At 71.5% G+C, this 56462-nt stretch carries 54 protein-coding genes (1 of these 54 running past the window's edge); 17 read left to right on the forward strand and 37 right to left on the reverse strand.

All coding sequences use genetic code 11. The features are described 5' to 3' along the window. On the reverse strand, positions 1-296 hold a 296-nt coding region (locus IO29_RS18400; RefSeq protein WP_037840560.1), incomplete at its 3' end, for a DUF3618 domain-containing protein. A gap of 41 nt (positions 297-337) precedes the next feature. Beyond that, a complete protein-coding gene (locus IO29_RS18405) occupies positions 338-775 on the reverse strand; it encodes a phage holin family protein (RefSeq protein WP_234307563.1) in 438 nt (145 codons plus the stop codon). Positions 776-925: 150 nt separating this feature from the next. On the opposite strand from IO29_RS18405, the gene dapA reads away from it, so the two are divergent. Then, on the forward strand, positions 926-1831 hold the full coding sequence (gene dapA / locus IO29_RS18410) for a 4-hydroxy-tetrahydrodipicolinate synthase (RefSeq protein WP_030380587.1): 906 nt from the start codon (positions 926-928) through the stop codon (positions 1829-1831). A gap of 37 nt (positions 1832-1868) precedes the next feature. On the opposite strand, the gene dapD is transcribed toward dapA, so the two are convergent. From dapD to IO29_RS18460, 10 genes are all read right to left on the reverse strand, one after another. Beyond that, on the reverse strand, positions 1869-2858 hold the full coding sequence (gene dapD, locus IO29_RS18415) for a 2,3,4,5-tetrahydropyridine-2,6-dicarboxylate N-succinyltransferase (protein WP_030380588.1): 990 nt from the start codon (positions 2856-2858) through the stop codon (positions 1869-1871). Positions 2859-3028: 170 nt separating this feature from the next. Beyond that, entirely contained in the window at positions 3029-3349 is a 321-nt protein-coding gene (locus IO29_RS18420) for a DMT family transporter (RefSeq protein ID WP_030380589.1), read from the reverse strand. Positions 3350-3503: 154 nt separating this feature from the next. Beyond that, positions 3504-3836, reverse strand: a complete 333-nt coding sequence (locus tag IO29_RS18425; RefSeq protein WP_030380590.1) for a metal-sulfur cluster assembly factor — start codon at positions 3834-3836, stop codon at positions 3504-3506. Further along, complete coding sequence (gene sufU, locus IO29_RS18430; RefSeq protein ID WP_030380591.1) at positions 3833-4306, reverse strand: Fe-S cluster assembly sulfur transfer protein SufU; 474 nt, start codon at positions 4304-4306, stop codon at positions 3833-3835. Before sufU ends, IO29_RS18425 begins: the two co-directional genes overlap by 4 nt. Positions 4307-4317: 11 nt before the next feature. Then, complete coding sequence (locus IO29_RS18435; RefSeq protein ID WP_030380592.1) at positions 4318-5574, reverse strand: cysteine desulfurase; 1257 nt, start codon at positions 5572-5574, stop codon at positions 4318-4320. Next, on the reverse strand, positions 5571-6335 hold the full coding sequence (gene sufC / locus IO29_RS18440) for a Fe-S cluster assembly ATPase SufC (protein ID WP_030380593.1): 765 nt from the start codon (positions 6333-6335) through the stop codon (positions 5571-5573). Before sufC ends, IO29_RS18435 begins: the two co-directional genes overlap by 4 nt. Before the next feature lie 7 nt (positions 6336-6342). Further along, positions 6343-6660, reverse strand: a complete 318-nt coding sequence (locus IO29_RS18445) for a non-heme iron oxygenase ferredoxin subunit (RefSeq protein WP_030380594.1) — start codon at positions 6658-6660, stop codon at positions 6343-6345. Then, complete coding sequence (gene sufD, locus IO29_RS18450) at positions 6657-7838, reverse strand: Fe-S cluster assembly protein SufD (protein ID WP_030380595.1); 1182 nt, start codon at positions 7836-7838, stop codon at positions 6657-6659. Before sufD ends, IO29_RS18445 begins: the two co-directional genes overlap by 4 nt. An 89-nt stretch (positions 7839-7927) precedes the next feature. Then, positions 7928-9349, reverse strand: a complete 1422-nt coding sequence (gene sufB / locus IO29_RS18455; RefSeq protein ID WP_030380596.1) for a Fe-S cluster assembly protein SufB — start codon at positions 9347-9349, stop codon at positions 7928-7930. After that, entirely contained in the window at positions 9346-10068 is a 723-nt protein-coding gene (locus IO29_RS18460) for a helix-turn-helix transcriptional regulator (protein WP_030380597.1), read from the reverse strand. Before IO29_RS18460 ends, sufB begins: the two co-directional genes overlap by 4 nt. 353 nt (positions 10069-10421) lie before the next feature. Here IO29_RS18460 and IO29_RS18465 point away from each other — a divergent pair, with 353 nt between their 5' ends. Genes IO29_RS18465 through IO29_RS18475 form a run of 3 tightly spaced genes read left to right on the forward strand, consistent with a single transcriptional unit; the run spans position 10422 to position 13185 of the window. Continuing rightward, positions 10422-11345: an ABC transporter ATP-binding protein gene (locus IO29_RS18465; protein WP_030380598.1), complete on the forward strand. Its 924-nt coding sequence runs from the start codon at positions 10422-10424 to the stop codon at positions 11343-11345. Next, positions 11342-12121, forward strand: a complete 780-nt coding sequence (locus IO29_RS18470; protein WP_030380599.1) for an ABC transporter permease — start codon at positions 11342-11344, stop codon at positions 12119-12121. The genes IO29_RS18465 and IO29_RS18470 overlap by 4 nt, the downstream gene beginning before the upstream one ends. 59 nt (positions 12122-12180) lie before the next feature. Further along, the gene (locus tag IO29_RS18475; RefSeq protein WP_030380600.1) at positions 12181-13185 is read left to right on the forward strand and encodes a COX15/CtaA family protein; all 1005 of its coding nucleotides are present in this window, start codon (positions 12181-12183) and stop codon (positions 13183-13185) included. 148 nt (positions 13186-13333) lie between these two features. Here IO29_RS18475 and IO29_RS18480 read toward each other — a convergent pair whose 3' ends face one another. The 3 genes from IO29_RS18480 to IO29_RS18490 form a co-directional block, all read right to left on the reverse strand. After that, a complete protein-coding gene (locus tag IO29_RS18480; RefSeq protein WP_030380601.1) occupies positions 13334-14440 on the reverse strand; it encodes an amidohydrolase family protein in 1107 nt (368 codons plus the stop codon). A 103-nt stretch (positions 14441-14543) separates the two neighbouring features. Then, entirely contained in the window at positions 14544-14915 is a 372-nt protein-coding gene (locus tag IO29_RS18485) for a hypothetical protein (protein ID WP_030380602.1), read from the reverse strand. A 94-nt stretch (positions 14916-15009) separates the two neighbouring features. Then, the gene (locus IO29_RS18490) at positions 15010-16011 is read right to left on the reverse strand and encodes a heme o synthase (RefSeq protein ID WP_106969850.1); all 1002 of its coding nucleotides are present in this window, start codon (positions 16009-16011) and stop codon (positions 15010-15012) included. Between the two features lie 318 nt (positions 16012-16329). Here IO29_RS18490 and tkt point away from each other — a divergent pair, with 318 nt between their 5' ends. Genes tkt through pgl form a run of 5 tightly spaced genes read left to right on the forward strand, consistent with a single transcriptional unit; the run spans position 16330 to position 22929 of the window. Next, the gene (tkt, locus tag IO29_RS18495) at positions 16330-18417 is read left to right on the forward strand and encodes a transketolase (protein ID WP_030380604.1); all 2088 of its coding nucleotides are present in this window, start codon (positions 16330-16332) and stop codon (positions 18415-18417) included. Positions 18418-18451: 34 nt separating this feature from the next. Next, positions 18452-19570: a transaldolase gene (gene tal / locus IO29_RS18500; RefSeq protein WP_030380605.1), complete on the forward strand. Its 1119-nt coding sequence runs from the start codon at positions 18452-18454 to the stop codon at positions 19568-19570. A 4-nt stretch (positions 19571-19574) separates the two neighbouring features. Then, positions 19575-21104, forward strand: a complete 1530-nt coding sequence (gene zwf, locus IO29_RS18505) for a glucose-6-phosphate dehydrogenase (protein ID WP_030380606.1) — start codon at positions 19575-19577, stop codon at positions 21102-21104. Next, the gene (opcA, locus tag IO29_RS18510; protein WP_030380607.1) at positions 21101-22150 is read left to right on the forward strand and encodes a glucose-6-phosphate dehydrogenase assembly protein OpcA; all 1050 of its coding nucleotides are present in this window, start codon (positions 21101-21103) and stop codon (positions 22148-22150) included. Before zwf ends, opcA begins: the two co-directional genes overlap by 4 nt. Further along, entirely contained in the window at positions 22147-22929 is a 783-nt protein-coding gene (gene pgl, locus IO29_RS18515; protein WP_030380608.1) for a 6-phosphogluconolactonase, read from the forward strand. Before opcA ends, pgl begins: the two co-directional genes overlap by 4 nt. A 183-nt stretch (positions 22930-23112) precedes the next feature. Here the strand turns inward: pgl and pgi are convergent, their stop codons facing one another. The 10 genes from pgi to uvrC form a co-directional block, all read right to left on the reverse strand. Beyond that, entirely contained in the window at positions 23113-24765 is a 1653-nt protein-coding gene (gene pgi / locus IO29_RS18520; RefSeq protein WP_030380609.1) for a glucose-6-phosphate isomerase, read from the reverse strand. A gap of 174 nt (positions 24766-24939) precedes the next feature. Next, positions 24940-25275 carry an RNA polymerase-binding protein RbpA gene (locus IO29_RS18525; RefSeq protein ID WP_003957010.1) on the reverse strand — a complete coding sequence of 112 codons (336 nt, stop codon included), beginning with the start codon at positions 25273-25275 and terminating at the stop codon, positions 24940-24942. Positions 25276-25446: 171 nt separating this feature from the next. After that, positions 25447-25683 carry a preprotein translocase subunit SecG gene (gene secG, locus IO29_RS18530; RefSeq protein WP_030380610.1) on the reverse strand — a complete coding sequence of 79 codons (237 nt, stop codon included), beginning with the start codon at positions 25681-25683 and terminating at the stop codon, positions 25447-25449. 115 nt (positions 25684-25798) lie between these two features. Then, on the reverse strand, positions 25799-26575 hold the full coding sequence (gene tpiA, locus IO29_RS18535; RefSeq protein ID WP_030380611.1) for a triose-phosphate isomerase: 777 nt from the start codon (positions 26573-26575) through the stop codon (positions 25799-25801). 6 nt (positions 26576-26581) lie between these two features. Next, the gene (locus IO29_RS18540; RefSeq protein WP_030380612.1) at positions 26582-27793 is read right to left on the reverse strand and encodes a phosphoglycerate kinase; all 1212 of its coding nucleotides are present in this window, start codon (positions 27791-27793) and stop codon (positions 26582-26584) included. A gap of 147 nt (positions 27794-27940) precedes the next feature. Beyond that, complete coding sequence (gene gap / locus IO29_RS18545) at positions 27941-28948, reverse strand: type I glyceraldehyde-3-phosphate dehydrogenase (RefSeq protein ID WP_030380613.1); 1008 nt, start codon at positions 28946-28948, stop codon at positions 27941-27943. Between the two features lie 268 nt (positions 28949-29216). Next, positions 29217-30206 (reverse strand): DNA-binding protein WhiA, encoded by a 990-nt coding sequence (gene whiA, locus IO29_RS18550; protein ID WP_030380614.1) that lies wholly within the window; start codon positions 30204-30206, stop codon positions 29217-29219. Beyond that, positions 30197-31288 carry a gluconeogenesis factor YvcK family protein gene (locus IO29_RS18555; RefSeq protein ID WP_030380615.1) on the reverse strand — a complete coding sequence of 364 codons (1092 nt, stop codon included), beginning with the start codon at positions 31286-31288 and terminating at the stop codon, positions 30197-30199. Before IO29_RS18555 ends, whiA begins: the two co-directional genes overlap by 10 nt. Next, a complete protein-coding gene (rapZ, locus tag IO29_RS18560) occupies positions 31285-32433 on the reverse strand; it encodes an RNase adapter RapZ (protein ID WP_234307564.1) in 1149 nt (382 codons plus the stop codon). Before rapZ ends, IO29_RS18555 begins: the two co-directional genes overlap by 4 nt. After that, entirely contained in the window at positions 32430-34478 is a 2049-nt protein-coding gene (gene uvrC, locus IO29_RS18565) for an excinuclease ABC subunit UvrC (protein ID WP_030380617.1), read from the reverse strand. The genes rapZ and uvrC overlap by 4 nt, the downstream gene beginning before the upstream one ends. 253 nt (positions 34479-34731) lie before the next feature. Between uvrC and IO29_RS18570 the strand changes: the two genes are divergently transcribed. Then, positions 34732-35673 (forward strand): hypothetical protein, encoded by a 942-nt coding sequence (locus IO29_RS18570; protein WP_030380618.1) that lies wholly within the window; start codon positions 34732-34734, stop codon positions 35671-35673. A 15-nt stretch (positions 35674-35688) separates the two neighbouring features. On the opposite strand, the gene IO29_RS18575 is transcribed toward IO29_RS18570, so the two are convergent. Continuing rightward, entirely contained in the window at positions 35689-36129 is a 441-nt protein-coding gene (locus IO29_RS18575; protein WP_030380619.1) for a Rieske (2Fe-2S) protein, read from the reverse strand. 276 nt (positions 36130-36405) lie between these two features. Between IO29_RS18575 and IO29_RS18580 the strand changes: the two genes are divergently transcribed. Further along, the gene (locus IO29_RS18580) at positions 36406-37329 is read left to right on the forward strand and encodes a carbohydrate kinase family protein (RefSeq protein WP_030380620.1); all 924 of its coding nucleotides are present in this window, start codon (positions 36406-36408) and stop codon (positions 37327-37329) included. Positions 37330-37403: 74 nt separating this feature from the next. On the opposite strand, the gene uvrA is transcribed toward IO29_RS18580, so the two are convergent. Then, the gene (uvrA, locus tag IO29_RS18585; protein ID WP_033226022.1) at positions 37404-40340 is read right to left on the reverse strand and encodes an excinuclease ABC subunit UvrA; all 2937 of its coding nucleotides are present in this window, start codon (positions 40338-40340) and stop codon (positions 37404-37406) included. A gap of 222 nt (positions 40341-40562) precedes the next feature. Between uvrA and IO29_RS18590 the strand changes: the two genes are divergently transcribed. Beyond that, positions 40563-41249 (forward strand): maleylpyruvate isomerase family mycothiol-dependent enzyme, encoded by a 687-nt coding sequence (locus IO29_RS18590; RefSeq protein WP_030380622.1) that lies wholly within the window; start codon positions 40563-40565, stop codon positions 41247-41249. Positions 41250-41279: 30 nt separating this feature from the next. Further along, entirely contained in the window at positions 41280-41936 is a 657-nt protein-coding gene (locus IO29_RS18595; RefSeq protein ID WP_030380623.1) for an MBL fold metallo-hydrolase, read from the forward strand. A gap of 21 nt (positions 41937-41957) precedes the next feature. Here IO29_RS18595 and aroQ read toward each other — a convergent pair whose 3' ends face one another. The 7 genes from aroQ to IO29_RS18630 form a co-directional block, all read right to left on the reverse strand. Then, entirely contained in the window at positions 41958-42431 is a 474-nt protein-coding gene (aroQ, locus tag IO29_RS18600) for a type II 3-dehydroquinate dehydratase (RefSeq protein WP_030380624.1), read from the reverse strand. Positions 42432-42542: 111 nt separating this feature from the next. Next, the gene (locus IO29_RS18605; RefSeq protein WP_030380625.1) at positions 42543-43643 is read right to left on the reverse strand and encodes a calcium:cation antiporter; all 1101 of its coding nucleotides are present in this window, start codon (positions 43641-43643) and stop codon (positions 42543-42545) included. A 64-nt stretch (positions 43644-43707) separates the two neighbouring features. Next, positions 43708-44709, reverse strand: coding sequence for a TerC/Alx family metal homeostasis membrane protein (locus tag IO29_RS18610; RefSeq protein WP_030380626.1), 1002 nt, complete (start codon positions 44707-44709; stop codon positions 43708-43710). 313 nt (positions 44710-45022) lie between these two features. Then, positions 45023-46969, reverse strand: coding sequence for a TerD family protein (locus tag IO29_RS18615; RefSeq protein WP_030380627.1), 1947 nt, complete (start codon positions 46967-46969; stop codon positions 45023-45025). A gap of 53 nt (positions 46970-47022) precedes the next feature. Beyond that, positions 47023-47601, reverse strand: a complete 579-nt coding sequence (locus tag IO29_RS18620) for a TerD family protein (RefSeq protein WP_030380628.1) — start codon at positions 47599-47601, stop codon at positions 47023-47025. A 223-nt stretch (positions 47602-47824) separates the two neighbouring features. Further along, positions 47825-49969 (reverse strand): excinuclease ABC subunit UvrB, encoded by a 2145-nt coding sequence (gene uvrB, locus IO29_RS18625; protein ID WP_030380629.1) that lies wholly within the window; start codon positions 49967-49969, stop codon positions 47825-47827. 40 nt (positions 49970-50009) lie between these two features. Then, the gene (locus IO29_RS18630; protein WP_030380630.1) at positions 50010-50891 is read right to left on the reverse strand and encodes an MHYT domain-containing protein; all 882 of its coding nucleotides are present in this window, start codon (positions 50889-50891) and stop codon (positions 50010-50012) included. Between the two features lie 229 nt (positions 50892-51120). On the opposite strand from IO29_RS18630, the gene IO29_RS18635 reads away from it, so the two are divergent. The 4 genes from IO29_RS18635 to IO29_RS18650 all read left to right on the forward strand — a co-directional run bounded on the left by IO29_RS18635 (position 51121) and on the right by IO29_RS18650 (position 54540). Further along, a complete protein-coding gene (locus tag IO29_RS18635) occupies positions 51121-51993 on the forward strand; it encodes a glycerophosphodiester phosphodiesterase (RefSeq protein ID WP_030380631.1) in 873 nt (290 codons plus the stop codon). Between the two features lie 59 nt (positions 51994-52052). Then, a complete protein-coding gene (locus tag IO29_RS18640) occupies positions 52053-52616 on the forward strand; it encodes a methylated-DNA--[protein]-cysteine S-methyltransferase (protein ID WP_030380632.1) in 564 nt (187 codons plus the stop codon). A gap of 77 nt (positions 52617-52693) precedes the next feature. After that, positions 52694-53599, forward strand: coding sequence for a pseudouridine-5'-phosphate glycosidase (locus IO29_RS18645; RefSeq protein WP_030380633.1), 906 nt, complete (start codon positions 52694-52696; stop codon positions 53597-53599). Next, entirely contained in the window at positions 53596-54540 is a 945-nt protein-coding gene (locus IO29_RS18650) for a carbohydrate kinase family protein (protein ID WP_030380634.1), read from the forward strand. The genes IO29_RS18645 and IO29_RS18650 overlap by 4 nt, the downstream gene beginning before the upstream one ends. 4 nt (positions 54541-54544) lie before the next feature. Here IO29_RS18650 and IO29_RS18655 read toward each other — a convergent pair whose 3' ends face one another. The 3 genes from IO29_RS18655 to IO29_RS18665 all read right to left on the reverse strand — a co-directional run. Continuing rightward, positions 54545-55339: a methyltransferase domain-containing protein gene (locus IO29_RS18655; RefSeq protein ID WP_030380635.1), complete on the reverse strand. Its 795-nt coding sequence runs from the start codon at positions 55337-55339 to the stop codon at positions 54545-54547. A gap of 106 nt (positions 55340-55445) precedes the next feature. Beyond that, positions 55446-56093 carry a nucleoside/nucleotide kinase family protein gene (locus IO29_RS18660; protein WP_030380636.1) on the reverse strand — a complete coding sequence of 216 codons (648 nt, stop codon included), beginning with the start codon at positions 56091-56093 and terminating at the stop codon, positions 55446-55448. Between the two features lie 299 nt (positions 56094-56392). After that, positions 56393-56462, reverse strand: partial view of a DUF397 domain-containing protein gene (locus IO29_RS18665; protein ID WP_050811338.1) — the 3' end only. 146 nt of this gene lie beyond the right edge of the window; 70 of the gene's 216 nt are visible here — the last part of the coding sequence; the start codon falls outside the window, past its right edge; the stop codon is at positions 56393-56395.

The following is a 56462-nucleotide window of genomic DNA, read 5'->3' on the forward strand; positions in this document are numbered from 1 at the left end:
CACCACACCCCCGCCGCGACAACCGCCCCCGCCCCGACCCCCGCGACGACCAACGGCACCCTCTGCCGCTCCGACACCCGCACCGCCGTACTCCGCAACTGCACCGACACCGCCCCGGCCCGGTCCCGCAGATCCTCCGCCCGCGCCCGCGCCCGCCCCTTCACATCGGCCTTCCCGGCCAGCTCCTCCACCGTGTCGCCGAGCGCCCCCCGCGTCTCCTCGATCTGCCGCCGCAACTCGTCCGGTCCCTTCGCCCCCGTCGCGTTCCGCCCGGACGCCGGCACGGACCCGGCCAACTGCCCGGCGTCCCCTCGCTCACCCGCTCCGCCGTGGCCCGTCACCGGTGCACCCTCCCCTTGATCTCGTCGACATCGGCCTTGACGCTGTCCAGCGTCTCCTCCGGCTTCGGCGGCGTCGCCCGCCGCAACTGCGCCCGCCCCATCAGCCCGAGCACGCCCGCCACCAGGAACAGCCCCGCCGTCACGATCAGCGCGGCGGCCCACACGGGCAACGCCACCGCGATCGCGGCGATGGCCGTGGCCGCCAGCGCCATCAGCCCGACGTAGGCGACGGCGCCCGCCCCGCCCAGCAGCCCGCCGCCGCGCCCGGCCCGGCGCCCCTTCTCGGCGAGTTCCTCCTTGGCGAGGCTCACTTCCTGACGTACGAGCCGGGAGAGCTGTTCGGTCGCCTGACCGACGAGTTCCCCCACCGAATGGTGGTCCGGACGGTCCGGGTAGTGGACGGTGCGCACGGGCTTGGCCTCGGTCGTGGTCACGGTCCGCCTCCTCTCGTGTCGGAAGAATCCCGGGTACCCCTGGCCGCCGCTCCCTACCCTCCTCCAGACCACCACCGATTAGCGATCGACCCCACCACCTCGTAGCAAATTTAAGTAGTGCTACACAAAGAACCGCCCGAGACTCCCCGTATGACACTCACACCGCCCCGCCCCACCCCCTTCGGCCGCGCCCTGTGCGCGATGGTCACCCCCTTCACCGACGACGGCGCCCTCGACCTGGACGGCGCCCAGCGGCTGGCCGCCCGCCTGGTCGAGGAGGGCTGCGACGGACTCGTCCTCTCCGGCACGACGGGCGAGTCCCCGACCACCACGGACGCGGAGAAGGTGGCGCTCGTGCGGTCGGTACGGGAAGCCGTCGGCGCACGCGCGACGATCGTGGCGGGGGTCGGCACGGCCGACACCGCGCACACCACGGAGCTGGCCCGTGCGGCGGAGAAGGCGGGCGCCGACGGCCTCCTGGTCGTCGCCCCGTACTACAGCCGCCCCCCGCAGGACGCCGTCGAGGCCCATCTGCGCGAGGTCGCCGACGCGACCGGACTGCCCCTGATGCTGTACGACATCCCGGCCCGCACGGGCACCCGCATCGAACCGGAGACACTGCTCCGCCTGGCCGGGCACCCCCGGATCGTGGCGGTGAAGGACTGCGCCCACGACCTCCTGGGCACCCAGAAGGTGCTGCACCGCACGGAGTTGGCGTACTACGCGGGCTGCGACGAACAGACCCTGGCGCTGTACGCGGTCGGCGGCGCCGGCTGTGTGAGCACCGTCGCGAACGTCGTACCGCGCCACTTCCGCGCGATCCTCGACACGTTCGACACCGGTGACACGACAGCCGCCGCCCGCCACCAGCACGCGGCGAACGACCTGATCGAGGCCATGATGGCGACCGCCCTCCCCGGCACGGTCACCACCAAGGCGCTCCTCACCCGCCTCGGCCTCCCCGCGGGCCCCGTCCGCCCGCCCCTGCGGCCCGCCGGCCGGCAGACGGCCGACGGGCTGCTGGCGCTGTACGAGCGCCTGGCGGGCGGGGTCTGAACCGGCCGGTGCGACGCTGCCGGGGTCTTCCGGCCCGTCAGTTGTGGGCGTGCAGGATGTCGTTCAGGCCGCCCCAGACCGCGTTGTTGGGGCGGGCCTCGACCGTGCCGGTGACCGAGTTGCGGCGGAAGAGGATGTTCGAGGCGCCGGAGAGCTCGCGGGCCTTGACGATCTGGCCGTCGGGCATGGTGACCCGGGTGCCCGCGGTGATGTACAGGCCGGCCTCGACCACGCACTCGTCGCCGAGCGCGATGCCGACGCCCGCCTCGGCGCCGACCAGGCAGCGCTCGCCGAGGGAGATGATCACGTTGCCGCCGCCGGACAGCGTGCCCATCGTGGAGGCGCCGCCGCCGATGTCCGAGCCGTCGCCCACCACGACGCCGGCGGAGATCCGGCCCTCGACCATGGACGTGCCGAGCGTGCCGGCGTTGAAGTTGACGAAGCCCTCGTGCATGACCGTGGTGCCCGCGGAGAGGTGCGCGCCGAGGCGGACCCGGTCCGCGTCGGCGATGCGGACGCCCTTCGGCACGACGTAGTCCGTCATGCGCGGGAACTTGTCGACCGAGGTCACCTGGAGGTGCAGGCCCTCGGCGCGGGCGTTGAGCCGCACCTTCTCGATGTCGTCGACCGCGACCGGGCCGAGCGAGGTCCAGGCGACGTTGGCGAGGAAGCCGAACTGGCCCTCCAGGCTCAGCCCGTGCGGCTTGACCAGACGGTGCGAGAGCAGGTGCAGGCGCAGATAGACGTCGTGCGCGTCGAGCGGCTTGTCGTCCAGGGAGGCGATGACCGTGCGGACCGCGACGACCTCGACGCCGCGGCGGCTGTCCGGGCCGATCGCCTTGGCGGCGCCCTCGCCGAGCAGCTCCGCGGCACGCTCGGCGGACAGCCGCTCGGTGCCGGCCGGGCCGGGGTCCCCGGTCAGCTCGGGGGCGGGGAACCAGGTGTCGAGAACGGTGCCGTCGGGGGTGAGGGTGGCGAGGCCGGCGGCGGCGGCGCCGGTGGTGCGGGTGGTCGTCATGTCGGTCATGACGGCAACCTAACCGGCGGGGACGGCCGGGGGCCAACCGGCGGGGTACGGGGCCGGCCCCCATGCCCCGGGAGGGGTGGCGGGGGTGCGTTTTCGGGTGCGGTACGGGGGGGGTCGCGCCCACGCGGCGGAGCCGCGGATCGACGCAGACCCGCGCCCTCTCGCGGACGCTAATGGCTGCCGCCCATGTTCAGGACCACCACCCCCGCCACGATCAGGGTCAGGCCGGCCAGTTTCGCCGCGGTGAGGGTTTCGCCGAAGGCCAGGAGGCCGATGGTGGCGATGGCGGCCGTGCCCACGCCGGACCAGATGGCGTAGGCCGTGCCGATCGAGACCGTTTTCAGGGTCTGGGCCAGGAGTGCGAAGGACAGCAGGTAGCCGGCGACGGTGATCAGGGAGGGCCAGAGCCGGGTGAAGCCCTCGCTGTACTTCATCGCGGTCGTGGCCGCCACCTCCGCCGCGATGGCCCCGCCGAGCAGCACGTATCCCATTCCCATGCGGGCGACTGTACGACGCCCGCGCCGCACCCCGGCCCCGGCTCCGGCTCCGGCTCCCGGCTCCCGGCAACGCCACGGCCCCCGGCGCTTACCCGCGCCGGGGGCCGTCGCCTGCTCACGCGGACCGCATGCCGCATGCCGCGTCCGCTCAGACGTTGAAGCCCAGCGCCCGCAGCTGCTCGCGGCCGTCGTCCGTGATCTTGTCGGGGCCCCACGGCGGCATCCAGACCCAGTTGATGCGCAGCTCGTTGACGAGGCCGTCCGTGGCGGACTTGGCCTGGTCCTCGATGACATCGGTCAGCGGACAGGCCGCGGACGTCAGGGTCATGTCGACGGTGGCGATGTTCGCCTCGTCGATGTGGATGCCGTAGATGAGGCCGAGATTGACGACGTCGATGCCCAGTTCGGGGTCGACGACGTCCATCAGGGCCTCGCGGAGCTCCTCCTCCGAGGCCGGCTTCATCTCCACGGTGTCGGTCATGCCGTTGTCCTTTCGGGGTCGGCGCCGGCGTCCTGGAGGGCCTGGGCCGTCGCGTCCTTCCACGCCATCCAGCTCAGCAGCGCGCACTTGACCCGCGCCGGGTACTTGGAGACCCCGGCGAACGCGACCGCGTCCTCCAGGACCTCCTCCATCGCGTCGTCGGGCTCGACCTTGCCCTTGGACTGCATCAGCTCCAGGAAGGTCTCCTGGATCCGCTGCGCCTCGGCGACGTCCTTGCCGACGAGGAGGTCGTTCAGCACGGAGGCGGAGGCCTGGCTGATCGAACAGCCCTGGCCCTCGTAGCTGACGTCGCTGATGGTGGTGCCGTCGTACTTCACACGCAGCGTGATCTCGTCACCGCACGTCGGGTTGACGTGGTGCACCTCGGCGTCGCCGTCCCGCAAGCCCCGCCCGTGCGGGTTCTTGTAGTGGTCGAGGATGACTTCCTGGTACATCGAGTCCAGCTTCACGCCTCAGCCCTTCATCCGAAGAAGTTCCGTACGTGCTCCAGACCGTCGATCAGCGCGTCGACCTCGCCCGGTGTGGAGTACAGATAGAACGACGCTCGCGTGGTCGCGGGAATTCCGTACCGCAGGCAGACGGGGCGCGCGCAGTGGTGGCCGACGCGTACCGCGATGCCCTGCTCGTCGAGGACCTGGCCCACGTCGTGCGGGTGGATGTCACCCAGGGTGAACGAGATCGCGGCGCCGCGGTCCTCGGCCGTGGTGGGGCCGATGAGCCGCAGGTCGGGCACTTCCAGCAGCCGCTTGACCGCGTACTCGGTGAGCGCGTGCTCGTGCGCGAGGACCTTGTCCATGCCGATCGAGTTCAGGTAGTCGATCGCCGCGCCGAGACCGACCGCCTGGGCGATCGGCGGGGTGCCCGCCTCGAACTTGTGCGGGGCGGGGGCGTAGGTCGAGGAGTGCATCGACACCGTCTCGATCATCTCGCCGCCGCCGAGGAACGGGGGCAGGTCCTCCAGCAGCTCCTGGCGGCCCCACAGCACGCCGATGCCGGTCGGGCCGCACATCTTGTGGCCGGTGAAGGCCACGAAGTCGGCCTGGAGGGCCTGTACGTCCACGGGCATGTGCGGCGCGGCCTGGGAGGCGTCGACGCAGACCAGCGCGCCGACCTCCTGGGCGCGGCGGACTATCGCCTCGACCGGGTTGAGGGTGCCGAGGATGTTGGAGACCAGCACGAAGGAGACGATCTTCGTCTTCTCGGTGATGATCTCGTCGATCCGGGAGAGGTCGAGCCGGCCGTCGTCGGTCAGTCCGAACCACTTCAGCTTCGCGCCCGTGCGCTGCGCGAGCAGCTGCCAGGGCACGATGTTGGAGTGGTGCTCCATCTCCGTGATGACGATCTCGGTGTCGTGGTCGACCCGGTAGGGCTCGTCGGCCCAGCCGAGCATGTTGGCCACGAGGTTGAGCGACTCGGAGGCGTTCTTGGTGAAGATCACCTCGTCGCGGCTCGGAGCGTTGATGAACGCGGCGACCTTGTCGCGCGCGCCCTCGTACAGCGCCGTGGCCTCCTCGGCGAGCACGTGCACGCCCCGGTGGACGTTGGCGTTGTGCTGCTCGTAGTACTCGTCCAGGACGTCGATCACCTGGCGCGGGGTCTGCGAGGTCGCCGCGTTGTCGAGGTAGACGAGCCTGCGGCCGTCGTGGACCTGGCGGTCCAGGATCGGGAAGTCCTTGCGGATCGCCTCGGTGTCGAGGAGGCCCGGCAACTGCGTCACGCTGATACGCCACCCTTCGTGTATGCCTCGTAGCCCTCTTCCTCCAGCTTGTCGGCGAGTTCGGCGCCGCCGGACTCGACGATGCGGCCCGCGGAGAAGACGTGCACGAAGTCGGGCTTGATGTAGCGCAGGATGCGCGTGTAGTGCGTGATCAGCAGGGTGCCGACCTCGCCGGTCTCGCGGACGCGGTTGACGCCCTCGGAGACGATGCGCAGGGCGTCGACGTCGAGGCCGGAGTCGGTCTCGTCGAGGATGGCGACCTTCGGCTTGAGCAGTTCGAGCTGGAGGATCTCGTGGCGCTTCTTCTCACCGCCGGAGAAGCCCTCGTTGACGTTGCGCTCGGCGAAGGAGGAGTCCATGTGGAGGCGCTCCATGGCCTCCTTGACCTCCTTGACCCAGGTACGCAGCTTGGGGGCCTCGCCGCGGACGGCGGTGGCGGAGGTGCGCAGGAAGTTGCTCACCGACACACCGGGGACCTCGACCGGGTACTGCATGGCGAGGAAGAGGCCGGCGCGGGCGCGCTCGTCGACGGACATCTCCAGGACGTCCTCGCCGTCGAGGGTGACGGTGCCGCCGGTGATCGTGTACTTGGGGTGACCCGCGAGGGAGTAGGCGAGGGTCGACTTGCCGGAGCCGTTGGGGCCCATGATGGCGTGCGTCTCGCCCTGCTTCACGGTGAGGTCGACGCCCTTGAGGATCTCCTTCGTGGCGTTGTCGGCCTCGACGGTGACGTGCAGGTCTCGGATTTCAAGCGTTGCCATGGGTGCCTCAGGACTCCTGGGTGAGGGAGACGAGCACGTCGTCCCCTTCGATCTTTACGGGGTATACGGGGACGGGACGTGTCGCCGGGGGGCTGTCGGGCTTTCCGGAACGGAGGTCGAAGCGCGAGCCGTGCAGCCAGCACTCGATGTGGCAGTCGTCGACCTCGCCCTCGGAGAGGGAGACGTTGGCGTGCGAGCAGATGTCGTGGATGGCGAACACCTCGCCCTCGGTGTGCACGAGGGAGACGGGCGTGCCGTCGAGTTCCACCCGCTTGGGGGTGTCCTCCTCCAGCTCGCTCAGCCCGCAGGCGCGTACGAAGGTCATGCGACCGACGCCTCCAGCTCCTCCTCGATCTTGGCGAGCAGGCGCTCCTCGATGTCGGCGATACCGATCCGCTGCACGAGCTCGGCGAAGAAGCCGCGCACGACCAGCCGGCGGGCGTCGATCTCGGGGATGCCGCGGGCCATCAGGTAGAAGAGCTGCTCGTCGTCGAACCGGCCGGTGGCGGAGGCGTGGCCGGCGCCGACGATCTCGCCGGTCTCGATCTCCAGGTTCGGCACCGAGTCGACGCGGGCGCCGTCGGTGAGGACCAGGTTCCGGTTCATCTCGTAGGTGTCGGTGCCCTCGGCCTTGGCCTCGATGAGCACGTCACCGATCCACACGGCGTGCGCGGAGTCGCCCTGGAGGGCGCCCTTGTAGACGACGTTGGACGTGCAGTGGGGGGTGTTGTGGTCGACCAGGAGGCGGTGCTCGTGGTGCTGGCCACGGTCGGTGAAGTACAGGCCGATCAGCTCGGCCTCGCCGCCGGTGCCGGCGTAGCTGACGCGCGGGTGGATGCGCACCAGGTCGCCGCCGAAGGTGACGACGATGTGCCGGAAGGTGGCGTCGCGGCCGACCAGGGCGCTCTGCTGGGAGGCGTGGACGGCGGTGTCGTCCCAGTCCATGACGGTGACGACGGTGAGCTTGGCGCCGTCCCCGAGGACGTACTCGACGTTGGCCGCGCGCACGGTGTCGCCGGTGTGGTCGATGACGACGGTGGCCTCGGCGAAGGCGCCGAGTTCGAAGACGGTGTGCCCGTAGGTCACGCCGCCCTCGCCGTGCAGGGCCAGGCGGACCGGCTCGCTGAGCGCGGTCTCCTTGGGCACGGTGACGATCGTCGCCTTCTCGAAGGCGGAGTAGGCCTGGGCCGCGACCCGGTCCACGGGGGCGCCGGTCCGGCCGAGCCGGGCGTCGTCCCGGGCGACGGACTCGACACGCACGCCGTCGGGGGCGGAGATCTCGGCCTTGATCGAGCCGTCGGCGACGGCGGTGCCGTCGTGCAGCCCGCGCAGGCGTTCGAGGGGGGTGAAGCGCCACTCCTCCTCACGGCCGTGCGGTACCGGGAAGTCCGCCACGTCGAAGGACGGCGGCGCGCTCATGCGCGTGGCGACGGTCGACTCGGCGGCCACCGCGATCGAGCCGGCGGTGGTGGAACCGACCGGGTTGGTGTGGGCCTCGGCCATGGCTGTCGTCGTGCTCTCTTCCTGCGTGTTGTCGTGTTCCGCGGCCCGCTCGGGCGGGCGGGCCGTCGGCTGTGCGCGGGGGCGGCGGGTCAGCCGACCGCGCCCTCCATCTGAAGCTCGATCAGCCGGTTGAGCTCCAGCGCGTACTCCATCGGCAGTTCCTTGGCGATCGGCTCGACGAAGCCGCGCACGATCATCGCCATCGCCTCGAACTCGCTCAGGCCGCGGCTCATCAGGTAGAAGAGCTGGTCCTCGGAGACCTTGGAGACGGTCGCCTCGTGGCCCATGGACACGTCGTCCTCGCGGACGTCCACGTAGGGGTACGTGTCGGAGCGGGAGATGGTGTCGACGAGCAGGGCGTCGCAGAGCACGTTCGACTTGGCGCCGGGGGCGCCCTCGCCGATCTCAATGAGGCCGCGGTAGGAGGTGCGGCCGCCGCCGCGGGCCACGGACTTCGACACGATGTTGGACGACGTGTTCGGGGCCATGTGGACCATCTTGGCGCCCGCGTCCTGGTGCTGGCCCTCGCCCGCGAAGGCGATGGAGAGCGTCTCGCCCTTGGCGTGCTCGCCCATCAGGTAGACGGCCGGGTACTTCATCGTCACCTTGGAGCCGATGTTGCCGTCGATCCACTCCATGGTGGCGCCCTCGTAGGCGACGGCGCGCTTGGTGACCAGGTTGTAGACGTTGTTCGACCAGTTCTGGATGGTCGTGTAGCGGCAGCGGGCGTTCTTCTTGACGATGATCTCGACGACCGCGGAGTGCAGCGAGTCCGACTTGTAGATCGGCGCCGTGCAGCCCTCGACGTAGTGCACGTAGGCACCCTCGTCGACGATGATCAGGGTCCGCTCGAACTGGCCCATGTTCTCCGTGTTGATGCGGAAGTAGGCCTGGAGCGGAATCTCGACGTGCACGCCCTTCGGCACGTAGATGAAGGAGCCGCCGGACCACACCGCGCTGTTCAGCGAGGCGAACTTGTTGTCGCCGACGGGGATGACGGTCCCGAAGTACTCCTTGAAGAGCTCGGGGTGCTCCTTCAGGGCGGTGTCGGTGTCCAGGAAGATGACACCCTGCTCCTCCAGGTCCTCGCGGATCTGGTGGTAGACGACCTCCGACTCGTACTGCGCGGCGACACCGGCGACCAGGCGCTGCTTCTCCGCCTCGGGGATGCCGAGCTTGTCGTAGGTGTTCTTGATGTCCTCGGGCAGGTCCTCCCAGGACTCCGCCTGCTTCTCCGTGGAGCGCACGAAGTACTTGATGTTGTCGAAGTCGATCCCCGACAGGTCCGAGCCCCAGTTCGGCATCGGCTTCTTCTCGAAGAGCCGCAGGCCCTTCAGCCGCAGCTTCGTCATCCACTCCGGCTCGGACTTCTTCGCGGAGATGTCGCGGACGACGTCCTCGTTGATGCCGCGCTTGGCGGAGGCGCCGGCCGTGTCGGAGTCGGCCCAGCCGTATTCGTACTTGCCCAGGCCCTCGAGTTCGGGGTGAGCAGTCTCCGTGGGGAGAGTCATGCGGGGTTCCTCCCGGCCGTGCGTGCAGATGCTTCGTGGGAAATCTTGGGGATGAACGTCGTGCAGACGCCGTCGCCGTGCGCGATGGTCGCCAGTCGCTGCACGTGTGTACCCAACAGTTGCGAGAACACTTCTGTTTCCGCCTCGCAGAGTTGCGGGAACTGTTCCGCGACGTGGGCGACCGGGCAGTGGTGCTGGCAGAGCTGTTCGCCGTGGTGCGGGAGGGGCGCACTGCGTGCCGTGGCAGCGTACCCGTCCGCGCTCAGCGCCCTGGCCAGGGCCTCGGTGCGCTCCTCGGGGCCGGCGGCGTCGATCGCCGCGCGGTAGGCGGCGGCCTGCTCGGCGATCCGGGCGCGGGCGAAGGCGACGACCGCCTCGTCGCCGCCGAAGCGCTCCCGGATGAAGCGGAGCGCGTCCGCGGCGAGCTGGTCGTACGACTGGTCGAAGGCGTCCCGGCCGCAGTCGGTCAGCGCGAACACCTTGGCCGGGCGGCCGCGGGTGCGGGCCCCGTAGACCCGGCGCTCACGGGCCTCCACGACGTTGTCCGCGAGCAGCGCGTCCAGATGCCGGCGTACGGCGGCCTGGGTGAGGCCGAGGCGGCCGGCGAGCTCGGCGACGGTCGAGGGGCCGTGGTCCAGGACGGAGCGCGCGACACGGTTGCGGGTGGACCGCTCACCGGTCGCGAGATCCTCCTGCGGAGCCTCGCCGACGTTTTTCACAACGCCATTGTTGCGTAATTCGCCGGACCCGGGCAAGCGAGGGTCCACCGGGCGGGTGGTGGGCTGAATCACTTAGGCATACCTAAGCCGACCTGCGGAAACGTTTCGGGGCGCCGCGGGCGGGTGGTCCGGGCGCGGCCCGGTGGCGGCCGTTCGCGCAGTTCACCGCGCCCCTCGAAAGCGGCGGGTGCCGCCTGTTGTTCAGGGGCGCGGGGAACCGCGCGACAAGCCACGACGGACCCGCAGCCCCCGAACCGGCAGATCCCCCCGAGCCGGAAGGCGCCCCGGGGCCGAGGGCTCGCCCTGCCCACCCCCGCGCGGAGCGCACCCCGCACGAACCTAGACTTCGCCTCATGCGAAGCGACCCGGTCGTCCAGGTGCGCGCCCTGGTGAAGCGGTACGGCGCCAAGACCGCCGTCGACGGTCTCGACCTCGTGGCCCGCCCCGGCGTCACCGCCGTGCTCGGCCCCAACGGTGCGGGCAAGACCACCACCGTCGAGACCTGCGAGGGCTACCGCAGACCGGACTCCGGAACCGTCCGCGTGCTCGGCCTCGACCCCGTGCGCGAAGGCGCCGCCCTGCGCCCCCGCATCGGCGTGATGCTCCAGTCCGGCGGCGTCTACTCCGGCGCCCGCGCCGAGGAGATGCTGCGCCACGTGGCGAAACTGCACGCCCACCCGCTCGACGTCGACGCGCTGATCGAACGGCTCGGCCTCGACTCGTGCGGCCGCACCAGCTACCGCCGGCTCTCCGGCGGCCAGCAGCAGCGCCTCGCACTGGCGATGGCCGTCGTCGGCCGCCCGGAGCTGGTCTTCCTCGACGAGCCCACCGCCGGCCTGGACCCGCAGGCCCGCCGCGCCACCTGGGACCTCGTCCGGGACCTGCGCGCCGACGGCGTCTCCGTCATCCTCACCACGCACCACATGGACGAGGCCGAACAGCTCTCCGACGACGTGGCCATCATCGACGGCGGCCGGGTCATCGCCCAGGGCTCCCCCGAGGAGCTGTGCCGCGGCGGTGCCGAGAACACCCTGCGCTTCACCGGCCGCCCCGGCCTCGACGTGGGCTCGCTGCTCAAGGCGCTGCCCGCCGACTGCACGGCCGCGGAGCTGACGCCGGGCTCGTACCGGGTCTCCGGCAAGATCGACCCCCAGCTGCTGGCCACCGTCACCTCCTGGTGCGCGCAACACGGGGTGATGCCGGACCGCATCTCGGTCGAACGGCACACCCTCGAAGACGTCTTCCTGGCGCTCACCGGCAAGGAGCTGCGCTCATGACCACCGCCACCGGTACCGGCGCCTACGCACCGAAGCCCGGCGCGGCCCCGCTGCCGCGCATGATCGGGGCGCAGGCCGTGCTCGAGACGAAGATGCTGCTGCGCAACGGCGAGCAGCTGCTGCTGACCGCCGTCATCCCCACGCTGCTCCTCGTCCTCTTCAGCTCCGTGGACATCGTCGACACGGGCGCGGGCGAGGCCGTCGACTTCCTGGCCCCCGGCATCCTGGCGCTCGCCGTGATGTCGACGGCGTTCACCGGGCAGGCGATCGCCACCGGCTTCGAGCGGCGCTACGGCGTCCTGAAGCGGCTCGCCGTCTCCCCGCTGCCCCGCTGGGCCCTGATGACCGCCAAGACGCTGTCCGTACTGGTGACCGAGGCGCTCCAGGTGGCCCTGCTGACCGCGATCGCCTTCGCCCTCGGCTGGTCACCGCACGGCAACCCGGGCGCGGTGCTGCTCCTGCTGGTGCTCGGCACCGCCGCGTTCTCCGGGCTCGGCCTGCTGATGGCGGGCACGCTGAAGGCGGAGGCCACGTTGGCCGCCGCGAACCTGGTCTTCCTGCTGCTGCTGGTCGGCGGCGGCGTGATCGTGCCGCTGGACAAGTTCCCGGGCGCGGCCCAGGACGTCCTCGGGCTGCTGCCCATCTCCGCGCTCTCGGACGGGCTGCGGGACGTCCTGCGCGACGGCGCCGGGATGCCGTGGGGCGACCTGGGGATCCTCGCCGTCTGGGCGGTCGTGGGGCTCGCGGCGGCGGGGCGGTTCTTCCGCTGGGAGTGAGCGGAGGCACACCTGTGGGGGGCGCCCCTCGTGAATCGGTGCACAAGCGGCCGCCTACGATGGTGCCCGTGCCCAAGCTGACCCGCGCCGAGGCCGTACAGGCCGTGCGCAACCCGCTCGCCTTCATCGCCGCACGCTGGACGCCGACACCGCGGACCGTCCAGTGGGCGGCCTTCCTCGCGCTCGCCATGGCGGTCGTCCTGGTCGTCACCGGCGGCGCGGTACGGCTCACCGGCTCCGGGCTCGGCTGCCCGACCTGGCCCAAGTGCACCGGCGACTCGCTCACCACCACCAGCGCGATGGGCTTCCACGGGGTGATCGAGTTCGGCAACCGGATGCTGACGTACGTGCTGTGCGCGGCGGTCGGCTGGGCGATCATCGCGGCGCGGGCCGAGAAGCCGTGGCGACGGAGCGTGACCCGGCTGGGCTGGGCGCAGTTCTGGATCGTCATGGGCAACGCGGTGCTCGGCGGCATCGTGGTGCTGGTCGGCCTCAACCCGTACACGGTCGCGGCGCACTTCCTGCTGACCTCGGCGCTCATCGGGGTGGCCACCGTGATGTGGCAGCGCACCCGGGAGGGCGACGGGGAGCCTCGGCCGCTGGTCGGCACGGCGGTGCGGCAGCTGGTGTGGGTCCTGGTCGTGGCGTCCGTGGTGCTGCTCGCGGTGGGCACGGTGGTGACCGGGGCGGGGCCGCACGCGGGGGACTCCAGCGAGGTGGAGCGGATGCCGCTGGACTGGGAGACGGTGAGCAAGCTGCACGCGGTGCTGGCGTGGATCGTGGTGACGCTGACGTTCGCGTTGTGGTTCGTGCTGAAGGCGGTGGACGCGCCGAGGGGGCCGCTGGTGCGGACCCGGGAGCTGTTCCTGATCCTGCTGGCGCAGGGTGTGATCGGTTATGTGCAGTACTTCACGAACCTGCCGGAGGCGCTGGTGGGGGCACACATGCTGGGCTCGGCGGTGATGTGGGTGGGCGTCCTCCGGGTGCATCTGTCGCTCCGCGAACGCCCGGCGATCCCGGCCGACCCGTCCGCCGCCCCGTCACCAACGCTCACCACGGCGTAGGCCCTGTAGTTCTTCCTCGCCCCCGCCGCCCCTACCCGTCCCATCCCCGGGGGCTCCGCTCCCGGACCCCCAAAAGATCGCGCGGTTCCCCGCGCCCCTGATCAGGTGCGAACCGCCCGACAGGCCCGGCGGGGGCGAAGACCTCCGGTCACCCCACGCCGTACAGTCGCCCCGCGTTGCCCGCCGCGATCAGCCCCGCCACCCGCTCCGCATCCGCCCGCGCCCACGCGCCCTCCCCCACCCACGCCCCCAGCACCCTCCCCAGCGCCTCCCGGAACAACCGCGCCCCCACCACATGCAGCTCCGGCAGCCCCCGCCCCCCGCTGGAGAACAGCAGCTTCCCGAACGGGGCCAGTTCCAGCGCCTCCGCGAGGACCTCCGCCGCCCGCGCCCCCGTCCGCACGAGCGGCGCCCCCAGATCGGCGTACACATGCGGAAACACCCCCGCGAGATGGGCCGCCTGCCGGTGGTAGGGGTAACCGTGCAGCAGCACCAGATCCGTACCGACCCCCGCCGTCGCCCGCGCGAACTCCGCGAGCACCCCGGGATCCACGACCCGCGCGGCCGCCCCCGCCCCGCCCGGCCCCGCGTGCAGCTGCAACGGCCGCCCCGCGGCCACCGCCACCCACAGCAGATGCCGCAGCAGCACGGGATCGGTCGGCGGGCCCCCCACCCCACGCCGGCCCAGCCACCGCGCGGCGGCCCCCCGCACCTCCCCCGGCCCCGGCGGCTCCGGCGCGAGCACCGACCCGTGCCGCAGCCCCGCGACCGACGTGAACGCCACCGCGTGCTCGGCCGCGGAGTGGACGGCCTCGGCGAGGCCCGCGAGGAAGGACTCCACCGTCCCGGAGGTGTCGGCGACCTGCTCCGCGAGCGGTTCGAGCCGTACGATCTCGTGCGCCTCGGCGTCCCCGGCGAGCGCCATCTCGCCGGGACCGGTGAGATCACCGGGCGGCCCGGTGTCGACGAGGTACGTGGTGATGCCGCTGCCCCGCAGCAGCCGCCGTCCGGCCTCCAGGGCGCCCAGTTCGCGCCGCCGGGCGAGATAGCGGGCCGGCGGGCAGTGCGGCTCCAGGCCGAGCAGGGGCGGGCACCAGCGGCGTACGGCGAAGCCCGTCTGGGTGTCGAAGAGGGTGGTGCCGGCGGCGGGCGGGCCCTCGGTACGGGCGAGCTGGGCCTCGAAGGTGCCGAGGCCCAGCTCGGTGCGGAGGACGCCGTGGCAGTACTGGTCCACCAGTGACGGCGTGTCGATCATTCGGGCTCCCCCGCGGCTGGACCGTTCCTCTCGGAAGGCCTAACGCCCGAAGGGCCCCGACGGGTGCGCCCGGCACCGGCCGTTACGCGGCCACCCGCCCGCGTCAGCCGTTGCCCCGGCCGCCCACCTGGATCCCGGCCATGCGCGACCACTCGTAGGGTCCGGTGCGCACCCGGCCCGCGAACTCCCCGTCGAACGCCTCGTGCACGGTGAGGCCGGCCGCCGCCACCGCCTGCTTCGCGATCGCGTGGGTCGGTGCCACCAGGTCGCCCCAGCCGCCGTCCGCGCCGACGAGGACGATGCGCGCGCCGCGCTGGCCGAGGTATGCGATCTGTCCCTCGGCGCCGCCGTGCGCCTTGGCGAAGGAGCCGATCTCCTTGGCCAGCCGGGTGGCCCTGCGGGCGTCCCGGGCGGCGCGCCGGGCGTCGGCGGAGCTGCCGTCCTGCTGGGTGTCGTCTGCCGTGTCGTCTGCCATGGCCAGGATGCTACCGGCGGGTAGGAAGAACGGCGACGGGCGGGCGCGTGGTCTTGCCCACGCGCCCGCCCGTCGCCGTCGTGTCCGGAGGGGACTACCTCAGGAAGGGGTCCACCGCGACCGCCACGAAGAGGATCGACACATAGGTGATGCTCCAGTGGAACAGGCGCATCTCCTTCAGCTTGGCGCCCGTCACCTCCGCCTTCGCGCGGTTCAACAGCGCGTGCGCCTCCCACAGCCACATGCCGCCGGCCGCCAGCGCCACCGCCAGGTAGAACCAGCCGGTGTAGCCGAGCGGGGTGAGCAGCAGGGAGGCCCCGACCATCACCCAGCTGTAGAGGACGATCTGCCGGGCGACCACCTTGTTGGAGGCGATCACCGGGAGCATGGGCACGCCCACGCGCGCGTAGTCGTCCTTGACCTTCATGGAGAGCGGCCAGTAGTGCGGCGGCGTCCAGAAGAACATCACCAGGAAGAGGATGATCGGCGCGTAGGAGACCGAGTCGGTGACCGAGGACCAGCCGATCAGCACCGGCATGCAGCCCGCGATGCCGCCCCACACGATGTTCTGCGAGGTGCGCCGCTTGAGGATCATCGTGTAGACGACGACGTAGAAGAGGAGCGCGCCGAGCGCCAGCCAGGCGGAGAGCCAGTTGACGGTGAGGCCGAACAGCAGCGTCGAGACGACCGCGAGGCCGATACCGAAGGCGAGGCACTCCCGGGGGCTGACCATGCCGGTGACCAGCGGACGCTGCGAGGTGCGCTCCATCAGCGCGTCGATGTCGCGGTCGATGTACATGTTGAGCGCGTTGGCGCCGCCCGCGGAGAGGTAGCCGCCGAGGCAGGTGAGCAGGACCAGCTTGAGGTCCGGCACGCCCTGCTGGGCGAGGAACATCACCGGAACGGTGGTGATCAGGAGCAGTTCGATGATCCGCGGCTTGGTCAGCGCCACGAACGCCTTCACACGGGCCCCGAACGGCCGTTGGCGCCGGCTGCTGCCCGCCTCGACTTCCCCCGCATCCTTGACGGTGCGGGCGGTACCCCCATCCGCGGGTCGGGATTCGACGGCCGTCACGCACACCCCTGACATGGACATCAAAGCGAGTCGTACCCGCACCAATGGCGGGTAAAGGACTCGCGCGTACCACGCCACTTTAGACGTTGCCCCTCCTTCGCTCTGCGCGGGGGTGGCCGTGTGGGGCACCCCGCCCGACCTCCTCATTGAGCACTCGGGTGACGGGCCGCGTATGGAGGGGTCCACGGCCGGGCGGGACCCGTCCGGCCGGGGTGCCGGGGACAGGTCCGGCATCCGGGACGAGTCGAAAGAACGCACTACCTCCAGGGGTAGGCTCATCACGGCCGGTACGCGCCGCGTGACCGGCATTCGACATGTGGAGAGGAGCCCTGACCCAGGGTGAGCACCAAGCCGACCACCACAGACCTCGAGTGGACCGAACTGGACCAGCGGGCCGTGGACACCGCCCGTGTCCTGGCCGCCGATGCCGTACAGAAGGTCGGAAACGGCCATCCGGGTACGGCGATGAGCCTGGCACCGGCCGCCTACACCCTCTTCCAGAAGGTGATGCGCCACGACCCGGCCGACGCCGACTGGGTGGGCCGCGACCGTTTCGTGCTGTCCGCCGGCCACTCGTCCCTGACCCTCTACATCCAGCTCTACCTCGCCGGCTTCGGCCTGGAGCTGGAGGACCTCCAGTCCTTCCGTACCTGGGGCTCCAAGACCCCCGGTCACCCGGAGTACGGCCACACGGTGGGCGTGGAGACCACGACCGGCCCGCTGGGCCAGGGTGTCGCCAACGCCGTCGGCATGGCGATGGCCGCCCGCTACGAGCGCGGTCTGTTCGACCCGGAGGCCGCCCAGGGCGACTCCCCGTTCGACCACTTCATCTACTGCGTCGCCGGTGACGGCTGCCTCCAGGAGGGCATCTCCGCCGAGGCGTCCTCGCTGGCCGGGCACCAGAAACTCGGCAACCTGATCCTGCTGTGGGACGACAACCACATCTCGATCGAGGGCGACACGGAGACCGCCGTCTCCGAGGACACCGCCAAGCGCTACGAGGCCTACGGCTGGCACGTGCAGCGGGTGGAGCCGAAGGAGAACGGCGACCTGGACCCGCAGGCGCTCTACGCGGCGATCCAGCGGGCCAAGGCCGTCACCGACCGGCCGTCCTTCATCGCGATGCGCTCGATCATCGCCTGGCCGGCCCCGAACGCCCAGAACACCGAGGCCGCGCACGGCTCGGCGCTCGGCGCGGACGAGGTCGCGGCCACCAAGCGCGTCCTGGGCTTCGACCCGGAGAAGAGCTTCGAGGTCGCCGACGAGGTCCTCGCGCACACCCGCAAGGCGCTCGACCGGGGCACCGAGGCCAAGGCCGAGTGGGACAAGGGCTACCAGTCCTGGCGCGGCGCCAACCCGGAGCGGGCGGCCGACTACGACCGGATCGCCAAGGGCGAGCTGCCGGCCGGCTGGGAGGCCAAGCTCCCGGTGTTCGAGCCGGGTACGGGCGTCGCCACGCGTGCCGCCTCCGGCAAGGTGCTCCAGGCGCTCGGCGCGGTGATCCCGGAGCTGTGGGGCGGCTCCGCCGACCTCGCGGGTTCGAACAACACCACGATCGACAAGACCAGCTCCTTCCTCCCCGAGGGCAACCACCTGCCGGAGGCCGACCCGTACGGCCGCACGATCCACTTCGGCATCCGCGAGCACTCCATGGCCGCGGAGATGAACGGCATCACGCTGCACGGCAACACCCGCGTCTACGGCGGCACGTTCCTCGTGTTCTCCGACTACATGCGCAACGCGGTGCGCCTCTCGGCGCTGATGCACCTACCGGTGACGTACGTGTGGACGCACGACTCCATCGGTCTGGGCGAAGACGGCCCGACCCACCAGCCGGTCGAGCACCTGGCCTCGCTGCGCGCCATCCCGGGTCTGAACGTGGTCCGCCCGGCCGACGCCAACGAGACGGCGATCGCCTGGCGGGAGATCCTGCGCCGCTGGACGAAGGAGTTCGGCAAGGGTGCCCCGCACGGTCTGGCGCTGACCCGGCAGGGCGTGCCGACGTACGAGGCCAACGAGGACACCGTGAAGGGCGGCTACGTCCTGTTCGAGGCCGAGGGCGGCGACGCGGAGGTCATCCTCATCGCCACCGGCTCCGAGGTGCATGTCGCGGTCGAGGCGCGGGAACGGCTTCAGTCGGAAGGTGTTCCGACCCGGGTGGTGTCCATGCCGTCGGTGGAGTGGTTCGAGGAGCAGGACCAGGGGTACCGGGACTCGGTGCTGCCTCCGTCCGTCAAGGCGCGGGTCGCCGTCGAGGCGGGGATCGGACTGACCTGGCACAAGTACGTCGGGGACGCCGGCCGCATCGTTTCGCTGGAGCACTTCGGCGCGTCGGCGGACGGCAAGGTGCTCTTCCGCGAGTTCGGCTTCACTGCCGAGAACGTGGCCGACCAGGCCCGGGAATCCCTCGCCGCCGTCCGGCGCTGACGCTCATATACGACACGTAGGAGATGCATTTTCCATGACAGACGCACTCAAGCGCCTCTCCGAGGAAGGCGTGGCGATCTGGCTGGACGACCTGTCGCGCAAGCGGATCACGTCCGGCAACCTCGCCGAGCTGATCGACCAGCAGCACGTCGTGGGCGTCACCACCAACCCGTCGATCTTCCAGAAGGCGATCTCGCAGGGCGACGGCTACGACCAGCAGCTCTCCGACCTCGCGTTCCGCAAGGTCACGGTCGAAGAGGCCATCCGCATGATCACGACGGCGGACGTCCGGGACGCCGCCGACATCCTGCGCCCGGTCTTCGACGCCACCGACGGCCAGGACGGCCGGGTCTCCATCGAGGTGGACCCGCGCCTGGCGCACAACACCAAGGCGACCGTCGCCGAGGCCAAGCAGCTGGCCTGGCTGGTGGACCGCCCCAACACGCTCATCAAGATCCCGGCCACCCGCGCGGGCATCCCGGCGATCACCGAGACCCTGGGCCTCGGCATCAGCGTCAACGTCACGCTGATCTTCTCGCTGGAGCGCTACCGCGAGGTGATGGACGCCTACCTGGCCGGTCTGGAGAAGGCCAAGGAGCGCGGCCTGGACCTGTCGCAGATCCGTTCCGTGGCGTCCTTCTTCGTCTCCCGTGTGGACACCGAGATCGACAAGCGGATCGACGCGCAGGGCACCGACGAGGCCAAGGCGCTGCGCGGCAAGGCCGGCGTGGCCAACGCCCGGCTCGCCTACCAGGCGTACGAGGAGGTCTTCTCCTCGGACCGCTGGGCGGCCCTGGAGAAGGCGGGCGCCCGCAAGCAGCGTCCGCTGTGGGCCTCCACGGGCGTCAAGGACAAGGCGTACAAGGCGACGCTGTACGTCGACGAGCTGGTCGCGCCCAACACGGTGAACACCATGCCGGAGGCCACCCTCCAGGCCACCGAGGAGAGCGGCGAGATCCGCGGCAACGCGGTGGCCGGCACCTACGAGCAGGCCCGTGCCGACCTCGACGCGCTCGAGAAGATCGGCATCTCGTACGACGAGGTGGTCCAGCTCCTGGAGGACGAGGGCGTCGACAAGTTCGAGGGCGCCTGGAACGACCTGCTCAAGTCGACCGAGGCGGAGCTCAAGCGCCTCGCCCCTTCGGAGGGCTGACCCCTTGACCGCACACGGAGCCAACCCGCTCCGTGACGCCGCGGACCGACGGCTCCCGCGTATCGCGGGGCCGTCGGGCCTTGTCATTTTCGGCGTCACGGGGGATCTGTCGCGCAAGAAGCTGATGCCCGCCGTCTACGATCTGGCCAACCGCGGCCTGCTGCCGCCGGGCTTCTCCCTGGTCGGCTTCGCCCGCCGCGAGTGGGAGCACGAGGACTTCGCGCAGGTCGTGCACGACGCGGTGAAGGAGCACGCGCGCACGCCCTTCCGCGAGGAGGTCTGGCAGCAGCTCGTCCAGGGCATGCGTTTCGTCCAGGGCACGTTCGACGACGACGAGGCGTTCAAGCGGCTGCGCGGCACGATCGAGGAGCTGGACAAGGCGCAGGGCACGGGCGGCAACTTCGCCTTCTATCTGTCGGTGCCGCCGAAGTCGTTCCCGGTCGTCATCCAGCAGCTGAAGAAGCACGGCCTGGCCGACCAGTCGGGCGGCTCCTGGCGGCGCGCGGTGATCGAGAAGCCGTTCGGGCACGATCTCGCCTCCGCCGAGGAGCTCAACTCGATCGTGCACGAGGTGTTCGGTTCGGACCAGGTGTTCCGGATCGACCACTACCTGGGCAAGGAGACCGTCCAGAACATCCTGGCGCTGCGCTTCGCCAACCAGATGTTCGAGCCGATCTGGAACCGGTCCTTCGTGGACCATGTGCAGATCACGATGGCCGAGGACATCGGCATCGGCGGCCGGGCCGGGTACTACGACGGCATCGGCGCCGCCCGTGACGTCATCCAGAACCATCTGCTCCAGCTGATGGCGCTGACCGCGATGGAGGAGCCCGCCTCCTTCGGCGCGGACGCGCTGGCGGCGGAGAAGACCAAGGTGCTCGGCGCCGTCCGGCTGCCCAAGGACCTCGGTCTGGACACCGTGCGCGGGCAGTACGCGGCCGGCTGGCAGGGCGGCGAGAAGGCGGTCGGCTACCTCCAGGAGGAGGGCATCGACCCGCAGTCGAAGACCGACACCTACGCGGCGATAAAGCTCGGCATCGACAACCGCCGCTGGGCCGGGGTGCCGTTCTATCTGCGCACCGGCAAGCGGCTCGGCCGCCGGGTCACCGAGATCGCGGTGGTCTTCCAGCGGGCCCCGCACTCGCCGTTCGACACCACCGCCACCGAGGAGCTCGGCTCGAACGCCATCGTCATCCGGGTCCAGCCCGACGAGGGTGTCACGGTCCGCTTCGGCTCCAAGGTGCCGGGCACGTCGATGGAGATCCGGGACGTGTCCATGGACTTCGCCTACGGCGAGTCCTTCACCGAGTCCAGCCCGGAGGCGTACGAGCGGCTCATCCTGGACGTCCTGCTCGGCGACGCCAACCTCTTCCCGCGTACGGAGGAGGTGGAGCTGTCCTGGAAGATCCTCGACCCGATCGAGCGGTACTGGGACACCCACGGCACGCCCGCGCAGTACGCCTCGGGCACCTGGGGCCCCGCGGAGGCCGACGAGATGCTGGAGCGAGACGGACGGAGCTGGCGCCGGCCATGAAGATCGATCTCACCGACACCACGGCCAGCAAGATCAACAAGGCGCTGGTGCAGGGCCGCCGCGCGATCGGCACCCCGGCCGTCGGACTGGTGCTCACCCTCGTCATCGTCACCGACGAGGAGAACGCCTACGACGCGCTGAAGGCCGCCGGCGAGGCCGCGCACGAGCACCCCTCGCGCACGCTGGTCGTCATCAAGCGCGTCTCGCGCACCCCCCGGGACCGCACCACGTCCCGGCTGGACGCGGAGGTCCGGCTCGGCGCGGAGGCGGGCACCGGCGAGACGGTGGTGCTGCGGCTGTACGGCGAGGTGGCCGACCACGCCCAGTCCGTGGTGCTGCCGCTGCTGCTCCCCGACGCGCCCGTCGTCGTCTGGTGGCCGGTCAACGCGCCGCTCGACCCGGCCGGCGACCCGCTGGGCGCGCTCGCCCAGCGCCGGGTCACCGACACCTACGCCGCCGAGGAGCCGGTCCGCGAGCTGAGCGCCCGCGCCGACGCCTACACACCCGGCGACACCGATCTGTCCTGGACCCGGATCACGCCCTGGCGCTCCATGCTGGCGGCCGCCCTGGACCAGGTCGCCTGCGAGGTGCAGGCGGTCGAGGTGGAGGGCGAGGAGTCCAATCCGAGCTGCGAGCTGCTGGCCATGTGGCTCGCGGACCGGCTGGACGTGCCGGTGCGGCGGTCGTCGTCCGGCGGCCCCGGTCTCACGGCGGTCCGGATGTCCACGGACTGCGGCCCGATCACCCTGGACCGCGCCGACGGCCGGCTGGCCACCCTCACCATCGAGGGCCAGCCGGAGCGGGCGGTGGCGCTCAAGCGCCGTGACACCGCCGAGCTGATCGCGGAGGAGCTGCGCCGGCTCGACCCGGACGACACCTACGCGTCCGCGCTGCGGTTCGGCGTGGAGCGGCTGCACGCCGGGAACGCGGGCGCGGCGGACGCGGCGTGGGCGGCGGCGGAGAAGGCCGCGGGGGGTGCGCCGGCGGGGAAGTCCGCGGACGCGTCCGCCGAGGGTTCCGCGGAGAAGGAGGCGGCCGCCAAGTGAGCACACCGCAACTCGTCGTCCACCGCGACAAGGAACTGATGGCCCAGGCCGCCGCCGCGCGGCTGATCACCAAGGTCGTCGACGCCCAGGCCTCCACCGGCCACGCCTCCGTCGTGCTGACCGGCGGGCGCAACGGCAACGGCCTGCTGGCCGCGCTCGCCGCCGCGCCCGCGCGGGACGCGATCGACTGGGGGCGCCTGGACCTGTGGTGGGGCGACGAGCGGTTCCTGCCCGAGGGCGACCCCGAGCGCAACGTCACCCAGGCGCGCGAGGCGCTCCTCGACGCGGTGCCGCTGGATCCGGAGCGCGTGCACGCCATGCCCGCCTCCGACGGACGGTACGGCTCGGACGTGGAGGCGGCGGCCGAGGGGTACGCGGCGGAGCTGGCCCGGGCGGCCGGGCCGGGGGACCACGGCGGGGTGCCGGCGTTCGACGTGCTGATGCTGGGCGTCGGGCCCGACACGCATGTCGCCTCGCTGTTCCCGGAGCTGCCGGCGGTGCGGGAGACCTCGCGGACGGTGGTGGGGGTGCATGGTGCGCCGAAGCCGCCGCCGGTGCGGGTGTCGCTGACGTTGCCGGCGATCCGTGCCGCACGTGAGGTGTGGTTGCTGGCGGCGGGCGAGGACAAGGCGGGGGCGGTGAAGATCGCCCTGTCGGGCGCGGGCGAGATCCAGGCACCGGCGGCGGGAGCCTACGGCACCGCCCGGACCCTGTGGCTCCTGGACGAGCCCGCGGCCTCGCAACTCCCGCGCTCGCTGTACCCGCCGGCGTCGGCGTAGGAGGTTTTCGCCCCCGCCGCCCCTACCCGTCCCATCCCTTCAAGGGGCTCCGCCCCTTGGACCCCGTTGCGCAGTTCCCCGCGCCCCTGGATCAGGGGCGCGGGGAACTGCGCGATCTTTTCGGGGGTCCGGGGGCTTGCCCCGGGTTGGGACGGGAAGGGGCGGCGGGGGCGAGGAAAATCCCTACCGCCCGCGCAGCGCCCGGTACTTGGCGACCAGCGCGCGGCTGGACGCGTCGAGCCCCGGCACGTCCGCCCCCTCCGTCAGCGCCGGCTCCACCCGCTTCGCCAGCACCTTCCCCAGCTCGACCCCCCACTGGTCGAACGAGTCGATCCCCCACACCGCGCCCTGCACGAACACCTTGTGCTCGTACAGCGCGATGAGCTGCCCCAGCACCGACGGCGTCAGCTCGCGCGCGAGGATCGTCGTCGTGGGGTGGTTCCCGCGGAACGTCCGCGGCGCCACCTGCTCCTCCGGGACCCCTTCCGCCCGCACTTCCTCCGCCGTCTTCCCGAACGCCAACGCCTGCGTCTGCGCGAAGAAGTTCGCCATCAGCAGGTCGTGCTGCGCCTTCAGCTCCTCGCTCAGCTCCGCCACCGGCTCGGCGAAGCCGATGAAGTCGGCGGGGATGAGCTTCGTCCCCTGGTGGATCAACTGGTAGTACGCGTGCTGCCCGTTCGTGCCGGGCGTCCCCCACACCACGGGCCCCGTCTCCCACTCCACCGGCCGCCCGTCCCGGTCCACGGACTTGCCGTTGGACTCCATGTCGAGCTGCTGGAGGTAGGCCGTGAACCGCGAGAGATAGTGCGAGTACGGCAGCACCGCGTGCGACTGCGCCCCATGGAAGTTCCCGTACCAGATCCCCAGCAGTCCAAGGAGCAACGGCACATTGGACTCGGCCGGAGCCGTACGGAAGTGCTCGTCGACCAGCCGGAAACCGTCCAGCATCTCGCGGAACCGGTCGGGACCGATCGCGATCATCAGGGACAGGCCGATCGCCGAGTCGTACGAGTACCGCCCGCCGACCCAGTCCCAGAACTCGAACATGTTGGCGGTGTCGATGCCGAAGTCGGCGACCTTCTCCGCGTTCGTCGAGAGCGCCACGAAGTGCTTGGCGACGGCGTCCTGACCGGCCTTCAGCTCGCCCAGCAGCCAGTTGCGGGCGGAGGTGGCGTTGGTGATCGTCTCGATGGTGGTGAACGTCTTGGAGGCGATGACGAACAGCGTCTCGGCGGCGTCCAGGTCGCGGATGGCCTCGTGCAGGTCCGCGCCGTCGACGTTCGACACGAACCGGACGGTGAGGTCGCGGTCGGTGAAGGCGCGCAGCGCCTCGTAGGCCATCGCGGGGCCCAGGTCCGAGCCGCCGATGCCGATGTTGACGACGTTCTTGATGCGCCGGCCGGTGTGCCCGGTCCACTCCCCCGAGCGGACCCGCCCGGCGAAGTCGGCCATCTTGTCGAGGACGGCGTGCACGGCCGGGACGACGTTCTCGCCGTCCACCTCGATCACCGCGTCGCGCGGGGCGCGCAGCGCGGTGTGCAGGACGGCCCGGTTCTCCGTGGTGTTGATGCGCTCGCCGCGGAACATCGCGTCCCGCAGCCCGAACACGTCGGTGGCGGCGGCCAGCTCGCGCAGCAGCCGCAGGGTGTCGTCGGTGACGAGCTGCTTGGAGTAGTCGACGTAGAGGTCGCCGACCTGGAGGGTGTAGCCGGTGCCGCGCGCGGGGTCGGCCTCGAACAGCTCCCGCAGGTGGGTGCCGGCCAGTTCCTCGCGGTGCGCGGCCAGCGCGGACCACTCGGGTGTGCGGTCGAGCCGGGTACGGCTGTCTGCGTTCATCTCGGACTTCCGCCTTCTTCCTTGCCTTGCCTGTGCGTGCTGTGCCCCGCTGCCGGTCCCAACCTAATTGATCAGGGCATGCGAACGGGCCACGACGCCGTCACCGACAGGCGTGCGGCTCGGGAGAGGACTGCGGCCAGACACCTTCGTAGGTGCCTGGCCGTTGTCGTCGCCCTAGATCTCGCCCCGCAGCTTCGCGAGCGCCTCCGCGAGGATCGCCTCGCCGTCCGCGTCGCTGCGCCGCTCCCGTACGTAGGCGAGGTGCGTCTTGTACGGTTCCGTGCGCGGGGGGTCCGGCGGGTTGTCCCGGTCCTGTCCGGCGGGGAAGCCGCAGCGCGGGCAGTCCCAGGTGTCGGGGACCTGCGCGTCGCTGGCGAAGCTCGGCTGCGTCTCGTGCCCGTTGGAGCACCAGAAGGAGATGCGCAGACGCGGCGCGGACTCGCCGCGCTCGGCCTCGCCCATCGGGCCGGCCCCGACCCGGCTTCCTCGGATCGCGTTGCCACTTGCCACGGTCGTAACTCCCTGCGTGATGGTGCCGCGAAGCGAGTCGGCGTTCCGCTTCGCTGCGAGCGCCTCAGTCTACGTAAGGCCCAACGCGCGTCCAGTGAGGGGAGTTACCCCCCGGCCCCGGACGCAACCCCATGATAGGCCGCGTCCCAAGGGCTGGTCGTGGGCTCCGGACTAGTGATTGCCCTTCATCACCAGACCGAGGACGATAATGCACGCGAACCACAGCAGACCGACCACGACGGTGATGCGGTCCAGGTTGCGCTCGGCGACCGAGGAGCCGCCGACGGACGACTGCATGCCGCCACCGAACATGTCGGAGAGACCGCCGCCCTTCCCCTTGTGCATCAGCACCAGCAGCATCAGCAGCAGGCTGAACACGATCAGGGCGATTGAGAACCCCAGAACCACGGCTGGACCAACTTCCTCGGATGCGGATGAACGACGGGGGCCGGTGGCCGTGCGGCACGGCGCACGGTGGCCACTGGCCCCCGCAAGGGTACGACGGATCGCCGCTAGGGCGTACTCACTGGTCGCGGAAGCGCACGATCTTGACGAACTCGTCGGCGTCCAGGGAGGCCCCGCCGACCAGAGCGCCGTCGATGTCAGGCTTCGCCATGATCTCGGCGACGTTGCCCGACTTCACGGAGCCGCCGTACTGGATGCGGACCTGGTCGGCCAGGTCCTGCGAGTACAGCTCGGCCAGCTTGGACCGGATCGCGGCGCACACCTCCTGGGCGTCGTCGGCGCCGCAGACCTTGCCGGTGCCGATGGCCCACACCGGCTCGTAGGCGATGACGATCGTCTCGGCCTGCTCGGCGGGGAGGTCCTTGAGACCGCCCTCGACCTGGGCGAGCGTGTGCGCGACGTGGTTGCCCGCCTCGCGGACGTCCAGCTCCTCGCCGACACAGAGGATCGGGGTGAGGCCGTGCTTGTAGGCGGCCTTGACCTTGGCGTTCACGAGCTCGTCGGTCTCGCCGTGGTACTGCCGGCGCTCCGAGTGGCCGATGGCCACGTAGGTGCACTTCAGCTTGGCGAGCAGCGGGCCGGAGATCTCGCCGGTGTAGGCGCCGGAGTCGTGCGCGGAGATGTCCTGGGCGCCGTACTTGATCTTGAGTTTGTCGCCCTCGACCATGGTCTGCACCGAGCGCAGGTCGGTGAAGGGGGGCAGGACGGCGACCTCGACGGCGTCGTAGTCCTTGTCGGCCAGGGCGAAGACGAGCTTCTGGACGTGTGCGATGGCCTCGAGGTGGTTGAGGTTCATCTTCCAGTTGCCCGCCATCAGCGGCGTGCGAGTGGTCATACGGGGTCAGTCCTCCAGTGCGGCGAGGCCGGGGAGCGTCTTGCCCTCGAGGTATTCGAGGGAGGCGCCGCCACCGGTCGAGATGTGGCCGAATGCGTTCTCGTCGAAGCCCAGGGTGCGCACGGCCGCGGCGGAGTCTCCGCCGCCGACGACGGTGAAACCGTCCGAGTCGATGAGAGCCTGGGCGACCGCCTTGGTGCCCTCGGCGTAGTCGGGGTGCTCGAAGACGCCCATGGGGCCGTTCCAGAAGACGGTCGCGGCGTCGGCGAGCTTGCTCGCGTACAGTGCGCCGGTCTTCGGGCCGATGTCCAGGCCCAGCTGTCCCTCGGGCATCTTGTCGGCGTCGACGGCGGAGTGCTCGGTGGACGCCTTGGCCTTCAGGTCCGGGAAGCCCGGGGAGACCACGACGTCGATCGGGAGCACCAGCTCGACGCCCTGCTTCTCGGCGCGCTCCAGGTACTCGGTCACGGCCGGGATCTGGTCCTCCTGCAAGAGGGAGGCGCCGACCTCGTGGCCCTGGGCCTTGAGGAAGGTGAAGGCCATGCCGCCGCCGATGAGGATGCGGTCGGCCTTGTCGAGCAGCTGGTCGATCACGGCGAGCTTGTCGGAGACCTTGGAGCCGCCGAGCGCCACGACGTAGGGGCGCTTGACGTCCTCGGTGAGCTTCTTGAGGACGCCGACCTCGGTGGCGATCAGGTAGCCGGCGTAGTGCGGCAGCCGCTCGGGCAGGTCGAAGACGGAGGCGTGCTTGCGGTGCACCGCGCCGAAGCCGTCGCCGACGTACACGTCGGCGAGGCCGGCCAGCATGTCGGCGAAGGCGGCGCGCTCGGCGTCGTCCTTGGCGGTCTCCCCGGCGTTGAAGCGCAGGTTCTCCAGGACGGCGACCTGTCCGTCGGCGAGGCCGGAGACGGTGGACTCGGCGGACTCGCCGACCGTGTCCGCCGCGAAGGCGACCTCCGCGCCGAGGAGTTCACCGAGGCGGGCGGCGGCCGGGGCGAGGGAGAAGGCGGGGTCAGGGGCGCCCTTGGGGCGGCCCAGGTGCGAGGCGACGATCACCCGGGCGCCCGCCTCGGCCAGGGCCTTGACCGTGGGCAGGACGGCGCGGATGCGGCCGTCGTCGGTGATCGTGGTGCCGGCCAGCGGGACGTTGAGGTCGGCGCGGACGAAGACGCGCTTGCCCGCGACACCGTCCGAGAGGAGTTCGTCGATCGTCTTCATGCAGGGGCTCCCTGGTGCTGTGGATCGCGTCGGTCGGTCTGATCGCGGCGATCGGCCGGCGATCGCCGGACGCGCGTCAGGGCTCGGACGGCGCGTCCTTGCGCCGTCCGAGCCCTGCTGCGCATCGAGGTGTCTGCTCCCGGTCGATCAGAGCTGGTTGCCGACGAAGACCGTGAGGTCGACGAGGCGGTTGGAGTAGCCCCACTCGTTGTCGTACCAGCCGATGACCTTCACGCTCTTGCCCTCCTGGACCATGGTCAGGGAGGAGTCGAAGGTGCAGGACGCCGGGGCGTTGACGATGTCGGAGGAGACGATCGGGTCCTCGGTGTACTCGAGGATGCCCTTGAGCTCGCCCTCGGCGGCCTTCTGGAAGGCGGCGTTGATCTCTTCCTTGGTGACCTCGCGGCTGAGCTCCAGGACGAGGTCGGTGACCGAGCCGGTCGGGACGGGCACGCGCATCGCCATGCCGTCGAGCTTGCCCTTGAGCTGCGGGAGCACCAGGGCGGTGGCCTTGGCGGCACCGGTGGTGGTCGGGATGATGTTCTCGGCGGCGGCACGGGCGCGGCGCAGGTCCTTGTGCGGGAAGTCCAGGATGCGCTGGTCGTTCGTGTACGCGTGCACCGTCGTCATCAGGCCCTTGACGATGCCGAAGTTCTCGTCGAGCACCTTCGCCATCGGCGCCACACAGTTGGTGGTGCAGGAGGCGTTGGAGATGACGTGGTGGTTGGCCGGGTCGTAGGTGTCCTGGTTGACGCCCATCACGATGGTGACGTCCTCGTCCTTGGCCGGGGCCGAGATGAGGACCTTCTTGGCGCCACCGGCGATGTGCTTCTCGGCGTCGGCCTTCTTGGTGAAGATGCCGGTCGACTCGATGACGATGTCGACGCCCAGCTCGCCCCAGGGGATGTCCGCGGGGTTGCGCTCGGCGAGCACCTTGATGGTCTTGCCGTCGACGGTGATCGTGTCGGCGGTGTGCGACACCTCGGCCTTGAGGCGGCCCAGGATGGTGTCGTACTTCAGCAGGTGAGCGGTGGTCGCGGTGTCACCCAGGTCGTTGACAGCCACGATCTCGATGTCTGCACCCTGCTCCAGCAGCGCGCGGAAGTAGTTACGACCGATGCGGCCAAAGCCGTTGATGCCTACGCGGATCGTCACGAACCGATCTCCTCGTTGGTACGCCGGGTTCGACGCCGGCGAGCTGTATGGGATGTCCCCGACCGCCTACGACCCTACCTCCCCAGGGGCCCCCGGGTGACATTGAGACGCCCCGTATGCGGCGGGGCGGCGTGTACCGGTCAGTAGGGGTACGGATCACCCGGAACCGTCGGCTGTTCAGCCCTTCGGGCGGGCTTTCGGGCGGGCCTCCGGGTGAGGCGGTCAACTGGAGGCTGACGGTGGGGCGGTCGCCGCGGCCGGCCGCCGCTCAGCCCACGAGGTTGTCCGCCATCTCCTCCGTCAGATTGGACTCCGTGCCCGGGATGCCGAGGTCGGAGGCGCGCTTGTCGGCCATGGCGAGCAGCCGGCGGATCCGGCCGGCCACCGCGTCCTTGGTCAGCGGCGGGTCGGCGAGCGCGCCGAGCTCCTCCAGGGAGGCCTGCTTGTGCTCCATGCGCAGCCGTCCGGCGGCGGCGAGGTGCTCGGGAACGTCGTCGGCGAGGATCTCCAGCGCGCGCTGCACTCGGGCGCCGGCGGCGACGGCCGCGCGGGCCGAGCGGCGCAGGTTGGCGTCGTCGAAGTTGGCGAGCCGGTTGGCGGTGGCGCGGACCTCGCGCCGCATCCGGCGCTCCTCCCAGGCGAGCACCGACTCGTGCGCGCCGAGCCGGGTGAGGAGCGCGCCGATCGCGTCGCCGTCGCGGACCACGACCCGGTCGACGCCGCGCACCTCACGGGCCTTGGCGGCGATGGAGAGCCGGCGGGCGGCGCCGACCAGGGCGAGCGCGGCCTCCGGGCCCGGGCAGGTGACCTCCAGGGAGGAGGAGCGGCCGGGCTCGGTGAGCGAGCCGTGGGCGAGGAAGGCACCGCGCCAGGCGGCCTCGGCGTCGCAGGTGGCCCCCGAGACCACCTGCGGCGGCAGACCCCGGATCGGGCGGCCCCGGCCGTCGACCAGGCCGGTCTGGCGGGCCAGCTGGTCGCCGCCCGCGACCACCCGGACCACGTAGCGCGAGCCGCGGCGCAGGCCGCCGGGGGCCATCACGATCAGTTCGGAGCTGTGGCCGAAGATCTCCAGGATGTCCCGCTTGAGGCGGCGGGCCGCCATCGCGGTGTCCAGCTCCGCCTCGATCACGATGCGGCCGCTGACCAGGTGCAGACCGCCCGCGAACCGCAGGATCGCCGAGACCTCCGCCTTTCTGCAGCAGGTCCGGGTGACGGGTAGCCGGGAGATCTCGTCCTTCACCGCTGCCGTCATCGCCATGGGCCGATCCTTCCATGCATCCGAAAAATACGGTCGTACGCGGCGGCCAACAGCTCCGGGTCGTGCCGCGGAGTGCCGTCGGTCCGGGCCACCGGCGCCAGCTCGACCGCGGCGCCGAACCGCTGGGCGGCAGCGGTCAGCACCTCGCGGTCGGGCACGGCGGCCTCGTCGGCCAGCACCACGTCCAGGGCGAGTTTAGGGGCGTGTCGTGCCAAAACCTCCAAATGACGCTGCGGGGAGAAGCCTTCGGTTTCTCCGGGCTGCGGGACGAGGTTCAGCGAGAGGACCCGGCGGGCCTTGGTCGCGGTCAGCGCGTCCAGCAGCTGGGGCACCAGCAGGTGCGGGATGACGGAGGAGAACCAGGAGCCGGGGCCGAGCACCACCCAGTCGGCGTCAAGGACCGCCTCGACCGCCTCGGGGACGGCCGGCGGGTCGTTCGGCACGAGGTGCACGGACTGCACCTCGCCGGGGGTGAGGGCGACGGTGGCCTGGCCGCGGACGGTGTCCACGTCGTCGGGCCGTTCCGGGTCGTGGCCCCTGACCAGGGCCTGGAGCTCCAGCGGTACGGCGGACATGGGCAGCACCCTGCCGTGCGCGCCGAGCAGCCGGCCGACCAGGTCGAGGGCCTGGACGTGGTCGCCGAGCTGTTCCCACAGGGCGACGATCAGCAGATTGCCGACCGCGTGTTCGTGCAGGTCGCCCTGGGACTGGAAGCGGTGCTGGATGACGCGGGCCCAGGTCTGGCCCCAGTCGTCGTCCCCGCACAGCGCGGCCAGCGCCTTGCGCAGGTCACCGGGCGGCAGGACGCCCAGTTCGTCGCGGAGCCGGCCGCTGGAACCGCCGTCGTCGGCGACGGTGACGACGGCGGTGAGGTCGCCGGTGATCCGGCGCAGCGCGGCGAGCGAGGCGGACAGCCCCATGCCGCCGCCGAGGGCGACCACCTTGGGCTGGGTGCCGCGGCGGCGCGGCTTGCCGCCGCGCGCCTCGACGGGCCGGGCGGGGCGGCCCTCGGCCGGGCGGCCGCCGCGGCCCTCGGGCACCACCCGGCGCAGCCGGCTCAGCCGCGGAGTACGTCCGGTCACTCGCGCCCCATGTCCCGGTGGACGACGACCGTCTCCACGCCCTCGGCCGCGAGGCGGGCGGCGAGCTTCTCCGACATGGCGACCGAGCGGTGCTTGCCGCCGGTGCAGCCGACCGCGATGGTCACATAGCGCTTGCCCTCGCGCCGGTAGCCGGCGGCCACCAGGCGGAGCAGCTCGGCGTAGCGGTCGAGGAACTCCTTGGCGCCGGGCTGGTTGAAGACGTACGCGGCGACCTCCTCGTTGAGGCCGGTGAAGGGGCGCAGCTCCGGGACCCAGTGCGGGTTGGGCAGGAACCGCATGTCCACGACCAGGTCGGCGTCGACGGGAAGGCCGTACTTGAAGCCGAACGACATGACGGTGGCCCGCAGCTCGGGCTCCTCCTCGCCGGCGAACTGGGCGTCCATCTTGGCGCGCAGTTCGTGCACGTTGAGGCTGGAGGTGTCGATCACCAGGTCGGCGTCGCCGCGCAGTTCGCGCAGCAGTTCGCGTTCGGCGGCGATGCCGTCGACGATGCGGCCGTCGCCCTGGAGGGGGTGCGGGCGGCGCACCGACTCGAAGCGGCGCACCAGGGCCTCGTCGGAGGACTCCAGGAAGACGATGCGCCGGGTGACGTGCCGGGCCTCGAGGTCGGCGAGGGATTCGCGCAGATTGTCGAAGAAGCGGCGGCCGCGCACGTCGACGACGACGGCGATGCGCGCCACGTTGCCCTGGGAGCGGGCGCCCAGCTCCACCATGGTGGGGATGAGCGCGGGCGGCAGGTTGTCGACGACGAACCAGCCGAGGTCCTCCAGACACTTGGCCGCGGTGGAGCGGCCGGCTCCGGACATGCCGGAGATGATCACCAGCTCGGGGATGGCCGTCTCGGGCGCCCCGGGCGCCCCGGCCGTTTCGCTGCCCGTACTCACCTGTGCTCCGTCGTCGTGGCCTGTGCCGCGCCCTGGGGCGCGGTGCGTGGGGGCGCTGTCGCGCGCGTCCTGCGCGTCGTGCACATCGTGCGTGCTGTGCACATCGTGCGTGCTGTGCGCTTCGTGCGTGCTCTGCGCGTCGTGCGCTTCGTGCCCGAGGGCATTGTCCTGCGGTTCGCTGTGGACGCGTCCCGGCGGTGCGGCGCCGCCGGGTTCCGTGCCCGCTTCGTGCTCGGTCATGTCTCCTGCCCCCGTCGTTCCTGCGAGGTGCCCGCGGACACGGGCTCCTGGGAGGGATCCGCCGCCGCCACGGGCGGGCCGGCGGGTTCCTCCTCTTCCATGATCTCTCCCGTCGCGGTGTTCACGGCCGGTCCGGCCGGGGCCGAGCGGGCGAGGGCGACGGCGATGGTCTCGGCGGTCTTGCGGCCGATGCCCGGGACCTCCTGTATCTGGTCGAGCGTGGCGGCGCGCAGCCGCTTGACCGAGCCGAAGTGCTTGATCAGCGCCTGCTTGCGGGTCTCGCCGAGGCCGGGGACGTCGTCCAGTGGGCCGGAGCGCAGCCGCTTGGCCCGCTTGGTGCGCTGGTAGGTGAGGGCGAAGCGGTGGGCCTCGTCACGGATGCGCTGGAGCAGATAGAGGCCCTCGCTGGTCCGGGGCAGCACCACCGGGTCGTCCTCGCCGGGCAGCCAGACCTCCTCCAGCCGCTTGGCCAGGCCGCAGACGGCGATGTCGTCGATGCCGAGGTCGTCCAGCGCCCGCTGGGCCGCGGCGACCTGCGGCTGCCCGCCGTCGACCACGACGAGCTGCGGCGGGTAGGCGAACCGCTTGGGCCGGCCGTCCTCCTCGGTGAGCGCGGCCTCGCCGTCGGACCACTCCCCCGTCTTCTCCTTGTCGGAGAGGTAGCGCCGGAAGCGGCGGGTGAGCACCTCGTGCATCGACCGGACGTCGTCCTGGCCCTCGAAGCCGCGGATCTGGAAGCGGCGGTACTCGCCCTTGCGCTGCAACCCGTCCTCGAAGACGACCATGGAGGCCACCACGTCCTCGCCCTGGAGGTGCGAGATGTCGTAGCACTCGATGCGGAGCGGGGCGCTGTCCAGGTCGAGGGCCTCGGCGATCTCCTCCAGGGCGCGCGAGCGGGTGGTCAGGTCGGAGGCGCGCTTGGTCTTGTGCAGCACGAGCGCCTGCTGGGCGTTGCGCTGCACCGTCTCCATCAGCGCCTTCTTGTCGCCGCGCTGCGGGATGCGCAGCGAGACGTTCGAGCCCCGGCGGGTGGTGAGCCAGTCCTGGACGGGCTCTATGGGGTCCGGGAGCGCGGGGACGAGCACCTCCTTGGGCACCGAGTCGCCCGTCTCCTCGCCGTAGAGCTGCTGCAACGCGTGTTCGACGAGGGCGCCGGTGGTGACGTCCTCCACCTTGTCGGTGACCCAGCCGCGCTGGCCGCGGACCCGGCCGCCGCGGACGTGGAAGATCTGGACGGCGGCCTCCAGCTCGTCCTCCGCGACCGCGATCAGGTCCGCGTCGGTCGCGTCGGCGAGGACGACCGCGTTCTTCTCCATGGCCTTCTTCAGGGCCTCGATGTCGTCGCGCAGCCGGGCGGCCCGCTCGTACTCCATCTCCTCGGCCGCCTCCGCCATCCGCTTCTCCAGACGGCGGATGTAGGTGCCCGTGCGCCCCGCCATGAAGTCGGAGAACTCCTCGGCCAGTTCGCGGTGGTCCTCGGCGGAGATGCGCTCCACGCAGGGCGCCGAGCACTTGCCGATGTAGCCGAGCAGACAGGGGCGGCCGGTGCGGGCGGCGTTCTTGAACACCCCGGCGGAGCAGGTGCGCACGGGGAAGACGCGCAGCAGCAGGTCGACGGTGTCGCGGATCGCCCACGCGTGCGCGTACGGGCCGAAGTAGCGCACGCCCTTCTTCTTGTGACCGCGCATCACCTGCACGCGCGGGAACTCCTCGTTCATCGTCACCGCGAGGTAGGGGTAGCTCTTGTCGTCGCGGTACTTGACGTTGAACCGGGGGTCGTACTCCTTGATCCAGGAGTACTCCAGCTGAAGTGCCTCGACCTCCGTGGACACCACCGTCCACTCCACGGACGCCGCGGTGGTGACCATGGAGCGCGTGCGCGGGTGGAGGCCCGCCAGGTCCTGGAAGTAGTTGGCCAGGCGCTGGCGCAGGCTTTTGGCCTTCCCGACGTAGATCACCCGGCGGTGCTCGTCGCGGAAGCGGTACACCCCCGGGGAGTCCGGGATCTGGCCCGGCCTGGGGCGGTAGCTGGAGGGATCGGCCATGTCACACACCCTACTGGCGGCCACTGACAGGCGGCCGTGGTGTGCCCGGCCGTCCCCGGCCGTGGGGCGGGCCCCGGCCAGGTTCCCCCATCTTGTTGTCCTTACATGGTCAACACGCTTCAATGCGGGGGAACCCACGGGTCCCGGAAGACGGCGTTCCCCCTCGGGGCGCCCCGCGCCCCGCGCGCCCGTCTCGCCCGGTCCCCGCGCGCGGTCCGACCAGCCGTCGCGCACCCGACAGAAAGGCCCCTGCATGCGGCATGGCACACAGCACGCGGATCCCGCCGCCGCGGAGTTGGAGACGGCACTGCGCCGCGGCCCCTTCCATGTCGCCCTGCGTGCCGCGATCACCGCGCGCGGGCTGCCGTTGCAGCGCGTCCAGCACCATCTGTCGCGCTACGGGGTCAAGGTCGGGGTGACGAGTCTCAGCTACTGGCAGCAGGGCGCCCGCCGCCCCCAGCGCCCCGAGTCGCTGCGGGCCGTGCGCGCGCTGGAGGAGATACTCCACCTCCCCGACGAGTCCCTGATCCGCCTGCTCGCCTCCGCCGAGGAGGAGCCGGGCCGGGCCGCGGGGCGCTCCTACCGCTCGCTGATGGAGGCGTCGGGGGTCCTGGAGGAGCTGCTCGCCGAGCTGGAGGCGCCGCTCGACGGCGGACTGCACAGCATCGGTCACCACGAGTATGTCCGGATCGGCGCGCGCCGGGAGCTGCTGGGCCGCGAGTCGCAGCACATCGTGCGCGCCCACCGGGACGGGGTGGACCGCTTCCTCGCCGTCCACCACGGCGACCCGGGCTGTGTCCCGGAGCACGTCATGGTGCGGGCGCTGGAGAACTGCCGCACCGGGCGCGTGCGCCGGCACGGCGAGACGGGGATGCTGGTGGCCGAACTCCTCTTCGACACGCGACTGCGGGCCGGGGATACGTTTCTGTTCCGCTACGGGTTCGAGGACGGCACGGCGGGCCAGAGCCGCGAGTACGTCCGGGGGTTCCGCGGCGCGGGCGGGCAGTACGCGCTCCAGGTGCGGTTCGACGACACGGCGCTGCCGGTGCGCTGCCACCGGTTCGCCCAGCATTCGACGGCGGCGCCGCGCGGCTCCCGCCAGGAGCTCCGGCTGAGCCGGGAGCACCGGTCGGTGCATCTCGTGGAGCAGCGGGTGCGGTCGGGGATCGTGGGGATCGCGTGGGACTGGGAGTAGGAGTCCCTTCGTCGCTCAGGCCTTCGGGCCTGCGACGATCCTGCCGTCCTTCGCCTCGACGGACAGCGTGTGCAGCGGCTCGGTGGCCGGGGCCTGGAGCACCTTTCCGGTCCGGGCGTCGAACTCGCTGCCGTGGCAGGGGCAGGTGAGGGTGGTGCCGGACAGCTTGGTGATGGCGCACCCCGCGTGCGTGCAGATCGTGCTGAACGCCTTCAGGGCTCCGGCGTCGGACCGGCTGACCACCACGTTCGCGTCCCGGTAGAGCTTCGCGCCGCCCTTGGGGACCTCGGCTTCGGCGCCCAGGTCGACCGGCGCGGTCGGGGTGGCGGGCGTCTTGCCGCCGTCGCCGCCGGTGGAGCAGGCCGCGAGCCCGGTACCGGCGACGGAGGCGAGCGCCGCTCCGCGCAGGACGGTGCGGCGCCGGGCGGTCGGGCTGCCGGTCGGGACGGTCTCCACAGGGGGCTCCTCTCATTGGTCGGCGTACGTCGTCTGCGTACGGCCCGACCATACCGGTACGGATCATTCCGCCTCCGCTCGGCCGACGGTGGCCGCCCCCGACCACGGCTGTTCGTTTCGTGCCGGTCACCGCCCGTTTCGGTTCGGCCGGCGGCCCGTTTGACCGGCGCCGTGACCGTGCGGGGCCGGGGCGCCGTACCGGTGTTTACGTGCGGCGTCCGCATCGGATAGCTTCGCGCCCCGTATCCCCAGCCGGCCCGAGAAGGGACCCGTTTAGTGATCGTCGTCGCCGGTGAGGCCCTGATCGATCTGGTACCGCGGGGCGCGGGGGCGCTCGCGGCGCTCACGCCCGCGCGCGGCGGCGGCCCGTACAACACCGCCGTGGCGCTCGGCCGCCTCGGCTCCCCCACCGCCTTCTGCTCCCGCGTCTCGCGGGACCCCTTCGGCGAGGCGCTGCTCGACCGGCTGCGCGAGTCCGGGGTGGACGTCTCGCCGGTGCAGCGCGGGCCCGAGCCGACCACGCTGGCGGTCGCCACGCTCGACGACGGCGGTTCGGCGGCCTACTCGTTCTACGTCGAGGGCACCGCCGACCGGCTGTTCACGGTGCCGGAGCGGCTTCCCGAGGGCACCCGGGCCGTGTCGTTCGGCACCTGTTCGCTGGTCCTGGAGCCGGGCGCGAGCGCGTACGAGAAGCTGCTGCGGGAGGCGCACGGGCGCGGGCTGTTCACCGCCCTGGACCCGAACATCCGGGCGGGGCTCATCACGGACGCGGACGCCTACCGGGCCCGGTTCCGCGGCTGGCTGCCGTCGGTGACGCTGCTGAAGCTGTCCGCCGAGGACGCCGAGTGGCTGGGCGGCACGCCCCGCGAGTGGCTGGACGCCGGTCCCGCCGCCGTCGTGGTCACCCACGGCGGGGACGGGCTGACCGCCTTCGTACGCGAGGCCGGCGGGGTGGACGCCGTGTATGTGGCCCCGGGCGAGAAGGTGGACGTGGTGGACACCATCGGGGCGGGTGACACGGTCAACGCGGCACTGCTGCACGGCCTCGCGGCCCGCGACGCGCTGTCCGCCGCCGCCGTGGCGGATCTCGGTCCCGACGGCTGGCAGCGTCTGCTCCGCCTCGCGGCCCGCGCGGCAGCACTCACCTGCTCCCGTGCGGGCGCGGAACCGCCGTGGGCAGCGGAGCTGGCCGGCGCGTAGAGCGGCGCGCACCCGAGCTCGGGGGCTCGGGTGCGTCGGCGAGTGCGGGTGAGTGGGCTCGTTCGCGCGAAGGGCTAGCCCTTCGCCGCCGTCTTCCGACGGGCGGCCGTCTTCTTCGCCGCCTTCTTCACCGGCGGCTTCGCCGCCGATAGCGCCGCGTCGCTGATCCGCTCCGCCGAGAGGATCTCCCGCAGGAACTTGCCGGTGTGGCTCGCCGGCACCCCCGCGACCTGCTCCGGCGTGCCCTCGGCGACGACGAGGCCGCCCCCCGCACCGCCCTCGGGACCCATGTCGACCAGCCAGTCCGCGGTCTTGATGACGTCGAGGTTGTGCTCGATGACGATGACCGTGTTGCCCTTCTCCACGAGTCCGTCGAGCACCTTGAGGAGCTTGCTGATGTCCTCGAAGTGCAGCCCGGTGGTCGGCTCGTCCAGGACGTACACCGTCCGCCCGGTGGACCGGCGCTGCAACTCGCTGGCGAGCTTGACCCGCTGGGCCTCACCGCCGGACAGCGTGGTGGCGGCCTGGCCGAGCCGGACGTAGCCGAGTCCGACCTCGGTCAGCGTCTTGAGGTAGCGGGAGATCGCCGGGACCGCCTCGAAGAAGTGACGGGCCTCCTCGATCGGCATGTTCAGGACGTCGGCGATGGACTTGCCCTTGTAGTGGACCTCCAGGGTCTCCCGGTTGTACCGGGCACCGTGGCAGACCTCGCACGGGACGTAGACGTCCGGGAGGAAGTTCATCTCGATCTTGATCGTGCCGTCGCCCGAGCAGTTCTCGCAGCGGCCGCCCTTGACGTTGAAGGAGAAGCGGCCCGGCAGATAGCCGCGCACCTTCGCCTCGGTGGTCTCCGCGAACAGCTTGCGCACATGGTCGAAGACGCCGGTGTACGTGGCCGGGTTGGAGCGCGGGGTGCGGCCGATGGGCGACTGGTCGACGTGCACCACCTTGTCGACGAGGTCGTCGCCGTCCACGCGCGTGTGCCGGCCGGGCACGTTCCGCGCACCGTTGAGCTCCCGCGCCAGGTGGGTGTAGAGGATGTCGTTGACCAGCGTGGACTTGCCGGAGCCCGAGACCCCGGTGACGGCGGTGAAGACGCCGAGCGGGAACGAGACGTCGATGTCCTGGAGGTTGTTCTCCCGGGCGCCGTGCACCGTGAGCTGCCGGGAGGTGTCGCGCGGGCGGCGGACCTCCGGCACCGGGATGGCCTTGCGACCCGAGAGGTACTGCCCGGTCTGCGACTCCTCGTTGGCGAGGAGATCCTTCACGGAGCCGCTGTGCACGACCTTGCCGCCGTGCTCGCCGGCGCCGGGGCCGATGTCGACGATCCAGTCGGCGACCTTGATGGTGTCCTCGTCGTGCTCGACGACGATGAGTGTGTTGCCCATGTCCCGCAGCCGCACGAGGGTCTCGATCAGCCGGTGGTTGTCGCGCTGGTGGAGGCCGATGGACGGCTCGTCCAGGACGTAGAGCACGCCGACGAGTCCGGAGCCGATCTGGGTGGCCAGCCGGATGCGCTGGGCCTCACCGCCGGAGAGCGTGCCGGCCGCACGGTTGAGCGAGAGGTAGTCCAGGCCGACGTCGACCAGGAAGCGCAGCCGTTCGTTGACCTCCTTGAGGACGCGCTCGGCGATCTTCTTGTCGCGGGCCTCCAGCCTGAGCTCGCCGAGGAAGTCGGCGCAGTCGCTGATCGACATGGCGGAGACCTCGGCGATGGACCGGCCCATGACCGTGACCGCGAGGACCACGGGCTTGAGCCGCGTGCCCTCGCAGGTCGGACAGGGCACCTCGCGCATGTAGCCCTCGAAGCGCTCACGGCTGGTGTCGCTCTCGGCCTCGCCGTGCCGCCGCTTGACGAAGTTGACGGCGCCCTCGAACGAGGCCATGTAGACGCGCTCGCGGCCGTACCTGTTGCGGTAGCGGATCTCGATCTGGGTCTTGTGGCCGTACAGCAGGGCCTTGCGGGCGCGCTGCGGCAGACCCGCGAAGGGGATGTCCGTACGGAAGCCGAGGGCGTCCGCGAGGGCGTGGATCTGCCGGTCGAAGTAGTCCTTGGTGTGTCCGTGCGACCAGGGGTGGATGGCGCCCTCGTCGAGGGACTTGTCCGGGTCGGGGACGATCAGCTCGGGGTCGACCTCCATGCGCGTGCCGATGCCGGTGCACTCGGGGCAGGCGCCGAAGGGCGAGTTGAAGGAGAACGAGCGGGGTTCGAGCTCTTCGAACGACAGGTCGTCGTACGGGCAGTACAGGTGTTCGGAGTACATGCGCTCGCGCTCGGGGTCGTCCTCGGGGAGGTCGACGAAGTCGAGTACGACCATGCCGCCGGACAGGCCGAGGGCGGTCTCGACGGAGTCGGTGAGGCGGCGCTTGGCGCTGTCCTTGACGGTGAGGCGGTCGACGACCACCTCGATGGTGTGCTTCTCCTGCTTCTTCAGCGTGGGCGGGCTGGAGAGCTGGATCGTCTCGCCGTCCACGCGGGCGCGGGAGTAGCCCTTGGTCTGTAGGTCGGCGAAGAGGTCGACGAACTCGCCCTTGCGCTCGCGCACCAGCGGGGAGAGCACCTGGAAACGGCTGCCCTCGGGCAGTTCCAGGACCCGGTCGACGATCGCCTGCGGCGACTGGCGCGAGATGGGGCGGCCGCACTCGGGGCAGTGCGGCTTGCCGATGCGCGCGAAGAGCAGCCGGAGGTAGTCGTAGACCTCGGTGATGGTGCCGACCGTGGAGCGCGGGTTGCGGGAGGTCGACTTCTGGTCGATGGAGACCGCCGGGGAGAGGCCCTCGATGAAGTCGACGTCCGGCTTGTCCATCTGGCCGAGGAACTGCCGCGCGTAGGAGGACAGCGACTCGACGTAGCGGCGCTGCCCCTCGGCGAAGATGGTGTCGAAGGCCAGCGAGGACTTGCCCGAACCCGACAGTCCCGTGAAGACGATGAGCGAGTCCCGGGGCAGGTCGAGCGAGACGTTCTTCAGGTTGTGCTCGCGCGCGCCACGGACGATGAGACGGTCGGCCACGCCGGTCCGCACCTTTCTTGAGAGAAGTGACAGGGGCGGGGCCCCGGTCACTTTCAGACTAGGGGGAGCCACTGACAACGCCGGTCGGATTCTGTGCTCCGTAACAATCCCGGACCCTCCAGCATGCCCGACGCCGCAGTCGACCTTATAGCACGCACATTCGATTTCCGGGCGGAGTGAGCCGTCTTCACCCGAAGGAGTGGCGGGGCTAGGGTCGGCCGCATGATGGATCACGCCCGCGACCTGGTCTCTCTCCGTGACGCGACCGACCGGCTGCTCAGCGCGGCCGCCGCACTGGACAACGCCGCTGTGACGCAACCGTCACGGCTGCCGGGCTGGACCCGCGGCCATGTCCTCGCCCACCTCGCCCGCAACGCCGACGCCCTCGTCAACGTCCTCGAGGGGCGTCCGATGTACGTCTCGGCCGAGGCCCGCGACGCCGACATCGAGAAGTGCGCCCCGCGCCCGCTGGAGGAGCAGCTCGCCGACCTGCGCGAGAGCGCGGACCGCTTCGCGCGCGCGGCGGACTCCCCCGCGGACTGGTCGCGCACGGTGGAGCTGCGCAACGGGGTCACCGACGCGGCGGCCCGGGTGCCGTTCCGGCGCTGGGCCGAGGTCGCGCTGCACCACGTCGACCTCGGGATCGGCCATGAGCTGGAGGACTTGCCGCAGGAGTTCACCGAGCGCGAGACCGGCTTCCTCGCCGACCGCTTCACCGGCCGCCCCGACGTCCCGGCCACGCGCCTGACGGACGGCACGCGCGCGTGGAGCACGGGACGGGCGGCGGACGCCCCCGAGGTCGCCGTGGAGGGCCGCCCGGCGGATCTGCTCGGCTGGCTGGCCGGACGCCGCGACGGGGCCGCGCTGACCGTGCAGGGGGGCGCCCTGCCTGTCCTGCCCCCGCTGTGACGCCCGGAACGCCGCTATAGGCTGACGGCCATGACGTACAGCGGAGCGGTGAGGGTCGGCGGTCCGGCCGATGTGCACGAGCTGCAAAACTTGATGATCACCAAGATCGCGGTCGGCCCCATGGACAACAACGCCTATCTGCTGCGCTGCCGGGCCACCGACGAGCAGCTCCTGATCGACGCCGCCAATGACGCCCACACGCTGCTCGGGACGATCGGTGACGACGGCATCACGTCCGTCGTCACCACCCACCGGCACGGCGACCACTGGCAGGCGCTCGCCGAGGTCGTGGCCGCCACCGGCGCCCGCACCTACGCCGGCCGGGACGACGCCGAGGGCATCCCGGTCCCCACGGACGTGCCGGTCGACGACGGCGACACGATCCGGGTGGGGCGCGTGACGCTCACCGCGCGCCACCTGGTCGGCCACACGCCGGGCTCGATCGCCCTCGTCTACGACGACCCGCACGGGCATCCCCATGTCTTCACGGGGGACTGCCTCTTCCCGGGCGGGGTCGGCAACACCTTCAAGGACGCGAAGGCGTTCGCCAGTCTGATCCACGACGTCGAGACCAGGATCTTCGACGTGCTCCCGGACGAGACGTGGGTCTACCCCGGCCACGGCAACGACACCACGCTGGGCGCGGAGCGCCCCCATCTGCCGGAGTGGCGCGCGCGGGGCTGGTAGCCCCGGTCCCGCCGGTACGGCTCAGGTGGCCGCGCGGCCGTCCGCCGCGAGCGTCGCGACCCGCTCCACCCCGAACGCGTACCCCTGCACCCCGCACCCGGCGATGACCCCGTCGGCGCGCAGCGAGACGTACGAGTGGTGCCGGAACTCCTCGCGCTTGTGGATGTTGGAGATGTGCACCTCCACCACCGGCAGTCCGTCGCAGGTGTTCAGGGCGTCGAGGATCGCCACCGAGGTGTGCGAGTAGGCCGCGGGGTTGATCACGATCCCGGCGTGGTGCAGCCGCGCCTCGTGGATCCAGTCCACCAGCTCGCCCTCGTGGTTCGACTGCCGGAAGTCGACCGTGCCCCCGTGCGCGGCCGCGGCCTTGACGCACAGCGCCTCGATGTCGGCGAGCGTGTCCCGCCCGTAGATCTCCGGCTGCCGCTGCCCCAGCAGATTGAGATTGGGCCCGTTGAGAATCATGATCGGGGCACTGGCAAGGGTGCGCGACACGCTACCTCCGGTCCGAAACGGCTCCACCGGCCCGTTTGGACCGCTGCTGCCCCCGGTCTATCACGCTGCGCCGGCGCGGCGACGGCCCGTACGCCCTCCCGGCGCCCCGGCTCAGGGGTTGACCGCCAGTTCCAGGTAGGCGGCGAAGAGGACCAGGTGGACGCCGCCCTGGAGGGGGGTGGCGCGGCCCGGGACCACCGTCAGGGAGCTCACCACGACCGTGAGCAGGAGCAGCACCATGTGCAGCGGGGCCAGGCCCAGGACCAGGGGGCCGGGGAGCCAGACGGAGGCGGCGGCCACGGCGGGGATCGTCAGGCCGATGCTGGCCATGGCGGAGCCGAGGGCCAGGTTGAGGCTGGTCTGCACACGGTCGCGGCGGGCCGAGCGGAGCGCGGCGATGGTTTCGGGCAGCAGCACGAGCAGGGCGATGATCACGCCGACGACGGCGTGCGGCAGTCCGGCCGCCGCCACTCCGGACTCCAGGGTGGGCGACACCCCTTTGGCCAGGCCGACCACCCCGATCAGTGCGGCGCCGAGCAGCCCCAGGCTGATCCCGGACTCCCGCGCGGACGGCCTGCGGGCATGGTCCTCGGCCCGGATCACCTCTCCCTGCCGGGTGATCGGGAGGAAGTAGTCCCGGTGGCGCACCGTCTGGGTGGCGACGAACAGGCCGTAGAGGACGAGGGAGGACACGGCCGCGAAGGCGAGCTGGGGAGTGGAGAACTCGGGGCCCTGCTTGCTCGTGGTGAAGGTCGGCAGCACCAGGCTGAGCGTGGCCAGCGTCGCCACGGTGGCGAGTGCGGCGCCGGTGCCCTCCGGGTTGAAGACCGCCGTGCCGTGCCGCAGCGAGCCCACGAGCAGGCTCAGGCCGACCACTCCGTTGCAGGTGATCATCACCGCCGCGAAGACGGTGTCGCGGGCGAGCGTCGCGCTCTTGTCGCCGCCGTCCGCCATCAGGGTGACGATGAGGGCGACCTCGATGACCGTGACGGCGATGGCGAGCACCAGGGAGCCGAAGGGCTCGCCCACCCGGTGCGCGACCACCTCGGCGTGGTGGACCGCCGCCAGGACCGCTCCGGCGAGCACGACGGTCACCAGGGCCACGACCGGGCCGGGCAGGTCGCGCCCCCAGGTGAGGGCCAGCAGGACGACCGCCAGCAGGGGCACGACGGTCGTCCACCGCGTGGCGAGCGCCCGGGACCGAACGATCATGACGCGATCGTCGCAGAGACGGGGTGGCCCCGCACGTCCGGACGCCGGTCCGCTGCCGGCACCGTCACGCGTCCACGCTGTTCTCGGCGGCGTCCTCCGTCTCGGCCTTCGCCGCCCCGGCGGCCTCCTGCTTCCGCGAGGCCATGAGGCTGGTGATCGTGGTGACGATCAGCACCGCGCAGATCACGCCGAGCGAGACCGGTATGGAGATCTCGGGCACGTGCACCCCGGACTCGTGCAGCGCGTGCAGCACCAGCTTCACCCCGATGAAGCCCAGGATGACGGAGAGACCGTAGGAGAGGTGCACCAGCTTCTTCAGCAGTCCGCCGATGAGGAAGTACAGCTGCCGGAGCCCCATCAGAGCGAACGCGTTGGCCGTGAACACGATGTACGGGTCCTGGGTCAGGCCGAAGATCGCGGGGATCGAGTCGAGCGCGAACAGCACGTCCGTGGTGCCGATCGCCAGCATCACGACGAGCATCGGGGTCATGACCCGCTTGCCGTTCTGCCGGATCCACAGCTTGGTGCCGTGGTAGCGGTCGGCGACACCGAACCTGCGCTCGGCGGCCTTGAGCAGCTTGTTCTCCTCGAACTCCTCGTCCTCCTCGTCGGCGCGTGCCTCCTGGATGAGCTTCCAGGCCGTCCAGACGAGGAAGGCCCCGAAGAGGTAGAAGACCCAGGCGAAGCTGGCGAGGATGGCGGCGCCCGCGGCGATGAAGATCGCGCGCAGCACCAGGGCTATGAGGACGCCGACCAGCAGCACTCGCTGCTGGTACTTCGAGGGCACCGAGAACTTCGCCATGATCAGGACGAAGACGAAGAGGTTGTCGACGCTGAGCGACTTCTCGGTGACGAAGCCGGCGAAGAACTCCCCCGACGGCCGGCCGCCGCCGAAGACCAGCAGGCCGAGGCCGAACAGCCCGGCCAGCGCGATCCACACGACCGTCCAGATTCCGGCTTCCTTGACGGACACGTCGTGCGGTTTGCGGCCGATGAGGAAGTCGACGGCGATCAGGGCGGCCAGCCCCACGAGGGTGAGAACCCACAGGTTCACGGATACATCCACTGCGCCTCCGGTAGTACGTCACGGCAATCTCGGTCGTGTCACCGGAGGTCTCTTCCACCCGTGCCGCCGGAACGCGAGGCGCGTCCGGTGCGCGGGCCGACGCCCCGGGATCCGATATCGGTCCGTACTGACGGGCACGTCGCGCAGACGGGGAGTACTCCCCTCCGTACGGACGAGAGTACCCGAATCACCAAGGAAAGGTAAAGTGAATGGCAAAGGAAAGATCAAAGAGCCAGTTCAGACGCCTTTACTCGTACTTGGCAAACGTCTCGGAGCGGGCGGGGCAGGCACGGCCAGGGGGCGGCTCACCGCCTCAGCGGTTCCACTCCCGGCGGGCCTTCGCGACGTGCTCCAGCACCTGCCCGAGCACCGGGCTGCCGGCCGGGATCTGCGGCGGCTCGTACGTCCAGGCGTGCCCCACCCACGGGTCCACGAGGTGGTCGTCGGAGACCGGGGTGAGCCGCAGCAGGGCGCGCCAGAGCGGGTCCAGGAGCGGTCCGTACCCGGCGGCGTCCTCCCGGTCGGCGACCAGCATCAGATGGACACCCACCGCCGGTCCCTCGTCCGCGAGATAGCGCAGCTGGGTCACGGCACGGTCGTCGAAGCCGTGCGGGAAGTCGTTGACGATCAGCAGCTGCTCGGCCGTGTCGACGTCCGGGGGCAGCGCGTCGGCCGCGCCGCCGCGGAACGCCATCTGAAGCAGGTCCACCCGCTGGGTGAGTGCTCCCAGCACCGACGCGACCCCGGCCGGTCCCGCACCCGGCGGACCTGCGAGCACACCGGACCGGACCAGGGGCGCGAACGCCTCCGTCCCGGAGCCCGCCGGGTCGATGACGTGCACGGCGAACTCGCCCGCCGGATAGGCCGCGAGCAACCGTGCCGCATGCGCCACCGCCGCGCCGAGGGCGAGCCGGCGCACCTCGCCGGAGTCGGCGAGAGTCCCCTGGGCGGACGGGACGCGCCCGCTGTCGATCCATATGCCGCGCTCCAGCGGCAGCCGCACCAGCATCGGTATGCGGACGTCCTCGCACTCGGGCAGCTGGAGATCGCCCAGGCGCAGCGCCATCGGCAACTCCATCGGGACGCGGTAGCCCTGCCAGGCGGGGCTATCCCAGCGGGCGAACGCCGGGGGCAGCGCGGGTTCGACGACGCGGGACTCGGCCCGGAGCTGGGCGAGGTCCCGGTCGAGCACCGTCCTGGCCCGGTCCACCAGGTCCGCGTACCGCGCGCGGGCAGCCTCCCGGGCCGCGTCGCCCTGGCCGCCGAGACGGTCGCGGGGGTCGGCGAGGGCCGCGTCCAGTTCGCGTTCCCGGCGCTGGTCGGCGAAGTCGACGGCACTGCGGTACGCGGCCGCCGTCCGTGCCAGGTCTTCGAACATGCCCCACACATGGTTGTAGAGCCGCTCCTCCAGGGACCAGCCGGTCGCGTCGCCCGCGACCGGCGCCGCGGGCTCGCCGGGCGGGGCCACGGGGGCGGACGGCGGGGGCGGCGGGGGCGCGGTGCGCTGCCGGGCGGGGTGCGTGTAGTCGACGGGGCCGCCGCCCGCGTCCGGCAGGCCGTACGGTTCCCCCGTTCCGGCGCCGTCGGTGGCGTCGGCGGGCGGCTGGGAGGGCAGGGACCGGCTCTGGTGCGCGCCGGGGCGTGCCTGGGCGGCGGATCCGCCGGAGGGGACGCGCGGCGGCGCCACGGAGCGGGCCGTACCCTCCGCCACGGCGTCGGCCACCTCGTCCGCGAGCCGCCGCGCCTCGGCCGCGTCCCGCCCGGCGAGGAGGTCGGCGAAGAGCGCGACGAGACCGCCCGCGTACCCCTGTCCGACCGCGCGCACCTTCCAGGCGCCCTGCCTGCGGTACAGCTCCAGGGCGACGACCGCGGACTCGCTGTCCAGTCCGGTGACCGTGTAGCCGGCGATCTCGGCGCCGTCCGATGCGGTGACCGCCACGAAGGGTGCCGGGAGGGCGCCGAACCGGGCCGGGCCGCCGGTGCCAGGCGGCAGCGCGAGCAGCACCGTGACCCGGTGCGCCTCCTCGGGCAGCGCCGCCAGGTCGACGGCGAGCCGGTGGTCGGCGGCGGCCTGCCGGGAGACCTCGATGCCGGGCAGCGCGGGCGTGCCCGGGTGGGCCACCCAGGCGGGCCCGGGCGTGCCGCCCTGTCCGTCGTCCAACGCCGCGCCCGCCACGATCGGCTTCCCGGCCGAGATCCGGATCTCCAGACGGGTCCCGGGCAGTGGATGGTTCTGTCCCCGGACCAGCTCGGCCGTCATCGCCTTCGCCCCCCTGTGTGCTGTCCCGTCGTACTGTCGTGCGTGGTGCGGCTCTACAGGTGCGGCAGGATCGCCGGCATCAGGTCCTGGAAGGTCCGCCCGTTGGCCGGGGTGCCGAGGGCGGTCATCGTCCAGCCGGAGCCTGAACGGTGGACCTTGGCCATGATCTGCGCCGTGTAGGCCCCGCCGCCCGCGAGCGTGTAGCGGGCGAGTTCCTGCCCGTTGGTCTCGTCGACCAGGCGGCAGAACGCGTTCTGCACCTCCTGGAACGTCTGGCCCGTGAAGGAGTTGACGGTGAAGACGATCTGGTCGATGTGGACCGGCACGCGCTGGAGGTCGACCAGGACCGCCTCGTCGTCGCCGCCCTGACCGGCGCCGCCGACGAGGTTGTCACCGGTGTGCCGAACGGAGCCGTCGTCGCTGACGAGGTGGCGGAAGAAGACCACGTCGACCGGCTGCTTGTCCGCGAAGAGCACCGCGGAGGCGTCGAGGTCGATCTCGCGGGTGCGCGTGCCGAACAGTCCGCGCCGGGGTGCCGCCTGCCAGCCGAGCCCCATGCGCACCGCGGTCAGCGTGGCTCCGTCGCTCTTCTGCAGACTGATGGCCTGACCCTTGGTCATGTTGACGGTCACGCGCTGTTCCCCTCTCGCAATGTCCCCTGTTGCCGTGGAAGTCCACGGATGACCAGCACTTTACGCAGGGGCACCGACAGTGCCGAGTCCCGGCGGAGGCTTTGTGTCGGTCTTGCAACACAGTGCGTGCACACCCGCCGGGCGGGTCGGCCCGGCCGTCCGGCGCGGCCCGCCCCGCTCCGGATCCCTCCCGTCCGCCCCGTCTCCTCAGGCCCTCGTGGCCTCAGGCCAGGCCGGCCTCCTTCATCTGCCGCAGTTCCTTCTTCATCTCCGAGACCTCGTCACGCAGCCGGGCGGCGATCTCGAACTGAAGGTCGGCCGCGGCCGCCCGCATCCGCTGGGTCATGTCCTCGATCTGCTCCGCCAGTTCGGCGGCCGGCCGGTCGGTGGGAACCGTCGCGGCGGCCTTGCCCTTGGCCGCCTTGCCCTTCGCGGCCGGGGCGTTCGCGACCTGGTGGCCGGCCAGCGCGGGCACCGGCGCCTTGGCGTCCTTCCCCTTACGGTAGCCCGTGCCCAGCAGCTGCTCGGTGTCGACGTCCTCGCGGGCGATCTGCGCCACGATGTCGTTGATCTTCTTGCGCAGCGGCTGGGGGTCGATGCCGTGCGCGGTGTTGTAGGCGACCTGCTTCTCGCGGCGGCGGTTGGTCTCGTCGATCGCCCGTTCCATCGCCGGGGTGATCCGGTCGGCGTACATGTGGACCTGGCCGGACACATTGCGCGCGGCACGGCCGATCGTCTGGATCAGGGACGTTCCGGAACGCAGGAAGCCCTCCTTGTCGGCGTCGAGGATCGCCACCAGGGAGACCTCGGGCAGGTCGAGGCCCTCCCGCAGGAGGTTGATGCCGACCAGGACGTCGTACTCACCGGCGCGCAGCTCGCGCAGCAGTTCGACGCGGCGCAGGGTGTCGACGTCGCTGTGCAGATAGCGCACCTGGATGCCGAGTTCCACGAAGTAGTCGGTGAGGTCCTCGGCCATCTTCTTGGTCAGCGTGGTGACCAGGACCCGCTCGTTCTTCTCCGTGCGGATGCGGATCTCGTGCACCAGGTCGTCGATCTGGCCCTCGGTGGGCTTGACGACGACCTCGGGGTCGACGAGGCCGGTGGGTCGGATGATCTGTTCCACGTGCCCGTCGGCACGAGAGAGCTCGTAGGCGCCCGGTGTCGCCGACAGATAGACGGTCTGGCCGATGCGCTGCTGGAACTCCTCCCACTTCAGCGGGCGGTTGTCGAGGGCGGAGGGCAGCCGGAAGCCGTGGTCGACGAGGGTGCGCTTGCGGGAGGCATCGCCCTCGTACATGGCGCCGATCTGCGGCACGGTCACGTGCGACTCGTCGATGACGAGGAGGAAGTCCTCGGGGAAGTAGTCGAGGAGCGTGTTCGGCGCGGTGCCCGGCGCGCGGTCGTCGAAGTGCATCGAGTAGTTCTCCACGCCGGAGCAGGTGCCGATCTGGCGGAGCATCTCGATGTCGTACGTCGTCCGCATGCGCAGGCGCTGGGACTCCAGGAGCTTGCCCTGCTGGTCCAGGGCGGCCAGGCGCTCCTCCAGCTCCTTTTCGATGCCGTTGATCGCCCGCTCCATGCGCTCGGGGCCGGCGATGTAGTGGGAGGCGGGGAAGATGTAGAGCTGCTCGTCGTCGCTGATGATCTCGCCGGTGAGCGGGTGGAGGGTGGACAGCGCCTCGATCTCGTCGCCGAACATCTCGATCCGGACGGCCAGCTCCTCGTAGACGGGGAAGATCTCGATGGTGTCGCCGCGGACCCGGAAGGTGCCGCGGGCGAAGGCCACGTCGTTGCGCGTGTACTGGATGTCGACGAAGCGGCGCAGCAGCTGGTCGCGGTCGATCTCGTCGCCGACCCGGAGCGGGACCATCCGGTCCACGTACTCCTGCGGGGTGCCCAGGCCGTAGATGCAGGAGACGGAGGCGACCACGACGACGTCACGGCGGGTGAGCAGGGAGTTGGTGGCGGAGTGACGCAGCCGCTCCACCTCCTCGTTGATCGAGGAGTCCTTCTCGATGTAGGTGTCCGACTGGGGGACGTAGGCCTCGGGCTGGTAGTAGTCGTAGTACGAGACGAAGTACTCGACCGCGTTGTTGGGGAGCAGTTCGCGGAACTCGTTGGCGAGCTGGGCCGCGAGGGTCTTGTTGGGCGCCATCACCAGGGTGGGGCGTTGCAGCTTCTCGATCATCCACGCGGTGGTGGCGGACTTGCCGGTGCCGGTCGCGCCCAGCAGGACGACGTCCTTCTCACCCGCGCGGATGCGCTGCTCCAGCTCGGCGATGGCCGTGGGCTGGTCGCCGCTGGGCCGATAGGGGCTGACGACCTCGAAAGGCGCCACCGTACGTTCGATCGTGGAAACGGGCCGCATGTCATCCACCGTACGACCCGCCACTGACAACGGGGTCCGGTCAGCGGTTCTGCGGGGTCCGGTGGCCCCGTGGCGCCGTGCGCTGCCCGGGGCGGGCGAGGGTGCGGCGCAGTCCGGCGTCGAGGGCGTCGACGGCCGGGGGGTGGGCGGGGACGCCGGGGCGGCGGTGTTCCACCGGGGGCCGGCCGGATCCGCCGGCGACCATCAGCGGGTCGAACATCACGACGACGCCAGCCAGGCAGAGGAAGACCAGCGGGCCGATCATCAGGGGGGCGAGGAGGGAGGCCGGGGAGTCACCGGCCGGGCTGCCGGGCCCACCGTGCAGATGGACGCTGAGGGCGGCCATGCCGGTGTAGTGCATGCCGCTGACGGCGAGCCCCATGACGAGGCTGGCGCCGACGCTCCACAGGAAGCCGCGGACCTGTCCGGCCGCCCAGAGCGCCGCGGTCGCGGCGGCCATGGCGATGATCACGGAGGCGGCGACGGTGAGGGTGTTGTACCGCAGCGTCCCGTTGAGCCGCATGCCGGCCATGCCCAGGTAGTGCATCGTGGCGATGCCCAGACCCGTGACGGCGCCGCCGGTGAACAGGGGCACCCCCGTGGCGCCGCGGTAGCCGACGATGAACACGCCGATGCCGACCATGAGGACGCCCACCCCGAGGCTGGCGAAGGTGATCGCCTGGTCGTAGTGGACGGGGGTCTCCGCGACGGTGAACCCCATCATGGCGATGAAATGCATCGTCCAGATGCCGGAGCCGATGGCGGCCGAGCCCAGGGCGAGCCAGCCGGCCCGCCAGGACTGGGCGACGAGCATCGATCTGGTGGTGCAGCGCAGCCCCAGCGCCCCGCCCAGGAAGGCCAGGAAGAACGCCACCAGTGGGGTGACGATCCCGTAGCTGAAGCCGTCGACGGTGCCCTGCATGCGCGGCTACCCTTTCCGACGTACTGCGTTTTTGCCAGGCAGAGAGTATGACCCGGACCTGAATGGTCGAACGATTTTCCGGCAAACAATCACGGACCGCCCCCACTTGTGCATCCTGTGTGACCACAGTTGGACAACTCCTGGCAATCGACGCCCGCCGTGCGACTTGCCCGGTGACGCTGTGCTGTCAGTCTTGTGCTGTTCGTGTTCGCCGACGCGAGGAGTACGCATGCACGCGCGCGTAGCCGCCGCCACGACCACCGCGCTCCTGGGGACGAGCATCGCCATACTGCCCCCGTCCCATGCCGGGGCCACGGTGCACGACGCCCCCGTGATCGTGGCCCACCGGGGCGCCTCCGGATACGCGCCGGAGAACACCCTGCCCGCCGTCGACAAGGCCGCTGCCATGGGCTTCGACTGGGTGGAGAACGACGTCCAGCGCACCAAGGACGGCCGCCTCGTCGTCCTCCACGACGACACACTGGCGCGCACGACCGACGTCGAACAGGTGTACCCCGACCGGGCGCCGTGGAAGGTCGGCGACTTCACCAAACGGGAGATCGCCCGGCTGGACGCGGGCAGCTGGTTCGGCCCCGAGTACGCCGGCACCCGCGTGCCCACGCTGCGCCAGTACCTGGACCGGGCCACGCTGCGCCACGAGAAGCTGGTCCTGGAGATCAAGAACCCGGAGCTGTACCCCGGCCTCGCCCGGCAGACCCTGAACACCCTCGCCGACCGGGGCTGGCTCGACGCCGACCACGTCCGGCGGCGGCTGGTGGTGCAGAGCTTCGACGCGGACACCGTACGGACCGTGCACGAGCTGCGGCCGGCGGTGCGTACCGCCTACCTGGGCACCCCGCGCGTCGCGGACCTGCCCCGGTACGCCGAGTTCACCGACGGCGTCAACGGCGCCCATCCCACGCTGTCGGCCGGGTACGTGTCCGCCGCCCACGCGGTCGAGGGCCCGCACGGCCGTCCGCTACGGGTGATGGCCTGGACGGTGAACACCGCCGACGTGGCCCGCCGCGTCGCCGGGTACGACGTCGACGGCATCATCACCAACGTGCCGGACGTGGTGCGGCGGGCGGTGGAGGAGGACTGAGCCGCCCGGCGGTCCTCCCGTGCCGGGGCGCTGTCAGTGGTGCGCCGTACCGTGGGCGCATGAACGGTGAGAACGGTGCGGGCAGCGCCGCACGGCGGGCCGTCTGGACGGTGCTCCCCACGGACATCGGCCCGCTGCTGCTGGCCGCGACGCGGGACGGCCTGGTGAACGTCGTCTTCCACGCCACGGACCCGGTGCGCGACAAGGCGCTGGAACGGCTCACGACCCGGCTCGGCGGCGAGCCGCTGCACGATGCCGCCTCCCCCCTGCTGGCAGAGGCGATATCCCAGGTGGAGGGGTACTTCGCGGGCGGGCGGCGGGAGTTCGCGCTGCCGCTGGACTGGTCGCTGATCTCCGGCTTCCACCGCCAGGTACTGCGCGAGCTGGCTTCCGGGGTGCCCTACGGCTCGGTGGTGGGGTACGGCGATCTGGCCCGGCGGGTGGGCCAGCCGGGGGCGGCGCAGGCCGTGGGGCTGGCGATGGGCGCCAATCCGCTGCCGGTGGTGGTGCCCTGCCACCGGGTGGTGGAGAGCGACGGCGGCATCGGCGGCTTCGGGGGCGGTCTGGAGACCAAGCGCAGGCTGCTGGCGCTGGAGGGGGTGCTTCCGGAACCGCTCTTCTGACCCGCCCCGGCCCGCACGTTTGGCGGGGTGCGGCGCCCGCCAGAGATGAGGCAGGAGCCGAAGACGGGAGGCAGTGCGTGTTAGTGGTGTCCGAAGAGGTGCGGGAAGCGCTCGTCGCGGGCCGGCCGGTGGTCGCGCTGGAGTCCACGATCATCGCCCATGGGCTGCCGCGCCCGCGCAATCTGCGGGTCGCGCACGAGCTGGAGGAGCTGGTGCGCGAGGGCGGGGCGACCCCGGCCACGATCGCCGTGCTCGATGGGCAACCGCATGTGGGTCTCGACAAGGACCAGCTGGAACGGATCGCCCAGGAGGACGGAATCCGCAAGCTGGGCCATCGTGACCTGCCGCTCGCGGTGGCCTCCGGGGCGAGCGGCGCCACGACGGTGTCCGCGACGGCCCTCCTCGCCTCGCTCGCGGGCGTACGGGTGTTCGCGACCGGGGGCCTGGGCGGGGTGCACCGGGAGTGGACGGTGACCCAGGACGAGTCCGCGGACCTGGGACTGCTGGCGCGCACCAGGATCACCGTGGTGTGCGCGGGTGTGAAGTCGATCCTGGACGTGCCCGCGACGCTTCAGCGGCTGGAGACGCTGGGGGTCTCCGTGGCCGGATACGGCACGGACCGGTTCCCCGGCTTCTACCTGTCCGACTCGGGCCATCCCGTCGACTGGCGGCTGGAAACCCCGGAGGAGGTCGCGGCGGTGATGCGGGCGCAGACCTCGCTGCGCGGGCCCGCGTCGGCGCTGATCGTGGCCAATCCGGTGCCCGAGGAGGAGCAGCTCGATCCGGCACTGCACGCGCGCGTGCTGGCCGACGCGCTGCGGGCGTGCGAGGAGCGGGGCGTGACGGGGCAGGCGGTCACCCCGTTCCTCCTGGACCACCTGGTGCGGCACACCGACGGCGCCTCGCTCGCCGCCAATCTGGCGGCGGTACGGGGCAACGTACGGCTCGCGGCACGGATCGCGGCGGTCTGGGCCGGAGCGTGACCGGTCCGGCCGGGCACGGAGGCACGGGCGGGGCGCTGCTCGTGGTCGGTGACGTGGTGACGGACGTCGTGGCCCGGCACCGGGGGCCGCCGGTGCCGGGTACCGACACGGCCGCCGCGATCCGGACCGTGCCGGGCGGGGCGGGCGCCAATGTGGCGTGCTGGGCCGCCCACTGGGGCCTTGCGGATGTACGGCTGCTGGGCAGGGTGGGGGCCGAGTCGGCCGCCTGGCACGAGCGCGAGCTGACGGCGTGCGGGGTGCGTGCGCGGCTCGTGGTCGACCCGGACGCGCCGACGGGAACCGTGATCTGTCTGGTGGACGCGGACGCCTCGGGGGAACGCACGTTCCTCACGGACAGCGGGGCCTCGCTGCGACTGGGGCCCGGCGACTGGTCACCGGCGCTGCTCGACGGTGTGGCGCGGCTGCATCTGTCGGGTTATCTGCTGTTCTCCGCCACGGGCAGGGCGCTGGTGGCGGTCGCCGTCCCGGCGGCACGCGCGCGGGGAGTGCCCGTGAGCGTCGATCCCGCGTCGGCCGGTTTCCTCACCGTGCTGGGGACGGAGCGCTTCCTCACGCTGATCGAGGGCGTCGACGTCCTCCTGCCCAGCCGGGACGAGGCGGGACTGCTGACCGGGCTGTCCGATCCGGAGGAGGCCGCGGCCGCCCTGAGCCGCCGGGTGCCCCTGGTCGTGGCCAAGCAGGGGGCGCACGGGGCCCTGGTGGCCGTGTCCGGAGCCGTACGGGGCCGGGTTCCGGCGCTGCCCGCCGCCGTACGGGACACCACGGGCGCGGGGGACGCCTTCACCGGGGCGTTCCTCGCCGCCCTGCTGTCCGGTGCGGGTACGGATCCGGTGGCGGCGGCGCGGGAGGGCTGCCGGGCAGGCGCGCTGGCCGTGGGCGAGGTGGGCGGACGGCCACCGGGCGGCGGCCGGGCGGGCTGAGCCGCTACTCCTTGCGTCCCCAGGCCGAGATCATCGGGGACGTGGCCAGGTCCATCGTTCCGGAGGCCAGGTTGGCGAGGTGCCGGTCGATCTCCTCGTCGGTGGCCAGGCCCGCGCCGACGAGGCGGTCGCGGACCTGACGGACCGTGGCCGCCTCGAGGTCGGTGCAGGCGGGCGAGGTGATCGGGAAATACGCGTCCGCCCGGACGTCCTTGAGCCCGGCCTCCCGCAGCAGCCGCGGCAGCCGGCGCCCGTACGACAGATCGGCGCCGCGCTCGGCGAGCAGGGAGCGGAACCCCCTGCGCAGCCGGTTGGCGAGCTCCTGCGCGGGGCCGTACTCGTCTGGGCAGAGCAGCGGTTGCAGCGCGGGGTCGGCGTCCTCGATCAGCAGGTGACCGCCGGGGCGCAGGGAGTCGATCATCGAGCGCAGGGCGCGGTCCCGGTCGGGCACATGGACCAGGACCAGCCGGGCGTGCACCAGGTCGAAGCCCTCACCCGGCGGTTCCTCGGCGCCCACGTCGTGGGTGCGCACCTCGATCGGGGGCCGCGCGGCCGCGGTGGCCCAGGAGGTGTCGATGTCGGTCGCGAGGATCCGGCCGGACGGGCCGGTGCGTCCGGCCAGCCAGGAGATCACCGAGGTGCCGCCTGCGCCGACCTCCCAGCAGCGCCAGCCCGGTGCGACACCGAGATTCTCGATGTGACGGAAGGTGCCGGGGTCGAACAGGGTGGCGAGTGCGGCGAAGCGCCGGCCCGCCTCCGTCTGCCGGTTGTCGAGGAGGTATCCGTCGGATCGCGTCATGCCGGCGATGCTCTCAGACTTATCCACAGGCTCGTCCCGCGATCCGGCGGTTCCGGCAGACTGGCCTGCGGCGACACGGTGTTCGGGACGGTGCGCGAGGGGCGTACTACGCCGGGCGGGCCCCGCCGTTCCATGCCGGATGCCGGGGGTCGTCCGCGCGGACCAGGACGTCGACGGTGCCGGCGGGGTCCGTCTCAGCCTCGTAGCGCGCGTGGGCGGGCAAGGTCCAGTGCTCGGCCTCGGGGGTGCGGCGGCGCAGGGCGCCGGCGGAGAGGAGGACATGGACAGTCAGGTCGAACGGGAACCAGTGGTGCAGCAGGAAGGAGCCGTGCAGCAGGAGCACCCCGCCGGGCGGGAGCGGGACGTAGGGGCTGCGGGTGGCCCGGTCGGTGGCCGGGTCCCGCAGGTCCGGCAGGACGTGTCCGTCGGCGCCGGGTTCGAGGCGACCGAACACCTCGCGCCACAGGGCGCCGGTGTCCAGCCAGCCGCCGTAGTAGGAGTCGGGGTCGTGGTGTCCGTGCTCGAGCCGGAGTGACGCGGGGCGCCAGAAGCCCTCCGCGGCGACGACGAGGGACGGGCGGCCGCGCGCCCGGAGCGCCTCGCCGACGCGCTCGGCGAGCGCGCCGGGCCGGGCGGCCGGGGCTCCGTCCACCGCGACGCGCGGCCAGGAGCCGCCGTCCTCCGACTTCAGGTCGAGCAGACGGTCGGCGAGCGCCTCGGCGAGGCGCTCCCAGGTGATCGCTTCGAGTCGCACACGGCCCATGATGCCGCGCCGGCACGGCGCCCCCGTGCGCACCCCGAAAGGCGGCGCCGTTCGGGGACGGGGGCGGCCGGACCGGTCGTGCACGCGGTGTTCCGGTGGGTCAACTCAACATCATTTAAAAGAAGATGATTAGTCAAAGCGGCGATCGAAGCGATCGGGGTGGTGCTGCGGGTCGGTGATCAACGCGAGAGGGCTGATCGGAAGGGACAGGGTGAGCAAACAGGGTCCGGTGGCAATGTCCGGGCCGGTGTCCGTCGGGAAGGCCGTCGGCGGGGCCTTCGGGACGCACGTCAGGAGAGCAGGAAGTCGGCCTCACCCGCCTTCGCTCCCTCGATGAACGCGGTCATCTCGGCGGAGGTG

It is taken from the genome of Streptomyces sp. NRRL F-6676 (assembly GCF_000725625.1).
Classification (GTDB): domain Bacteria; phylum Actinomycetota; class Actinomycetes; order Streptomycetales; family Streptomycetaceae; genus Streptomyces.

Coding starts and splice junctions, on each gene's coding strand:
- dapA (WP_030380587.1), top strand. CDS start 926: ATGACACTCACACCGCCCCGCCCCACCCCCTTCGGCCGCGCCCTGTGC.
- dapD (WP_030380588.1), bottom strand. CDS start 2,858: ATGACCGACATGACGACCACCCGCACCACCGGCGCCGCCGCCGCCGGC.
- IO29_RS18420 (WP_030380589.1), bottom strand. CDS start 3,349: ATGGGATACGTGCTGCTCGGCGGGGCCATCGCGGCGGAGGTGGCGGCC.
- IO29_RS18425 (WP_030380590.1), bottom strand. CDS start 3,836: ATGACCGACACCGTGGAGATGAAGCCGGCCTCGGAGGAGGAGCTCCGC.
- sufC (WP_030380593.1), bottom strand. CDS start 6,335: ATGGCAACGCTTGAAATCCGAGACCTGCACGTCACCGTCGAGGCCGAC.
- IO29_RS18445 (WP_030380594.1), bottom strand. CDS start 6,660: ATGACCTTCGTACGCGCCTGCGGGCTGAGCGAGCTGGAGGAGGACACC.
- sufD (WP_030380595.1), bottom strand. CDS start 7,838: ATGGCCGAGGCCCACACCAACCCGGTCGGTTCCACCACCGCCGGCTCG.
- sufB (WP_030380596.1), bottom strand. CDS start 9,349: ATGACTCTCCCCACGGAGACTGCTCACCCCGAACTCGAGGGCCTGGGC.
- IO29_RS18465 (WP_030380598.1), top strand. CDS start 10,422: ATGCGAAGCGACCCGGTCGTCCAGGTGCGCGCCCTGGTGAAGCGGTAC.
- IO29_RS18470 (WP_030380599.1), top strand. CDS start 11,342: ATGACCACCGCCACCGGTACCGGCGCCTACGCACCGAAGCCCGGCGCG.
- IO29_RS18475 (WP_030380600.1), top strand. CDS start 12,181: ATGGTGCCCGTGCCCAAGCTGACCCGCGCCGAGGCCGTACAGGCCGTG.
- IO29_RS18480 (WP_030380601.1), bottom strand. CDS start 14,440: ATGATCGACACGCCGTCACTGGTGGACCAGTACTGCCACGGCGTCCTC.
- IO29_RS18485 (WP_030380602.1), bottom strand. CDS start 14,915: ATGGCAGACGACACGGCAGACGACACCCAGCAGGACGGCAGCTCCGCC.
- IO29_RS18490 (WP_106969850.1), bottom strand. CDS start 16,011: ATGTCCATGTCAGGGGTGTGCGTGACGGCCGTCGAATCCCGACCCGCG.
- tal (WP_030380605.1), top strand. CDS start 18,452: ATGACAGACGCACTCAAGCGCCTCTCCGAGGAAGGCGTGGCGATCTGG.
- opcA (WP_030380607.1), top strand. CDS start 21,101: ATGAAGATCGATCTCACCGACACCACGGCCAGCAAGATCAACAAGGCG.
- pgi (WP_030380609.1), bottom strand. CDS start 24,765: ATGAACGCAGACAGCCGTACCCGGCTCGACCGCACACCCGAGTGGTCC.
- tpiA (WP_030380611.1), bottom strand. CDS start 26,575: ATGACCACTCGCACGCCGCTGATGGCGGGCAACTGGAAGATGAACCTC.
- IO29_RS18540 (WP_030380612.1), bottom strand. CDS start 27,793: ATGAAGACGATCGACGAACTCCTCTCGGACGGTGTCGCGGGCAAGCGC.
- whiA (WP_030380614.1), bottom strand. CDS start 30,206: ATGGCGATGACGGCAGCGGTGAAGGACGAGATCTCCCGGCTACCCGTC.
- rapZ (WP_234307564.1), bottom strand. CDS start 32,433: ATGACCGAGCACGAAGCGGGCACGGAACCCGGCGGCGCCGCACCGCCG.
- uvrC (WP_030380617.1), bottom strand. CDS start 34,478: ATGGCCGATCCCTCCAGCTACCGCCCCAGGCCGGGCCAGATCCCGGAC.
- IO29_RS18570 (WP_030380618.1), top strand. CDS start 34,732: ATGCGGCATGGCACACAGCACGCGGATCCCGCCGCCGCGGAGTTGGAG.
- IO29_RS18590 (WP_030380622.1), top strand. CDS start 40,563: ATGATGGATCACGCCCGCGACCTGGTCTCTCTCCGTGACGCGACCGAC.
- IO29_RS18595 (WP_030380623.1), top strand. CDS start 41,280: ATGACGTACAGCGGAGCGGTGAGGGTCGGCGGTCCGGCCGATGTGCAC.
- IO29_RS18605 (WP_030380625.1), bottom strand. CDS start 43,643: ATGATCGTTCGGTCCCGGGCGCTCGCCACGCGGTGGACGACCGTCGTG.
- IO29_RS18615 (WP_030380627.1), bottom strand. CDS start 46,969: ATGACGGCCGAGCTGGTCCGGGGACAGAACCATCCACTGCCCGGGACC.
- uvrB (WP_030380629.1), bottom strand. CDS start 49,969: ATGCGGCCCGTTTCCACGATCGAACGTACGGTGGCGCCTTTCGAGGTC.
- IO29_RS18630 (WP_030380630.1), bottom strand. CDS start 50,891: ATGCAGGGCACCGTCGACGGCTTCAGCTACGGGATCGTCACCCCACTG.
- IO29_RS18635 (WP_030380631.1), top strand. CDS start 51,121: ATGCACGCGCGCGTAGCCGCCGCCACGACCACCGCGCTCCTGGGGACG.
- IO29_RS18640 (WP_030380632.1), top strand. CDS start 52,053: ATGAACGGTGAGAACGGTGCGGGCAGCGCCGCACGGCGGGCCGTCTGG.
- IO29_RS18655 (WP_030380635.1), bottom strand. CDS start 55,339: ATGACGCGATCCGACGGATACCTCCTCGACAACCGGCAGACGGAGGCG.